The following is a 56,833-nucleotide window of genomic DNA, read 5'->3' as shown; positions in this document are numbered from 1 at the left end:
GGGATACCGGGTGACCCATCCCTCGGCCGCCAAGCACTGGATCACCTGGATCGCCCTCCGGGTGGACGGGGCCGAGGTGGGACGGGTGACCTACCCGGTGGGCGGCGTGGCCGCCCCCGAGGCCCGCTTCCGGATCCGGATCGATCGCCCTGCCCGGCTCGAAGCGGTGGAGCACTGCAACCTCCACGGTACCTGGATCGGCGAGCCGGTGGAGGTGGCGGCGGCCTGAGGCCGGCTCAGTAGGGCGGCAGCCAGCTCTGCCCGAAGAAGCCCTTGCTGAAGTACCGGAGTCCCACGTAGAGGGCGAGCACCACGAAGATCCGCTTCAGCCAGAGGTCGGGGATGTATTTCTGCGTCCGCGGCCCGATCATGGCCCCGGCGATGACGCCTGCGGTCTCCGCCCCGACGAGGCTCCAGCTCAGGAAGGTCCCCTTCACCACCACGTAGGTGAAGAGGCTGACCACCATGCTGAGCAGCACCGCCAGGGCCGAGGTCCCCGCCACGATGAACATGGGGAGCCCCACCACCCCGGTCATGAAGGGGACGTAGAGAAAACCGCCCCCGATCCCGAGAAAGGCCGACAGGCCGGCGATGACCAGCCCGCCCGCCGCGGCGAGGAGAGGGTTGAAGCCGAAGGGGACCCCCGAGAACCGGAACTCCACCCGGGTGGGAGAGAACCGTTCCAGGCGCACCCCGGAGGCGGCCTCGGCCTCCGTCCCCGCCCGGGCGGACCGGCGGAAGGCCTCGGCGGCCTCCCGTGCCTTGGCCGACCGGCGCCGTCCACGGGCCGTGGTCCCGTAGAAGAGGAACCCGCCGATCACCAGGACGGCCAGGCCGAAGTAGCCGACGTACTCCCGGAGGTGCACGCGCCCCGCGGTGAGCCACGGGATGAGGACCGCCCCCGTCACGCTGCCGAGGCCCAGGGCGAGGCCCAGGGGGACCACGATGCGCCGCATCCGGAGGAAGTTCCAGGTGGAGATCAGGGCCGCGGCGGCCACGAGGACCTGGTTCGAGGCCCGGATGCTGTCGGTGAGGAGGGCGTTCAGCGTGGGGTTGGTGCCCTTGAAGGCGGCTGCGTAGGCTCCCAGGCCGAATATGGTGAGGTGGCCGACCCCGGCCATGATCCCGCCGAAGGCTCCCACGGTGGAGAAGATCCAGCCCACCCAGACCGCCCAGAGGAAGGCGGCGGCGTAGTCGATGCGGGGGGCCCCGGGGATGCCCGCGAAGCCCCGGGGCGCCCGGGGGTCGATGCGGCCGGGGCCCGTCCCGGTGGGGGTCTGTGCCAGGGCCGCGCCGATCTTTCCGGAAAGGCCGTAGGCGCCGGCGGCGGTCGCGGGCCGGTCCGGCCCCGCGGCGCCGGCCGGGAAGGGGGCCATGTCCGCGGCCGTGAGGATGAGCAGCACGGCGAAGACGGCGGTCCAGAACCTCGCCTCGTCGGGATGGATCATGGGCGGCCTCCAGGCGGGTTGGAAGGATGCGGCAGGCGTTTTCGGACGGCGGCCTCCAGGGCCGCCTCGGTCACGGCCTGGCGTTCGAAGACCACCTCGCCGTCGATCTCCACGGCGGGGAAGGCGGGAAGCTCCGGCAGCCGGTCCGGGTCCACGTCGGGCCGGCGGACGATCTCGATCTCCAGGGGGTAGCGTGCCTCGAGGGCCGCGGCCGCGGCCCGGATGTCCCGTCAGCGGCGGCCCGGGGGGTGGTTGAGGTAGAGGCGGAGCTTCATGGTATGATGGCGCCGCGGCAATCACCAAGCGGGACGCTTGGCGGCGGTGCTTCCCATCGCAGCCGCTGCGGCGTACCCCGTCGACGCCTCGTCCTTGGCGATGCTCGCTGAGCCATCCGATCGGCGGCCTTTCTGATGGCCTCGTAAAAAGTCTTCTGGGTGGAGGCTCGGCAAAAATCGCCACATACAGGGCGCGAGAATGTCGAGGAATGAGGTGTGGCCGGGTACGCCGCAATGACGCGCATCCGAAACAATGCAGCAGCCTGCGACTTTTTGCTGCGATGCCATCATTTTTTTGTGGGCCGGCGCTCCTCTCCCGGCAAGATGTTCAACGTTTTTGTTGAATAATCAGATTCTATGGCATCCAGAGATTCCATGTCAAGCGCCGATGTCCGCCGTCTCCTCTTCGAGCAGTTCGCCCGGGTGGGGAAGGCCCTCGGCCACGCCAGCCGCCTCGAGCTGCTCGACTTTCTCGCCCAGGGGGAGCGCCCCGTGGAGGCCCTGGCGCGGCTGGCCGGCCTCTCCGTGGCCAACACCTCGCGCCACCTCCAGGTGCTCCGCCGCGCCGGCCTGGCGGCGTGCCGGCGGGAGGGCTCCCAGGTCTTCTACCGGGTGGCCGACGAGGCCGTCATCGAGCTGGTGGACGTCGTGCGCCGGCTGGCGCGGCGCCGACTCGACGAGGTCCAGGAACTGGTGGACCGGTACTTGTCGGCCCTGGACGGCCTCGAGCCGGTGTCCGCGGCCGAGCTTCTCCACCGGCTGCGGGAGGGCGAGGTGACCCTGATCGACGTCCGGCCCCGGGAGGAGTTCGAGGCCGGCCACATCCCCGGGGCCCTCAACGTGCCCCTTCGGGAGATCGACGGCCTTCTCCACCGGCTTCCGCCCGGGCGCGAGGTGGTGGCCTACTGCCGCGGTCCCTACTGCGTCCTCTCCTACGAGGCGGTGGACCGGCTCCGGCGGGGCGGCGTGGCGGCGCGCCGCTTCGCCGAGGGATTCCCGGAGTGGCGCCTGGCCGGGCTTCCCGTGGCCCGGGGCGGTGACCGCGGGGAGTCCGGCCGGGCGGCGGATGCCGGAAGTGGAGAAACGGCGGCGGCCGGCCGAAAAGAAGGAGAGTGAGCGCCGCGGGTCTTCCCGGGCCGCGGCGCTCGGAAGGAGCGCCCCCATGACGCCGCCCGCCGCGCCTTCACCCGTCTGGCACAACCTCTTCCGCCGCCGACCCCCGTGGGCCGAGGAGGTGGCGGGCCTGTGGGCGGCCACGCCCCTGTTCGAGGGGATTCCCCGGCGGGAGGTCCTTCGTCTCGCTCGGGACATGCACCCGAGGTCCTTCGAGGAGGACGAGGTGGTCTTTCGGGCCGGGGACGTCGGCGCCGGTGCGGTCCTCGTCCTGGAGGGGCGGGTGGAGATCCGCGTGGGGGCGGCGCGGGTGGCCGAGCTCCGGGGGGGCGACTTCTTCGGCGAGGTCGCCTTGGTCCGGGAGGAGCGCCGCACCGCCGACGCGGTCTCCACGGCGCCGACCCGGGCGGCCTTCTTCCTCCGGGTGGACCTCGAGGAATGGATCGACCGGGCCCCCCGGCTCGGGGCGCGCTTCGTCACCAACCTCGCCGCCGTGCTGGCGGAACGCCTGCGCGTGGCCAACGCCCGGCTGGGGGCCTGATGTCCGGCGGACGGTTGCCTGCGTGGACCCGGGCGGCGGTCGCCTTCGCGGGGCTGGCGGCGGCCGCCGCGGCCCTGGTGGTGGTGTTCCGGCCCGTCCTGCTCCCGATCTTCATCGCCCTGCTGGGCTTCGCCGTCCTGGATCCCGTGGTGGATTCTTTCACCCGGACGGGGCTGTCCCGCGAGGCCGCCATCGGGCTGGTCCTGGTCCTGGCCCTGGCCGGGGCCGCGGGGGTGCTGGTGCTGGCCCTGCCGCACCTGGCGGGCCAGATGGTCCGGCTCGAGGAACGGCTGCCGGAGGTCTGGCGGTCCGTGGCCGCCGCCGTGGCGGGGCTCCGGGGGTGGCTCCGGGCCGTGGCGGGCGTGGATCTTCCGCCGGGAGTCCTCGGCCACGGCGCCGCCTCCCTCGACGCCTCCTGGGAACGCGTCGCCGGCCTGGCCCGGGCCGCGGCCCTCCAGCTGGTCCGGACCCTCCTCCTCGCCCCCCTTCTCCTGTTCTTTCTGCTCCGCGACCTGCGCCGCCTCCGCAGCCGTCTCCTGGGTCTCTTGCCCAACCGGGCCTTCGAGCTCGGCTGGCACATCTACGCCCGGGTGGCCCGCCGGCTCCAGCGCTACGTCCGCGGGGTCCTCGTCCAGTGCACGGTCATGGCCCTGGTGGCCAGCGCGGGCTTCCTGCTGGTGGGGCTGGACATGGCGGTGTTCTTCGGGACCCTGGCCGGGATCCTGAACGTGGTCCCGTACCTGGGGCCGCTACTGGCGGCCGCGTTCCCCGCGGTGTTCGTGCTGTCGGCGCCCCACCCGGACTACCCCCTCCTGGCGGGCATCGTCGGGGTCGTGCTCGGGGCCCAGGCCCTGGACAGCGCCGTGGTGATCCCGGCCTTCATCGCCGGCGTGGCGGACCTCCACCCGGTGACGGTGGTGGTGGGCATCGTGCTCGTGGGGTCTTTCTTCGGCCTCGCCGGCATGGTGGTGGCCGTGCCCCTGTTGTTCACCGCCAAGATCCTGTTCGAGGGGCTCCTCGAGGGATTCGGCGGTGGTCCCGCCCCCGCCCCGGCGGGGCGGCATGTGGTATAATCCCCCGGTGGAGCGAGGCAGCCCATCCAGAGAGAGGACCCGCTGACATGATGCAGTCTCCGTTACCTCCCGGCCGTCCCATCCGCCCGGGTTCCGGCGGCCGGCGGTGCCCATGGGCGTGGTGCCTTCTCCTGCTGCTCGTCGCCGTCGCCTGCGCCCCCGCCGGCGTCCGGGAGCAGGCCCGCCGGGCGGCGGCCCTCTCGGCCGCGGGACGCGACGCCGAGGCCCTCCAGATCCTGAAGGACCTCTGCCGCCGAAGCCGCGGCCGCGGCCGGAGCTGCACGGATCTCGCCCGGGTGCGCGGGCGGCTCGCCCAGGCCCGGCTCGGTCCCGTCCGGACAAGGCTGGCCGAGTTCCGCGAGGCCGGCCGGCCGGTGCCCCTCTCCGTGTTGGACGAGCTCGCCGCCCGGGTGGCGGGGCTCGAGGCCGTCGATCCCGACGCCCCGGGGCTCGGCGAGGTGAAGGGAGCCATCGAGGCGGCTCGGGGTGCCACCTCGTCCGCCGTGAACGCCACCCTGGCCAAGGCGGAAGACCTGTCCGCCGGCGGTGACTGGGAGGGCGCCCTGAAGGCGTTGGAGGGGGCCAAGGCGCTCGACCCGGGCACCGTGGGGCCCAGGTCGCGGGAATTGGCGGACCGGGCCGTGGCGGCGCTGGCGGCCGAGGCGGATGCGGCCGCCGGCCGGGAAGACTGGAAGACCGCCCGCCGCTGCCTCGACCGCTGGCTGGCGATCCGGCCGGGGGACCCGGGGGCCGAGGGCCTCCGGCGCAAGATCGAGGCCGGGGACAATGCCGAGGCCTACCTCGAGCGGGCCGCCGCCGCCCGGGCCGCCTACGCCTACGACGAGGCCGTGGCCGCCCTGCGCCGCGCGGCCGCCTACCCGGATGCCCCGGCGGACGTCGCCGAACGCCTCTCGGCTCTGCTGGCCGAGGCGGCGGCCTTCCACTTCCGGAACGGGGCCTCGTTCCTGGAGCAGGAGCACCTGGTGGAGGCCGTGGAGGCCTTCGAGCAAGGCTCCGGGTTCCTGGCGGCGCTCCCGGATGCCCGGCGGGGCCAGGTGGCGGTGCCGAAGAAGGCCGTCCGGGCCCTGGCCGACCGGCTCTTCTCGAAGGCGCAGGCCGCGGCTCGAAAGGGCTTCCCGGGGGCGGCCCTCCTGGGCTATGACCTGGTGCTCGAGCTCGAGCCGGGCTACCCCCAGGCGGCGCAGCTTCGGCGCGCGGCCGAGGCCGCGGTGGCGGCCAGGGCGCGCAAGTGCCTCGCGGTCACGGCCTTCAAGGGGCCGGCCGCCGCCCCCGAGGTGGGGGGGATATTCACCGCCGAGCTCCTCCGCCGCCTCCACCGCGACCTGGACGCGGACCTCCGGGTGGTGGAACGGGCCTCCCTGGACCTCCTCCTCAAGGAATACGAGCTGGCCCGGACCGCCGGCCGGGACACCCGGCGGCAGGATCCCTCCGCCGGCTTCCGATTCACCAGCGCGGACTACCTCCTCTTGGGTGAGGTGGTGGACTACCGGGTGGAGACCTCCCGCCAGGAGACCGCCCGGACCATCCGGGTCCAGACCGGGACGGAATCGGTCCCCAACCCCGCCTACGTCCCCGGGAAGACGCGGGATCCGAAGGTGCCGCCGGTGATCCGGCGCCCCACCTACGAAGACGTCCGGTACCGGCAGACCCACTACCGGAAGGTCGGGACCGCCAGCGTGAGTTACCGCGTGGTAGATGCCCGTTCCGGGGACGTCCTGCGGTCCGAGGTGCTGGAGGCGAGCCGGACCGCCGAGGACGACGCCCACGAGGGCGTGGAGATCGGGGCGTTCAAGCTCCCGGTCAAGCTCGCGGACCTGCCCCCGGACATGGAACTGCTGCGGGAGGCCCAGGAGGAGGTGGTGGAGAAGCTGGCCCGGCAGGTGGCGGGCGGCTTCCGCGGCGCCGACGCACGCTACCTCGCCGAGGCGGCGGCTCGGGACGAGGCGGGCGACCGCCGGGCCGCCCTGGAACGCTATGCCGACGCCCGGGCCATCATGGCGCGGAAGGGGCGGGATCCGGCCGCCGTGACGGCGAAGATCCGGGAGCACCTGGATGTCCTGGCTGGTTTCTAGAAAGGCGCTCCTCCGCTGGGCCCTGGTCTTCGTGCTGTGCGCGGCGGCGGCCTGGGCCGGGCCCGGGCCGTCCGGGCCGTGCCCGCCTGGGCCGGGCGGTGACCCCGACCCGGGCTACCGGGCGGCGGCCTTGGCGGCCAAGGGCGACCTGGAAGGGGCCCTTGCCGCCCTGGACGAGCTGGCGGACCCGGTCCGCCTCCGGGAGACCGCCGACTTCCGGGTCCTGCTCCGCGCGGCGGCCGGGGCGGCACATCCGGCCGGCGACGACGCGGGTCGGATCTCCGAAGGGCTCCGGCGGCTCCTGCCCGTCCTCTCCGGGCGGCTCATCCGGTTCGTGGCGGTGCGCGTCCCGGCGGCGCCGGACCGCCCCGTGGCCGAGGCGGACCTCAAGGTCCGCGCCGAGATTCTCGCCCTCAACCGCTACGTGGATTCCATCCTCTCCGGTTCGGAGGCGGGGGGAGAGGCGGCCTCGCTCTTCCGCGAGTACCTCCGGGACCGCCGGGACGTCCTGATCTCCTTCTCGACGGTGGCGGCCGCCCGCGACGTGGGCCGGTGGCGCGAGGCCGTGGTGGCCGTGGTGCTCGATACCCCGGAGATCGTCTCGCGGGCCCGGGTCTTCGGCGTCACCGGGAACGCCGCCACCCGTTTCGCCGTGGGGGTGGTGGGCTGCAGCCGGGATGCCCTGACCGTGGGTCCCGTGGTGAAGCGGCTCGAGGCGGCCGGGCACAAGGTGGAACTCCTCGGGGAGGGTTCCTGCGAGGACGGCCGCTACGGCCGGGAGGCCGCCCAGAAGGGGCTCGACATGCTCCTCTTCGTCACCGAGCGGGTGGACGCCGAGCCCAGCCGGCTGAGCGACGACCTCAAGGTGGTGGAGGGCGTGCTGGAGATCCGGGGGGCGGACGTCTACACCGGGCAGGACGTCTTCGAACTCCGCCGGGCCAAAACAGTCTACGATTCCGGCGAGCGGTCCGGCGCGGAGCTGGCGCTGGGGGCCGCCCTGGAGAACCTGGGGGCCGACCTCGAGGCCGCCGTCACCCGGGCGGGCGTCCGCCTTGCCGCCGATCCCGTCCGCCGGCGCCTCAAGGCCGAGGCCCACGCCCGCGCCACCCGGGGGCCCGTGGAGGTCCGGGTGGAACGGGTGCTCCCGGTCTTCGCCAACAACGCCAAGCACTACGCCGAGGCCCCCTTCGTCTTTCTCCGCCTGGTGAACCACACCGGGGGCGATATCGAGGACCTCGACGTCTCCCTCCGGGTCAAGGCGTTCATGGACTTCCCGTCCGAGACCCGGGTCGACCGCCTTCCGGCCTCCGCCAACGCCTCGGTGGCCCTGCGGGCGGTCTTCAACGGACGGCTGCTGGAACTCACCGAGAACACCCCGCTCCAGGCCCGGGTGGAGGCCCGCTACCGCCTGGGGGGCGCACCACGGAGCGCCGAGGTCACGGTGCCGCTCCGGGTCTACGAGCGCCATGCCCTCACCTGGGACGACCGCCGGAAGATCGCCATCTTCGTCACCCCCAAGGATCCGCCCGTCATGGACTTTTCCCGGGCCGTGCTCCACGCGGTGAAGGCCCCCGTGGTGAGCCGCCGGGTCACCCTCGCCGCCGCCGCCTTCGAGGCCCTTCGCGCCCTCGGTGTCACCTACCAGGCGGATCCCAACAACCCCTACGCGAAGGCCGGGGCCCGGGGCGGCGTGGATTACGTCCAGTACGCCCGGGACACCCTGGCCCGGAAGGCGGGGGACTGCGACGACCTCGTGGTCCTCTACGCCTCGCTGCTCGAGAGCCTCGGCATCCGGACCGCGGTGCTGGATCTCGGTGACCACGTGATGGCCGCCTTCGACACCGGCATCGCCATGGCGGAGTTGGCCCGGTACGGTATCGATCCCGGCGCCGTCCTGGCCCGGGGGGGGACGGCCTGGGTGCCGGTGGAGCTGACCCGCCTCGGGGAGGACTTCACAGGGTCCTGGGCGGCCGCCGCCGGACGCCGCCGGCGGGCGGGCCGCCGCCTCCGGGTGGTGGACGTGGCCCGGGCCTGGCGTGCCTACAAGCCGCCGACGCTGCCGCCGTGCCGCGTCGCGACGGCGCTTCCGGCCGGCTTTCCGGCGAAACTGGCCGCCGTCTTCGACCGCCTGGGGAAGGATCGGAATGCGCGCTTGCTCCAGGGGATGCGGGGCGGCATGGTCGCCCCCGAGGAGGCCCTCTACGTCCTGGCCCGAGACGGCCTCCTGGACGACGCCCTGGCCCTGGCGGACGCCTTCCGGGCCGCGGGCGTCCGGACCCCGGAATTCCTGAACGACCTCGGCAACGTCTACTTCCTCAAGGGGCGCTACGGGGAGGCCCTCCGGTGTTACCAGGCGGCGGTGACCGCCCGGCCCGGGGTCCCCTTCTACCGGAAGAACGCCGAGAAGGCCCGGCGGCGGCTGGAACGGCAGCGGCCCGGGGCCGCCGCGGAGAAGGAGGGATAGGATGATGAAGATGCGTGGACTGGCCTGGTTCCTGGCGGTGGGGTTGTTCCTCGGGTGGGCCTTTCCGGCCCCGGCGGCGGATCTCGCCGAGGTCCTGGCCCGCATCAAGAAGAAGGTGACGGAGCTCAAGGTCCAGGACCCCGTTCACAAGACCACTGCGGTGGGAGGGGTCCGGGGCGACGAGGACAGGGAGACGGCCGACCTCTACTGGGCCGGCAAGCGCGAAGTGACGAAGGCGGAGCTGGCGGCCTTCGAAAAGGCCGTGTCTTTGGCCGAGAAGGGGCAGACCGCCGAGGCCCGAAAGGCCCTCCAGGCCTTTCTCGAGGCCTATCCCTCCTCGGCCCTCTCCGGGGAGGCGGAGGAGCTCTTGGCCGCGTTGCCGGCCCCGGAGGGCGGGGCCGGTTCCTGATCCCGGATCGGACGGAAGACCTCCACGGGGCGGCGGCGCCCCTTCACGGTGGCCTCGCCCAGTGACTCGAACCGCACCCCTTCCAAGGGGGGGCGGCCCAGGCGGGGCGCCACGGCCTCGGCGGTGGACCGTGTCACCAGGACGGGCACGTCGAACCACCGCGTCAGTCCCTCCACCCGGGCCCCGAGGTTCACCGTGTCCCCGATGGCCGTGTACTCCATCTTCTTTCCCTCGGCGCCGATGTTGCCCACCAGGGCCTCCCCGGTGTTGAGGCCGATGCCCATGCGGAGGGGCTCTTTTCCAGCCGCCCGCCACCCGGCCTGGAGGTCTTCCAGGCGCCGTTCCATCTCGAGGGCGCAGGCCACGGCCCGGACGGCATGGTCCGGCTGGGGCAGCGGCGCGTTCCAGAAGGCCACGATCTGGTCCCCCACGAACTTGTCCAGGGTGCCGTCCCAGGCCAGGACGATCTCCGACATGGCGGTGAGGAACTCGTTGAGCCGCCGCACCACCTCCTCTGGCGAGTGGGCCTCGGAAAAGGGCGTGAAGTCGCGGAGATCGCAGAAGAGGATGGTGATCTCGCGCCGGAGGCCGCCCAGCTTCACCATCTCCGGCGACCGGATGAGCTCGTTGACCACCCGTTCCGTGACGTAGGCGGAGAAGATCCGGCGGATCCGGCGCGCGAATCGGTCCTCCACCGCGAACTTGTAGGCGAGCACGGCGATGAGGACGGCCACCACGTTGGAGCCGGGGTAGATCACGTTGACCCAGAGCCCGAGCCGGGAATAGAGGACCGCCGCCGAGACGAGGAGGGCCGCCAGCCCCCCGAGGGCCACGGCCGTGGCGCCCGCCGCCCGGGAACGCGCCGCCGCCCACGAAAAGAAGAGGCCCGTGGCCAGGAGGATCCACAGGTTGACCGCGAAGGAGGCCCGGCGCAGGACCCGTCCCTCCAGGAGGGACGAGATGACGTGGGCGTGTTTCTCCACCCCCGGCATGTTGGGGGAAAAGGGCGTGACCCGGAGGTCGTAGACCCCGACGGCGGTGGCCCCCACCAGGACGATGCGGCCGCGGACGAGGCCGGGGTCGAAGCGCCCATCGAGCACGTCGGCGAAACTCAGGGTGGGGAAGCACCCGGCGCCCCCGTAGTAGTGGAGGAGGGTGCGGCCGAAGGGATCCAGCGGGATCCGGCGGTCCGGGCCGAGGTGGAGGCGGCCGCCCGACGCGGTGACGTCGGTGCCGCGGAGTTCGAGCGCCCGGGCCGCCGCCGCAAGACTCAGGCTCGCGTAGGCCCGGCCCCGGTAGCCCACCAGGAGCGGCTCCCACCGGACCACGCCGTCCGGGTCCGGGAAGAGGTTGATGTGCCCGACGGCCAGGGCGTTGCGTCCCAGGAGGGGGACCGGGAGGGTGACGGAATCGGCCTCCGGCGGCGCCACTCCGCCTGCCACCGGGACGGCGGCGGTCCGGAGGGAGGAGCGGGGAGGCGGATCGGGGCCCTTCGGGCCCCCGAAGGTGAAGTAGGCGGCGAGCAGGACGTTGCCCGACCGGGCCATGGCCTCGGCCAGGAGGGGGTCGTCGGCCTCCGGCTCCGAGAAGATGAGGTCGAGGACCACGAGGCGCGGCTTGAGAGGGGCGAGGACGTCCAGGAGCCGGGCGAACCGGCGCCGCGGCCACGGAAAGCGGCCGAGCCGGCGGAGGCTCGCGTCGTCGATGGCGATGATGGTGACGTTGCCGGGCGGCGCCGCCTCGCCCCGGAACTGGGCCCGGAGATCCAGGGACTTGCGCTCGAAGAGCTCGAAGACGGCCGGCCGGGCGCACATCAGGAGCGCGGTGGCCAGGGTGATGGCCGCCCCCAGGAGGAGGGACGTCCGCCGCCCCTTCCGGTGCCGGGGTTCCGGCGCGTCGAAGGGCGGCTCCCGTCTGGGCATCGGGTGCTCTCCCGGTGGGCGGCCCGGCCCGGCCGGGGGCTAGTCTTCGTCCCCGGTGGCGTCGGCCAGGCGGCGGAGGGCGTCGGCCCGGCGCCGCAGCACGCTCCCGGCGTCGGAGAGGCGGCCGGCCAGGCGGTCGAGGATGTCCTGCTGGGCCTCGAGCTCGCCGGCCAGCTCCGCCAGTTCCTCCTCCGGGAGGAACCGGCCGGGGAGGAGGGGACGCCCGAACCGTTCCGCGTGGATCTCCTGGAGGAGGGCCAGGGCCTCCTGGAAGTCTTCCGCTTCCACGCCGGGCGCCCGAAGACCTGTATCCAGGGCCCCGCGAAGGTCCAGCGGAGAGTGGCCGAACCGCCGCTGGTAGCTCTGCTGGAGGGTCCGAAAGAGAAAGAGCATCTCGGACTCCGAGATTTCTTCCTCGTTGAGGAGCCGGAAGAGGGCCTCTCGGGGTTCCTGGATGGGCCGCTCGAAGCGTTTCCGGTGGGCCGTTTCCACGGCCCGGTGGAGGTCCTTCAGGGTATCGGCCGCCAGCTCCGCGTCCTCGAGCAGTTCGAGGAGGATGGCCCGAGGGTCGTGGAGGCGGCGCTGGAAGCGGGCCTCGTAGGTGGATTGGAGATCCAGGAGGAGGTCCCGGGCGGCGTCCGGGTGGGCCCGGCCCGATGCGAGGCAGCGCCGGAGCCCCCGGCCCAGTTCCGCCAGGTCCGGCCCGGCGGCCTCCCTCTCCCGGATCTCGGCGGGCGTCTTCAGCACCACGGCCGGCCCTTTCGGGGGGCGTGCCTCCGTGGCGGGCGGCGACGGCGAGGGCGCCGCGGCCGGCCGGGTCTCCGGCCGGCTCCGCCGCTTCCAGAACTCGGCGAATCCCTTGACCTCCCGGGGCGGGTGATTCCGGAGCTTCTCGGCCAGGGCCTCGATGCACCGGCTGGCGGCGGCCTTCGGGTCGTGGAGCAGGAGCGGGCGCTGGCCGAGGACCGCCGAGGCGAGGGCGCTGTCCTTCAGGACGTGGCCGAGGTAGTGCATCTCGAGGTGGAGGTAGCTCTTGGTGGCGTCGTTGAACCGGGAGAAGATCTTGAGCCCGTCCTCCCGGGTGAGGACCTGGTTCACCAGGACGTAGAGGCGGCCCGCGTAGCCGTGTCTCTTGAGGACCTTCACCAGGGAGTAGGCATCGGTGAGGGACGTGGGCTCCGGGGTGACCACCAGTAGGGTCTCCGGCGCGGAGAGGATGAAGGAGAGGACGGATTCGGCGATCCCGGCGGCGGTGTCCACCAGGAGGTAGTCGAAGCGTTCCTCGAGCTCCTGGAGGCCCTGGAGGAGGCGGGCGGTCATCTCGGGGGAGAGATCCGCCAGTGCCTCGATGCCGGAGGCCGCGGGCAGGATGCGGACCCCTTCCGGTCCCTCCAGGAGGAGGGCCTCCAGCTGCTCTTCCCCCTTGAAGAAGTCTTCGAGGGTGCGGGCGGGTTCCAGCCCGAAGAGGATGTTGACGTTGGCCAGGCCGGTATCGGCGTCCAAAAGGCAGACCTTCGCCCCGGACCGGGCCAGGGAGATGGCCAGGTTGGCGCAGACGTTGGTCTTGCCGACCCCGCCCTTGCCACTGGTGACGGCGAGGACCCGTGCCCGGACAGGGTCGGCCCGGGGGCGCTCCCCCTCGGGGCGAAGGGGACGGACCGCCTGGAGGTGGGGGGTCTTTCGGGGGCGTTCGTTTTCGATGCTCATCGGCTGGCCACCTCTTTCATCCTCTATACCTCATGCGGCCTCCGCGGCAAAGGGCCGACGGAGCGCCTAGAGCCCCTCCAGGGGACATCCGCCGCACCGGGGCTGCCGCGGGCGGCAGCGATGCTTGCCCAGGGCCACCAGCAGGGCGTGGTACTCGTTGTAGAGGGCGGCGTCCCGCGGCAGGTGCGACATGAAGAGTTCCCGGACCGTCTCGTAGCCCGCCCCGGGGGCGATGCCGTGGCGCCCGAGGATGCGCCGGGTGTAGGCGTCCACCACGAAGGTGGCATGGCTCCCGGCGTAGAGCAGGATGCTGTCCGCGGTCTCCGGTCCGATGCCCCGGACCGCCAAGAGCCTCGGGCGAATCGTTTCCAGGGCCTCGGCCAGCATGGCCCCGAGGTCGCCGCCGAAGCCCTCCCGCACGAAGCGCAGGAAGTCCTTGAGACGGCGGGCCTTCACGTTGAAGTACCCGGCGGGACGGATGAGCTCGGCCAGTTCCGGCTCCGGCACCCGTTCCAGGGCCTCGACGGAGGTGATGAGCCCCCGGGCCGCGAGGGCGGCGATGGCCCGTTCCACGTTCCGCCAGTTGGTGTTCTGGGTGAGGATGGCGCCCACGCAGATCTCCAGGGGGGTCTGGCCGGGCCACCAGCCCTGGGGGCCGAAGTGCCGGTAGAGCTGGTGGTAGAATCGATCGAGCCGGGCGGCGAGGCCGGGGCCCGGTGGGGCATCCTCTGATTGTGCGGACACGGGTCTCATTTCTGCACTCGTATGATGGCGTCGCGAGAGTCGCCAAGCGGAATTCAAGCCCCTCGGCTCCTCGCAGCCTCCGGCGACGCCTCGTTCCTTCGGATGTTCTCATCATTGCGGCGTACCCAAGTACGCCTCATTCCTCGACATCCTCGCGCCTTGCATTTGGCGATTTTTGTTGGCCATCCATTCAGAGGACTTTTTACGAGGCCGTCATCCGTGCCGATGCCGGAACTTTAATTGACGCCGGGCCATCCGTGCAGAGGGCCTTTTACGGGGACATCCCCACCGGGGGACCAGACTCACCGCTCCATGCCCCCGGAAAAATGGATTGACTCCCGGCCCAGCTCTGCCTCCCGCCCTCTGTGGTGCCGAGGGAACCCCGCCCCGTCCCGCCAACAACGTTGGCGGGACGGGGCGGGGCGCCACAGTGGACTGCCCTTTCTTTTGGTTACTTTTCTTCGGGCACGCAAAGGAAAGTAACGCCCGCCGCAGGCGACGGCGGCCCCAGGCCCCCACTGAGGCATCAAATTCTCACCCTACTCCGTACGAATTCGGATTATGGGGAGCCAAAACCGTTTTTGCGACGCCGATCATCCTTCCCGGATGAAGAAGACGTAGACCCAGACGGCCATCACGGCGGCGCAGATACCTATGAAGGAGGCGAGGTTCCCCAGCTGGCCCTCCAGCTCTCCGTGGGGCAGGGTGTAGACCACGGCGTACCAGAGGACGTAGCCCCCGACGATGACCGCCAGGGTCCGGAACATCTGGAGGAAGGCCAGCGCCCCCAGGAGCACCAGGGCCCCCACCACCATGTAGGGATTGTTGAGGAGAGAGAGCGGGTCCACCTCGCCCACGCGCTGGAGGATGGCGTCGGTGGTGAGATTTTCGAGGATCTGGTCCCATGCGATGTTCATACCGGGCCTCCTTGGGGCGCGGCGCCGGCGGCCCCGGGGTCCGGCGGGGGCGCGGCGCCGGCATCTCGCCTCCTTCCGCCTTTATCGGCGCATGGCGGTCGGTTCATGAGGTCCGCCGGCCGGCGCTTTCCGCGGGGTCGAGGTCGAGCAGGGCCTCTGCGGTGCGTTCCGCGGCGAAGACCGTGGATTCCAGGTCCAGGACCCGGTCCACGGCGCCGTCGAAGAGGACCTTGACCCGGGCCGGAAAGCCGTCCTCCGGGTCCGCGTCCCAGAACTGGAGCCGGAGGGGGACCCGCGGCAGGACCGGGATCTCGATGCAGAGGTCCGCCTCGCAGGCCGGGGGGACCGTTCCGCCCAGCCGTGACGCCGCCTCGGCGAGGTCGCCCGGGCGCCCGGCGAAGGCGCCGGCCAGCCGCTCCTCCGCGGCCCGGCGGAGGGTGGTCACCTTGGAGATGGAATTGGGAAGGGATTCCAGGCCGATCCAGCGGCCCTCGACCTCTCCGGTGCGGCAGAAGAAGAGGTAGTTGTGGAGCAGGATCTGGTCCCGCGGGTCGAGCTCGCGGCCGTCGTCGGCGGCGGCCCCGGCGGGGCCCACCCGGATCCGGCGGCCGAGGTAGGGGAGGACCAGCCAGGGGGTCCCGGCCTCCTCGTCGTACCGGGCCCCCACCACCGGGGCCAGGGCCGCGAGGTCCAGGCCGGCGGTCCGGCGGCGCAGATCCCGGGCCAGGGCGGTGTCGGGGTCGTCGGCGCCGGCCGCTTCCGGGGCGGAGGGGTCTTCCGGGAGGTGCGGGCAGGCGCCGCGCCCGGCCCGGCCCGTCACCACGGCCGCCGCGAAGGCCATGCAGGTGGGATACCCGCATTGGCCGCAGTTGGTCTTCGGTGTGAGGCGGACGATGTCGAGGACGGTGGTGGCCACCGCGGTGTTCCTCCCGGGGCGATCAGGACGTCCCGGTATGCCCGAAGCCCCCGTCGCCGCGTTCGGTGGGGGGCAGCTCCGCCACCTCCCGCCAGGCCGCTCTGGGGGCGGGCGCCAGCACCATCTGGGCGATCCGGTCCCCCCGGCGGATCTCCACGGGCGCCGGACCCAGGTTGACGAGGCCCACCTTGATCTCGCCCCGGTAGTCGGCGTCGATGGTGCCGGGGGCGTTCACCACGGTGACGCCTCGGCGGATGGCGAGGCCGCTCCGGGGGCGGATCTGGAACTCGTAGCCCGGCGGCAGCGCCACGGCGATCCCGGTGGGGACGAGGGCGAGCCCGCCGGGCTCGATCCGGACGGGGGCCTCCACGGCGGCGGCGAGGTCCATGCCGGCCGCCTGGGCCGTCATGTACCTCGGCAGCGGGAGATCCCGGGCATGGGGCAGCCGGGTGACCCGAACGGAGACGGGAGCCGCCGGCATGGTCCTCAGGCGCCCACCGCCAGGGCCTCCAGGGCCCGGGCGTCCGGTTCCCCGATGGGCCCCAGCGCCGCCACGGCCAGGCCCCCTTCCCGGCACCAGGCCGCCAGCTCCTGGACCTCGGCGGGTTCCACCGCCTCCAGGGTGCCAAGGGCCTCTTCCGGGGGGATGAACCTTCCGAAGTGGATCTCGTTTCGTGCCAGGCGGGTCATCCGGGTATCGGTGTTTTCCATGGCGAGAAAGAGGTTGCCGCGCAGGTGGCTCTTGGCCTCGTCCAGCTCGCGGTCCGTCACCCCCCCGGAGGCGAGCCGTTCCAGTTCCCCGGCCGCCAGGGCGGCGACCTCGGCGGCCTTCCCCGGGGCCACCCCGGCGTACATGCCCAGCAGCCCGGCGTCTTCGTAGGGAGAGAGGAAGGAGTAGACGGAGTAGGCCAGGCCCCGCTTCTCCCGGATCTCCTGGAAGAGCCGCGAGCTCATGGACCCCCCCAGCATGACGTTGAGGAGGAGCGCCGCGTGGCGGCGGGGGTCGGCGGCGGCCGGTCCCCGGCACCCCAGGACCAGGTGGACCTGCTCGAGGTCCTTCTCGTGGAGGGCCGCCCCGGTTCCCGGGAGGGCCGGTTGCCGGGCCGAGGGCCGGCCCTGGACCGGGACGGCGGTGAAGGCGGGGGCGATGGCCTCGACCAGCGCCTCGTGCCGGACGCTGCCGGCGGCGGTCACCAGCACCCTGGGGGCCGTGTAGGCCTCCCGGGTGTAGGCGCGGAGCCGCTCGGAGTCGAAGCGGGTCACCGATTCCGGGCTCCCCAGGATGGAACGGCCAAGGCCGTTGTCGCCCCAGAAGTGCCGGCCGAAGAGATCGAAGACCAGGTCGTCCGGGGTGTCCTCCACCATGTGGATCTCCTGGAGGATGACCCCCCGCTCCCGCTCCACCTCCAGGGGGTCGAAACGGGAATTGAGGAAGATGTCGGTCAGGAGCTCCAGGACGAAGGCGAGGTGCTCGTCGAGGACCCGGACGTGGAAACAGGTGGTCTCCCGGGAGGTGAAGGCGTTGGTGTGGCCGCCCACGCTGTCGAATGCCTTGGCGATTTCCAGGGCGCTCCGGGACTGGGTCCCCTTGAAGATCATGTGCTCGATGAAGTGGGAGATCCCGTGGTGGGCGGGGTCTTCGTCCCGTGCGCCCATGGTGACCCAGACGCCCACCGAGACCGACCGGAGGCCGGGCACGTGCTCGGTGAGCACCCGGATGCCGTTGGGAAGGATGGCCTTTCGGAATTCGCTCACCGCCGGCCCTTGCCCTTCTCCTCCAGCACCGCCTTCCGGCTGAGCCGGATGCGGCCCTGTTTGTCGATCTCCAGCACCTTGACCTCCACGGTGTCGCCCTCCTTGAGGACGTCGGAGACGGCGTTGACCCGTTCCCGGGCGAGCTGGGAGATGTGGACCAGCCCGTCGGTGCCGGGCAGGATCTCCACGAAGGCGCCGAAGTCCATAATCTTCTTCACCGTTCCGGTGTAGACGCGTCCCACCTCCGCCTCGGCGGTGAGCTCCTTGACGCGTTCCACGGCCCGGCGGGCGACCTCCCCGTTGGGGGCGAAGATGTTGACCTGGCCGGAGTCCTCCACGTCGATCTTGACCCCGCACTCCGCCGTGAGGGCGCGGATGGTCTTCCCGCCCGGGCCGATGAGGTCCCGGATGCGGTCGGGGTTGATCTGGATGGTGGTGATCTTCGGGGCGTACTCGGACAGCTGGGCCCGGGGCTTGTCGATGACGGCGGCCATCTTGTCGAGGATGTGGAGGCGGGCCTCCCGCGCCTGGGCCAGCGCCTTCTCGAGCACGGCCTCGTCGATCCCCGAGACCTTGATGTCCATCTGGAGGGCCGTGATGCCTTCCCGGGTGCCGGCCACCTTGAAGTCCATGTCGCCGAGGTGGTCCTCGTCGCCCAGGATGTCGGTGAGGATGATGAAATCGTCCCCCTCCTTGATGAGCCCCATGGCCACGCCGGCCACCATGTCGCGGATGGGGATGCCCGCGTCCATCATGGCCAGGGTGCCGCCGCAGACAGTGGCCATGGAGGAGGAGCCGTTGGATTCCAGGACCTCCGAGACGATCCGGATGGTGTACTGGAACTCATCCGCCGGCGGCACCACCGCCGACAGCGCCCGCTCGGCCAGGGCGCCGTGCCCGATGTCCCGCCGGGAGGGCCCCCGCATGGGCCGCACCTCCCCCACGCAGTAGGGGGGAAAGTTGTAGTGGAGCATGAAGTGCTTGAAGGCCTGGCCGCTCAGGGTCTCGATCCGCTGCTCGTCCTCGGCGCTTCCCAGGGTGGCCACCACCATGGCCTGCGTCTCCCCGCGGGTGAAGAGGGCGGAACCGTGGGTGCGGGGCAGTTCTCCGACGGAGCAGGTGATGGGCCGGACCTCGGTGAAGGAGCGGCCGTCGATGCGCCGCTTCTCCCGGACGATGAGATCCCGCATGATCTCCTTTTCGAGGTCCTTGAAGAGACCGGAGATCTCCCGTTCCCGGTCGGGGTAGGCCTCCTGGAGCCGTTCCAGGACGTCGGCCTTGAGGCGTTGCTTGGCCTCGCCCCGGGCCATCTTGTCGGCGACCTGGACGAGGGAACGGAGCTCGGCCTCGGCCAGTTCCCGGACCTTCGCCGCCAGTTCCTCGTCCACCACGGGTTCCGGGACGGAGAGCTTGGGCCGGCCGGCTTGCTCCCGGAGGGCGTCCTGCATGTCCAGCAGGGGCTGGAGGGCCTGGTGGCCGAAGGTGATGGCCGCCTGGACGTCCCGCTCGGGCAGCACCGCGGCCCCGCCTTCCACCATGACGATGGCGTCCCGGCTGCCCGCCACGATGATGTTCATGTCGGAGCGGGCCAGCTGGCTCGCGGAGGGGTTGGCCACGAAACGGCCGTCGACGCGTCCCACCCGGATGCCGGCGATGGGGCCGTCGAAGGGGATGTCCGAGACCGTGAGGGCCGCGGAGGCGGCGGTGATGGCCACCACGTCCGGGTCGAGCTCGGGGTCCACGGAGAGGACCGTGGCGATGATCTGGGTGTCGAAGCGGTAGCCGGCCGGGAAGCGCGGCCGGAGGGGACGGTCGATGAACCGGGAGGTGGTGGTCTCCTTCTCGGTGGGCCGGCCGATCTCGCGGCGGAAGTAGCTGCCGGGGATCCGGCCCGCCGCGTAGTACATCTCTTTGTATTCCACCAGCAGGGGGAGGAAGTCGATGCCCTCCCGAACCTGCCCGGACGTGACGGCGGTCACCAGGACCACGGTGTCGCCGTAGCTGGCCAGGACGGATCCGTTGGCCTGCTTGGCCACCCGGCCCGTCTCCAGCCGGAAGGGGATGTCGTTGATGCGGGTCTCTTGCTTGATCATGGTCGCTGTCCTGTCGTTCGAGGCCGGAGTACCCCCCGCGGTCGGCGCGGCGCCAGGCCGTGCCTTCCGGCCGTTCTCGGCGGTCGGGGTTACTTGCGGATGCCCAGTTCGCTGATGATCTTCCGGTAGCGCTCGACGTCCCGTGCCTTGAGGTAGTCGAGGAGCCGCCGGCGCTGCCCGACGAGTTTCAGGAGGCCCCGCCGGGAGCCGTGGTCCTTCTTGTGCAGCTTGAAGTGCTCCGTGAGGTACTGGATCCGGGCGCTCAGGAGGGCGATCTGGACCTCCGGCGACCCGGTATCCTTCCCGTGAACCTTATATTTCTCGATGATTTCCTTCTTCCGTTCGGGGTCGAGAACCACAGCCTGTTCCTCCTTGTCTCTCAGTGATGTCTGGTGTGCCTGGCGTCCCGGGGCCGGCCCGCCGGGGCAGCGGGTCCGTGCCGGTCGGGATCGGTTTCATGGTTTTTTCCGCAGGGCCCTTGGAGGTCGGTCCAGGGCCTCCGGTGCGCCGTCGTCGGACCGGGGCCACACCTTCAGGGTCCGGACCCGGGCCCCGGGGGACTCGCCGGGCTCGGGCCAGGCCGCCACGGCCACGAGTTCCGGTGGGGCGCCGGCCGGCGGCTCGGCCAGGAGCCGCACGTAGGGGACGCCCGGGGCCGGCTGGATGTCTTGGGCCTCCAAGGCCCTCCGGAGCCGGCCCAGTGGGACCGGCCGTCCTTCTCTCAGTTCCAGGGCCATGCCGCCGTCGATCTCCACCGCCGGGATGTGGTCCAGGGCCGCGGTGGTGGGCACCAGGAGTTCTTCGAGCCGGCCGGCCTCGGCGGCCCGTCGGGCCTCCTCCAGGGGGAGCGCCGCGTCCTCGGCGAAGGGGCCGCTTCGCGTCCGGCGCAGGGCCGCCAGGTGGGCGCCGCAGCCCAGGGCCGTTCCGAACTCGTGGGCCAGGGAGCGGACGTAGGTTCCCTTGGTGCAGTGGACCCGGAAGTGGACCCGGGGGAGGTCCGCCCCGAGGATGTCGAAGGCGAAGACCTCGATGCGCCGGGGGGGTTTCTCCACGTGGATGCCCTTGCGGGCCAGCTTGTAAAGGGGACGTCCCTGGTGTTTCACCGCCGAGAACGGCGGGGGTGCCTGAAGGAGGCGCCCCGTGAGGGCGGCGGCGGCCCGCCGGAGGTCGTCCATGGAGAGCGCGGGCACCGGGCGGCGCCCGGTCTCCCGCCCGGCCGCATCGTAGGTGTCGGTGCTGACCCCCAGGTGCAGGGTGCCCTCGTAGACCTTGTGCCCGGCCATGATGAAGCGGGAGATCTTGGTGGCCCGGCCGAGGCAGAGGGGGAGGACCCCGGAGGCGATGGGGTCGAGGGTCCCGGTGTGGCCCACCTGCCGGATGCCGGCGATCCGGCGCACCTCCCGGACCATCCGGAAGGAGGTGACGCCCACGGGCTTGTCGAGGACCAGGACGCCGTTCATGGCCGGAGGTCGTCGAAGTCCCGGGCGAGGCGTTCCAGGAGGAGCGCCCGGATCTCGCCCGCGCTGCCGGAACGGCGGAAGCCCGCCGCGTGGAAGTGGCCGCCGCCGCCGAATTCCTGGGCCAGTGCGGCGACGTCGTAGGTGGTCTTGGAGCGGAGGCTGACGGCCACGTTGCCGGCGTGGACCTCCCGGATGAAGACGGCCACCTCCACCGAGTCGATGCTGCGGCAGTAGTTGACGAAGTCTTCCGTGTCGGCCTCCCGGGCGCCCGTGGTCCGGAACATCTCCGGCGTGGCCTGGAGGAGGCCGATGCGCCCCCCGGCCCGGACCTCGAGGGTGTGGAGGACGAGGCCCAGGAGGCGGAGCCGCCTTTCCGGCCAGCTCTGGTAGAGGGCGCGGGCGACCCCGGAGGGATCGGCCCCCCGGCTGACCAGGTACTCCGCCATGGCAAAGGCCAGGGCCGTGGTGTTGTTGTGTTGGAAGGCCCCGGTGTCGCTCACGATGGCCGCGTAGAGGTTGGTGGCGATCTCCGCGGAGACGGGCCAGCCGAGCTCGTTCAGGACCCAGAGCACGATGGCCCCGGTGGCGAAGACCTCAGGGTCCACGTACCGGACCACGTCCCGGCCGAATTCCCCCTGGGTGAGGTGGTGGTCCAGGACCACCACCGAGGTGGCCTCTCGGGCGAGGCGCTCGCCCCCCCGGCCGACCCGGCCGGCTTCCCCGCAGTCCAAGACCACCAGCACGGTCCCGGGCGCGAGCGGCACCGGCGGTTCCGTCACCACCCGCCCGCTCCCGGGCAGGAACGCCAGGTGCGGCGGAACCGGTGCCTCCATGTAGAGCGTGGCGTCCCGCCCCGCCGCCTCCAGGGCGAGCCCGAGGCCGAGGAGGGACCCCACGGCGTCCCCGTCGGGCCGGGCGTGGCAGGTGAGGACGAATCGCTCCCCGCCGTCCAGGAGCGCGGCCACGCGCCGCAGGGCCTCGGGCCGGGGCGACTGCGGCGGGGTCCGGCGGCATCGGCCGGGCGCGGCGGTCTGGGAGGTCGGTTCGGTCACGGCGGTGTTTCCTCGCTCGTCTGGGGTCACTCGGCCTCGCCGGCCAGCAGGCGCTGGATCCGTTCCTGGGCGTCCAGGGAACGGTCCAGGCTGAAGGTGATCTCGGGCGTCCGCCGGAGATCCAGCCGGCGGCCGAGGGCCCGGCGGACGAAGCCCTTGGCGCTCTCCAGGCCGGCCATGGCCGCGTCGCGGCGGTCCTGCCCGCCCAGGACCGAGACCTGGACCCGGGCGTGGCGGAGGTCGGCGGTGACCTCCACGGCCATGACCGTGATGAGGCCCTGGACCCTGGGGTCCTTGATCCGGCGCTGGAGGAGATCGGCCATCTCGTCGCGGATCAGGTCGCCCACCCGGCGCGCCCGCTGTGACTTGTGCGGCATCATTTCTCGGTTCGCTCGCCTTCGCGGTCCTTCAGGAGAAGTTGAGGATCTCGATGTCCGTCTCCACGACCTCCACCAGGCAGGTCCCCTCGATGAAGTCGAGGACCTTGTCCAGGGCGCCGTTGATGACGGGCCGGCTGTTGCCCACCGCGGAGATGCCGATGGTCCCCCGCTGCCAGTCGTCGTGGTCGGCCACCTCCGAGACGGCCACCCCGAAGCGGTTTCGGACCTGTCCCATGAGACTCTGCATGACCCGCCGCTTTCCCTTGAGGGAATGGTTTTCCGGGAGGCGGACCCGGATGTGCGCGATGCCCACGACCATGTGCCCGGCAGGGGGTGCGACCACGGACCGGCCGCGGCCTCAGCCTCCCTGTCCCTCGCCGCCGGGCTGGGCCGTCTCCAGCTCCGGCGCCACCTCTTCCATGCGGTAGACCTCGATGATGTCCCCGACCTTGATGTCGTTGAATCGCTCGAGGCCGATACCGCACTCGTAGCCCGCCTGCACCTCCTTCACGTCGTCCTTGAAGCGGCGCAGGGAGGCGATCTTGCCGTTGTAGACCACCACGTTGTCCCGGAAGAGCCGGGCCTGGGCGTTGCGGCGGACCACGCCCTCCTGGACGAAGCAGCCGGCCACGGTGCCCACCTTGGGGACGTGGAAGGTCTCGCGGACCTCTGCCTGCCCGAGGACCTTCTCCTCGAAGACCGGCTCGAGGAGTCCCACCATGCTGTTCCGGACCTCGTCCAGGGCCTGGTAGATGACGTCGTAGAACCGGACGTCCACTTCTTCCTTCTCGGCCAGGGCCTTGGCCTGGGGGTTGGGCCGGACGTTGAAGCCGATGACGATGGCCCCGGAGGCGGAGGCGAGCAGGATGTCCGACTCGGAGATGGCCCCGATGCCGCTGTGGACGATGTTGACCCGGATCTCCGGGGTGCTCATCTTCCGGAGGGCCTCTCCCAGGGCCTCCACGGATCCCTGGACGTCGGCCTTGAGGACGATGTTGAGCTCCTTGAGTTCCTGCTCCTGCATCCGCTCGAAGAGGCCCTCGAGGGTGACCTTGCCCGCCTTGGCGAGCTCCGCCTCCCGGGCCTTCATCTGCCGGTACTCGGCGACCTCCCGGGCCTTCTTCTCGTCGGAGAGCACGGCCAGCTCGTCGCCGGCCTCGGGGACGCCGGACAGGCCCTGGATCTCCACGGGGATGGAGGGGCCGGCCTCCTCCACGCGGACGCCCTTGTCGTTCAGCATGGCCCGGACCCGGCCGTGGTGGAGGCCGCAGACCACGGCGTCGCCCGTCCGGAGCGTTCCCTCCGTGACGAGCACCGTGGCCACCGGGCCCCGGCCCTTGTCGAGCCGGGCCTCGATGACGTGGCCGCGGGCCGGCCGGACCGGGTCGGCCTTGAGCTCCATGACCTCCGCCTGCAGGGCCAGCATCTCGAGCAGGGCCTCGATGCCGATCTTCTTCTTGGCGGAGATCTCCACGAAGATGGTCTGGCCGCCCCACTCCTCGGGGATGAGGCCGAGCTCGGCCAGCTCCTTCTTCACCCGGTCGGGGTTGGCGTCCGGCTTGTCGATCTTGTTGATGGCCACGATGATGGGCACGTCCGCCGCGCGGGCGTGGTCGATGGCCTCCCGGGTCTGGGCCATGACACCGTCGTCGGCGGCCACGATGAGGATGACGATGTCGGTCACCTTGGCCCCGCGGGCGCGCATGGCGGTGAAGGCGGCGTGCCCCGGGGTGTCGAGGAAGACCACCTCCTGCCCCGCGGGCAGGCGCACGTGGTAGGCCCCGATGTGCTGGGTGATGCCGCCGGCCTCCTGGGAGACCACGTCGGCCTTGCGGATGGCGTCGAGGAGGCTGGTCTTGCCGTGGTCCACGTGGCCCATGACCGTGACCACCGGGGGACGCGGCACCGGCTCGCCCCCCTGGACCTCTTCTTCCTGGAGGAGGTCCTCCGCCACGGCCCGCTTCTCCACCTCGTAGCCGAACTCGGAGGCCACGAGCACCGCGGCGTCGTAGTCGATGGCCTGGTTGGCCGTGGCCATGACGCCAAGCCCCATGAGCTTCATGATGACGTCGGCCGCCTTGACGGACATCCGCTTGGCGAGCTCTCCCACGGGGATGGTCTCGTGGATGAGAATCTTGCGCTTGCCTTCCTTCGGGGCACCGGCGGCTCCAGCCTCACCGCCGCCGCGGTGCCTCTTGGCGGATTTGCGGGCGGAGAGGGAGAGGGAGAGGCCGGCGTCCACGGGGGCGCCCTTGGCGTCGAGGTCGATCTCCTCCACGAGGAGCTTCTTGATGGGCTTCTTCCGCTCCTTCATGCGGCGGCCCGGGGCCCGTTTCCGGCCGCGGTCCTCGGTGATGGTGGAGATCTGGACCACGCGCTTGCCCTTCTTCTTCCCCTTCTTGTCGGTGGGGGGGATGTCGGAGGCCAGGGGCTGGCCGGTGGCCTCGAATTCCCCGCCCGGGGGCTGGGTGCGCCGGCTCTGGGGGGGCGGCGCGGCGGGCTCGGGCAGGACGATCCGCGGATGGTCGAGGATCTTGACGAAGGTCTTGGCGGCCTCGGGTTCGGGGGCGGCGCTTTTCCCCGGGGGCGGCGCTTCGGGCTCCTCCGGGGCCGGAGGCCCTTCGGCCTCCGCCGCGGCGGCGGGGGGTTCCGCCGCGGCGGCTGGTGCCGATTCGGCGGCCGGCGCCGGCTCGGGGGAGGGGGGCGGGGTCTCCGGCGTCTCGCCCCCGGGGGCGGCCGCCTCGGAGGGCGCGACCTCGGTCTCGGTCCCGCCCTTGATGATCTTCTTGATCCGGAAGACCTGGTGGCGGCGCCGGATGACCTTCTTGGCCCGGGGCTTGTCCCCGCCGGTTGCCTCGGCCGCCTCGCCCCCGCCGCGCATCTTCCGGCGGATGGCGTCCACCTCGTAGTCCTCGAGGGTGCTCATGTAGCTCTTTATCTCGAAGCCGAGCTCGCGGACCCGGGCCTCCATCTCCTTGCTGGTCAAGCCGAATTCCTTGGCCAGCTCGTGGACTCTTACCTTTCCCATGCTGTCTACTTTCCCCCGAAAATGGTTTCAGTGCCGCGGTGCGGGTTGCGCCTCCGCCGCCGCAACCAGGTCTCCCGGCTCCACGGGGCCCCGGAAGGCCCGGTGGAGCCGGCCCCGCCGGTCTCGTGCCAGCCGCTCGAGGCAGCCGCCGCCGGCGCAGACGTAGGCGCCCCGTCCCGGCAGGGTGCCGCGGGTGTCGAGGCAGACGCGCCCGTCCCGGGCGACCAGGCGAATCAGCCGGTTCTTTTCGGCCTTCCGGCCGCAGGCGATGCACGTCCGCGTCGGTGCTGTCATGGCCTCGGTGACGGCCGGCCGGTTCAGGCCGTCTCCTCCTCCGGGGCCTCGGCGGGCGCCGCCTCCTCCGCCGCCTGGGCGGCGGCTCCGGCCCCCGCGGCCTCGTCTTCTTCGCCTTCTTCGCCGCCCGTCTCCTCGTCCGTCTCGCTCTCCGGCGGGAGGTTCCGGGCGCCTTCCACCAGCTCGGCTGCCAGCTCCGGCTCCAGCTCCAGGGCGGCAGCCAGTTCCTCGGGGTCGGCCTCGGCCAGGCGGGCCGGCGAGGTGAAGTCGTTGTCGTAGAGCTTGTCGGCCAGGTTCTCCGTCATCCCCGGGATCCGCAGCAGGGCCCGGTAGTCCGGGTCCTGGAGGTGGATGTAGCGGGTCTCGCTCTTGACGTCGATCCGCCAGCCCAAGAGCCGCGCCGCCAGGCGCACGTTCTGCCCCTGGCGCCCGATGGCCAGCGAGAGCTGGTCGTCCGGGACGATGACCTCCAGGGCCTGGTTGGCGTCGTCCACGATGACCCGCGAGCACTCGGCCGGGGACAGGGCATTGTAGACGTACTTGGCCGGGTCGAGGTTCCACGGCACGATGTCGATCTTTTCCCCCCGAAGCTCCTGCACCACCGCCTGGACCCGGGAGCCCCGCATCCCCACGCAGGCCCCCACCGGGTCCACGTCGGAATCGCTGGAGGCCACGGCGATCTTGGCCCGGCTGCCCGGGTCGCGGGCGACGCCCATGATCCGGACGATGCCGTCGGCCATCTCCGGGACCTCCAGTTCGAAGAGCTTGACCAGGAAGTTCGGGTGGGTGCGGGAGAGGACGATCTGGGGCTCGGTGGTGGATTTTCGGACCTCGAGGATGTAGGCCTTGAGGCGGTCGCCCCGGCGGTAGCTCTCGGAGGAGATCTGCTCGCTGTGGGGCAGAATGGCCTCGGTGCGGCCGAGGTTCACGATGACGTTGCCCCGCTCGTAGCGCTGGATGATGCCGTTGACGATCTCGCCCTCCCGGCCCTTGTACTCCTCGTAGATGAGGTCGCGCTCGGCGCTCTTCATCCGCTGGATGATGACCTGCCGGGCGGACTGGGCGGCGATCCGGCCGAGGGACGAGATGTCCATGGCGGTCCCGATGCTGTCGCCCAGCTCGCTGTCGGGGTCCAGCTCGCGGGCCTCCTCCATGGAGATCTCGGTCTGGTCGTCCTCGACCTCCTCCACCACCGTGCGGAACTGGAAGACCTCCAGATCCCCCGTGGCCTCGTCGTAGTGGACCTCCAGCTCGAGGCGGGCGCCGTAGCGCTTCTTGACCGCCGACTTGATGGCCTCCTCGAGGGCCGAGACGAGGATTTCCCGGTCGAGTCCCTTCTCCTTGCTCACCTGGTCGATGATTCGCTTGAGTTCCAGTCCCATTCGCGTCGTTCCCCGCTCTGTAGTGTTGGGGCCGTTCGAGAACGGCCGCCCGGCCCTGCTCCTAGAGGATGTCCAGCCGCGCCTTGCGCACCATGCCCAGCGGCAGCCGGACCTCGCCGCCCTCCACGGCGCGGAGGCGGATGGCGCCGTCCGAGAGGCCCTCGAGGACGCCCCGGAAGGTCTTTCGGCCCTCCAGCGGAGCCTTGAGCTGGACGAGGACCTTTTCTCCGGCGAAACGCTCGAAGTCGGCCTCCCGGGTCAGTGGGCGGTTGATCCCCGGGGAAGAGACCTCGAGCCGGTAGGGACCGGGGACGGGGTCGTGGACGTCCAGGGCGTCTCCCACCCAGCGGCTCACCTCGGCGCAGTCGTCCACGGTGACCCCCCCGGGCTTGTCGATGACGAGGCGGAGGAGCCGCCCCCCCCGGCCGCCGTGGTATTGCACGTCCACCAGCTCCATGCCCTCCTGCCGCACCAGGGGCTCGGCCAGGTGGCGCACCGCCTGGCTGATCTCCCGGGCCTCCCGTTCCAGCTCGTCCGGTGCCATAAACAAATAAAGTGGGCCCCGGGCCCACTTCCTTAGCAGAAAGTCCTTGATATTTGAATGCGTGAAGCTACAGACGAAATATCAATGCGATTTCCACTAATCGAAGTAAGCCGTTTCCCGGATATATCGGACCCCCGGGAGCGGGGCAAACCTCAATAAGGGATGGAGCGGGCGACGGGCTTCGAACCCGCGACCCCAAGCTTGGGAAGCTTGTACTCTACCAGCTGAGCTACACCCGCTCGGTTTTCGAGGCGAATATTAAGGGGAGGCGGCCGGCTTGTCAAGGCGTCCGGGGGCCGTGGCGGCGGTCGCGGCGCCTCAGGACTTCTTGTCGAAGCGGATGCCGTGGTGGGAGAGCATGCGGCTGATCCGGGCGGCCTTGGCCGGGTCGAGGTAGGTCATGATGCGGGCCACCTTCTTGCTCTTCATGGTCTCGAAGATCCTGGCCACGGTGGCCTCGTCCAGCTTTCCCAGGAGGAGGGCGGCCCGCTGGGGGTCCATGGCGCTGTAGACGCCCACCAGGTGCTCGAACCGGGCCTCGGCCTGCTTCTTGGCCTTCTTCACCGGGCGCTCGAGCCCGGACTGGAGCCGCTGCAGCTCCCGGAGCCGGCCGGTGAGGTCGTTTTGGAGGAGGTCGAGTTCCTCCGCCCGCCGCCGGATCTCGGCCTCCCGTTCGCGGAGGGAACGGAGCTGGGCGGCGAGGATGGCCGCGGTCTCGGGCTGGCAGGGGATCTCGCCCCGGGCCTGGGCTTGGCCCCGGTGCTCCGGGGCCGTGGCCCGGGCTGGGGCGGGCGGCGCCGGGGGATCCTGGGCCGTGGCCACGGCCCTGGGCGAAGTGAGCAGGGTGCACAGGAGGGCGGCTCCGGCCAGGGCCTTGAGGAGGCCCGCACCGAAGAGGGTTCGGAGGAGCGCGGGGTTCAGGCTGTCCATGTCGGTGGGGCGTCTCCGGTGCATGTCCGATTCCGGGGCCGCGGCGCGGGCGGTCCGTGTCTCACCCCGGTCATGCTTGCAAGTTTCGGGCACAACCGGCGCGGAGGCGTCACTGCCGGCCGCCGTTCTTGTTCCGGGCGTAGCGGCCCGAGGCGAGGTCGTCGGCGGCCTTCTGCTCCGCCCGGGCCTCCTCTTCGATGTAGCGGCGGTACTCCCGCTGCCGGAGCCGTTCCACCACTTCGCTGTCCTGGTGGCGCTGTTCGAGGGTACGGCGGGCCGCCAGCACCTCCGCCTCCACCGCCGCCAGCCGGGTCTCGAGGTGCTCGGCCTCGTCGCGGAGCCGGGCGATGTGTTCGGCCAGGGCCTGGTACTCGGAGGCGAGGAGGCCCTCCCGGGCCCGGGCGTCGAGGTCGTCGCCGGCGCGCCGGATGTCCCGGCGCAGGTCGTCGAGGGCCCCGCGGACCTCGTCCCGGCGGCGCAGGGCCTCGGCCAGGGCCGCCTCGGCCAGCTCGCGGCGGCGGCGGCGGAGCATGCGCAGGGGGGCGAGCCGGAATCGGAAGGGCATGGGCCTTGGGGCCTCGCGCTACTGGAAGAGGGAGATGAGGGCCGCCACGCTCTCCTCGTAGGAGACCCGCCGGTCCACCTCCTGGCGGAGGAAGGCCTGGACCGCGTCAATTTTCTGAAGGGCGAAGTCCACCTCCCGGTTGGATCCCTTGACGTAGGCGCCGATGTTGATGAGGTCCTCGGCGCGGCGGTAGTTGGAGAGCACCCGGATGAGCTGGTGGTAGGCGGGGATCTGGCCCGGGGCGGCGATGTCGCGCATGATCCGGCTGATGCTGGCCAAGACGTCGATGGCCGGGTAATGGCCCCGGTGGGCCAGCTCCCGGCTGAGCACGATGTGCCCGTCCACGATGGCCCGTATGGCGTCGGCGATGGGCTCGTTCATGTCGTCGCCCTCCACGAGCACCGTGTAGATGCCGGTGATGCTGCCGGCGCCGCGGCGCCGGCCCGCCCGTTCCAGGAGCCGCGGCAGCTGGCCGAAGACCGAGGGGGTGTAGCCCCGGGAGGTGGGGGGCTCGCCGATGGCCAGCCCCACCTCCCGGTAGGCCATGGCGAAGCGGGTGACGGAATCCATCATCAGGATGACGTCCTTGCCCTGGTCGCGGAAGTACTCGGCCACGGCGGTGGCGAGGTAGGCCCCGCGGAGCCGGACGAGGGGAGGCTGGTCCGAGGTGGCCACCACCACCACCGATCGTGCCAGGCCCTCGGGCCCGAGGTCGCGCTCGATGAAGTCCCGGAGTTCCCGGCCCCGTTCCCCGATGAGGCCGATGACGCTCACGTCGGCCGAGGTGTGCCGGGCGATCATGCCGAGCAGCGTGCTCTTTCCCACGCCGGAGCCCGCCATGATGGCCACCCGCTGGCCCTTGCCCAGGGTGAGGCAGGCGTTGATGGCGGCCACCCCGACGTCCACCGGCTCGTCGATTCGGGGGCGGTCCATGGGGTTGAGGGGGGCGGCGTAGAGGGGATAGCGCCGGTCGGCCGCCACGGGGCCCTTGTCGTCGAGGGGCGCGCCGAGCCCACCGATGATGCGGCCGAGGAGGGCCTCGCCCACCTCGGCCTCCGCCCGGGTGTCGCTGACCCAGATCTTGGCCCCGGGCTCCACCCCCCGCATCTCGCCCAGGGGCATGAGGAGGACCCGGTTCTCTCGGAAGCCCACCACCTCGGCCGGCAGGCGCTCGCCGCTCCGGAGCTCGATCCGGCAGAGGCCGCCCACCGGGACCCCCGGGCCCCGGCCCTCCACCACCATGCCGATCACCTGGTTGACCACGCCGCACGACTGGATGGTCTTGGCCCGCCGGACCGCCTCCACGTAGGGGGCGAGGTCCAGGCCGGCGGGGGCGGCGATATGCGGGCGTCGGTCGGGCATACGCGGTCCTTTCGGCCCCGGCGGCCCCGGGGCTCAGGCGGGGTCGCCGCCGTTGTCCGGGCCCGGGGGGGCGGTGCCGGCCGGTCCGGGTTCCGGCGCCGGGTCCTCCGGGGGGCCCAGGGGGAGGTCGGCGGCGGGCAGGCGGGTCCGTTCCCGGAGCAGCTCTTCCACGGCCTCGCTGAGGGCCTGCCACCGCGTCTCCACCGTGGCGTCCACGAGGCCGAAGTCCGTCTCGATGAGGCAGCCCGAGCGCCGGACCTGGGGGTCGGGGATGATCTCCACGGACGACCGGCCGGGCGCGGCGGCGCCGCTGGCATAGTGCTCGGCCACGATCTCGGCGTCCCTCGGGTGAAGGTGGAGCCGGACGCGGCTGCCTTCCACCACCCGCTCCATGGCGGCCTGGACGGCCACCCGGAGGACGTCGGGGTTGGTGCGGATCTCGGTGCGTACCAGGGCGCGGGCCACGGCGGTGGCGAGGCGGATCACCTGGGCCTCGTGCTTGGCGAGCATCCGCCGGACCTGGTCCTCCAGGGACCGGATGATCTCCTGGAGGCGCTGGGCCCTGGCCTCGTACTGGCGCCGGCCCAGCTCTTCCCCGTCCTTCCGGCCCTGGGCGAACCCCTGGTTGTAGGCCTGGCTCTCGATCTCCTCCGCGCGGCGCCGGGTCTCTTGGAGAAAACGCTCGGCCTCGAGGCGGGGGTCGGGGGGGGCGGAAGGCGCTTCTTCGACGCCCGTCTCCTCCGGCGGGGAAGGGGGCGAGGCCGCCTCGTCCTCGGGGACCAGCCGGGCGAGGGCGTTGAAGGAGGCGTCGTCCTCGAGGTCCTCGGGGAGCCGGAGGCGGCGCACGGGGATTTCCCCGGACCGGGGCGATTTGAAGATCCTAGACAAGGATCTCGTCGCCTCCTTTTCCGCCGAGGACGATCTTGCCCTCGCTCTCCAGGCGCTTGGCCACCTTGATGATCATCTGCTGGGCCATCTCCACGTCCTTCAGGCGGACCGGTCCCATGATCTCGAGGTCTTCCTTGAGCATCTGGGAGGCCCGCTCGGACATGTTGCTGTAGAACTTTTCCCGGAGTTCCTCGCTGGCCGCCTTGATGGCCATCTTGAGCTCTTCCGTGCTGATCTCCTTGAGGATGGCGATGATGGCGGTGTCGTCCACCTCGAGGAGGTCCTCGAACTTGAACATGAGCTTTCGGATCTCCTCGGCCATCTCCACCGATTCCGACTCGATCTTCTCGAGGATACCCTCCTCCAGGGTCCGGTCCACGTTGTTCAGGATCTCGGCCACCTTCTCCGTGCCACCCACCTTGGTGGCGTCGCTCATCTCCACGGTGAAGAGTTCCTCCTCCAGAACACGGTCGATCTCGGCGATGATGTCCGGGTTGATCTTGTCGAGGGTGGCGATGCGCTTGATCACCTCGTGCTGCATCTTCTCCGGCAGCTCCCCGAGCACGGCGGCGGAAAGCTCCGGGGACAGGTGCGCCAGGATCACCGCGATGGTCTGGGGGTGCTCGTTGCGCAGGAAGTTCACGATCACCTTGGGTTCGAGGCTGGTGAGCTTCTGGAAGGTGGAGGGGTGGAGCTGGTGCAGGATGTCCGTGAGGATCCGCTCGGCCTGGTCCTCGGGCATGGAGTTGTAGAGGACCTTCTTCAGGAAGTCCTCCACCGAGACGGCCATGTCGCCCTGGACCAGGGCCATCTTGGTGCGGACCTCGTCGGTGATCTTCTCCACGGCCTCGCCGGGGATGTTGGTCACATGGGCCATCACCCGGGAGACCCGGCGCACCTCGTCCTCGCTGAGGTGCTTGAAGACCTCGGCGGTGTACTGCTCCCCCATGGTGAGGAGGAAGACGGCCGCCTTCTCTACGCCCTTGGGGTCGGTGAGATCCATGGCCTACGATCCCCCCGATTCTTCCGGGGAGGGCTCCCGCAGCCAGACCTTGATGAGGGCCGCGGCCCGCTCGGGGTAGTCCTGCGCCAGCTCGCGGAGTTCCTCGTGCACGCTGGGGAGGGGGCCGAGGGCCGCGCGCCGCCGCCGGGCGGCCAGCCGTGCCTTTTGGTCTTCTTCCAGGGCCTCGAGGGGCTCGCCGCCGGGGAGTCCCCGCGGCCCGGCGCCCGGCGCCTGGAGGACGTAGCGCTTGAGGAGCGGCCTCAGGACGAAGACGATGAAGGCCAGCGCCAGGGCCAGGTGGACCAGGGGGCGGAGGAGCCGGGAGCCGAGTTCCGGCCACTCCATGCCGCCGCCCGTGGCCCCGCCCTCGGTGGTGAAGGGGACGTTTACGACGCTCAGCTCGTCGCCGCGGTCGTCGCTGAAGCCCATGGCGGCCCGCACGATCCGTTCGAGGTTGGCCATCTCTTCCGGGGTCCGAGGGACGTAGACCCGCTGGCCCGTCTTCTCGTCGGTCTTGTAGGTGCCGTCCACGAGGACACCCACGGACAGGCGCTTGATCTTGCCCACGGCGCCCCGGACCTGGCGTTGGAGGCGGGTGATCTCGTAGTTGGTGACGCTCTGCTCGCGCCGGGTGCCGGCGGCCCCGGCCGCGGCGGCGCCCCCGCCGAGGTTCCCCTGCAGCTTGTCGGCCAGCGCGCCCTTGACCCCCGGGACGCCGCCGGGCGCCCCCGGGGCGGCCGCCCCCTCGACCACCTTCTGTTCGCTTCGCACGGCCACGGTGTCGGGGTCGTAGCGGTCTTCGTTGAGGCTGACCTCGTCGAAGTCGATCTCGGCGGAGACCCGGGCCACCGCCTTGCTGGGGCCCAGGGCGTCCTCGAGCATACTCTGGATCTTCTGCTTGTAGTAGTTTTCGAGGTTGCGGCGGTACTGGAGCTGGGCCGTGGTGGGGTGGTCCCCCGTGCCGCCCGCCGGCCGCTCCGGGAAGAGGATGTTGCCCGAGGTGTCCACCACCGACACCTTGTCCATCTGGAGCCGCGGCACGGCGCTGGCCACCAGGAAGGCCACGCCCCGAACCTGGGCGTCGGAAAGGGCCATGCCGGACTTGAGCCGCAGCACCACCGAGGCGGTGGGCTCCCGGCGCTCCGCCACGAAGACCGCCTCCTCCGGCTGGGCCAGGTGCACCCGGACCGACTCCACCTGGGGGAACCGGGCGATGGTCCGTTCCAGCTCGCCCTGGAGGGCCCGCTGGTAGTTCACCTTCTGGACGAATTCCGTGGCCCCGAGCCGGTTCTGGTCGAAGATCTCGAACCCCACGGATTGTCCCTTCGGGAGCCCCTTGCTGGCCAGGGAGAGCCGGGCCTCATAGACCTTGTCCTGGGGGACCTCCACGGCGGTGCCCCCGCCGGAGAGTCGGTAGGGGATCCCCTCCGTCTTCAGCCATTCCACGATGTCCGCGGCGTCTTCCGGGGCGAGGTCCTTGTAGAGAACGCCGTAGGTGGCCTGGCTCGTGAAGACGTAGAGCCCGGCGAAGGCGGCGAAGGTGAAGAGGATCACCAGCCCGCTCACGATGCGCTGCCGGAGGTCGAGTTGCCGCCAGATGCCTTGAAGTTGTGCCAGGGGGTCGCCGGTTGCCATGGTTTGGGGTCGCTTTCTCCAGAAGTCGGTGGTCTCGAAACGATCACCGGCTCTCGTGTGTTCCAGACCGTCCGCCGGTGCGGCGTTTCAAACTCTGCCTGAAGGCGTCGCCAAGATGCGCCGACTGCCGCGGTGCTTCGGATGCCGTCGTCATCGCGGCGTACCCGTCGCCCGCCGGCTAGGGCTGGATCCGCATGATCTCTTCATAGGCGCTCACGACCTTGTTCCGGACCTGGAGCAGGAGCCGGAGCGAGAGGCCCGCCTTGGTGGTGGCGATCATGGTGCGGGCCACGTCCACGGGCTCGCCCGCGGCCAGGCGCCGCCGGAGGTCGTCCGCCTCGAGGAGGGAGCGGTTCACCTTCTCGACGGCGTGCTCGAGCATGTCGGCGAAGCCGCCGCCGGCCTTTCGGGCCCCCGCTTCGGCGCCGGCGGGCCCCGCCGCGGCCGGCAGGGTGGGGTCGATCTTCATGGGCATGCCTCCTTGACTGCCTTCGCGGGGCCGCGGGATCAGGCCGCGATCTCCAGCGCCTTGAGCGTCATGGCCTTGGCGGTCTCCACGGCGGTGGCATTGGCCTCGTAGGCGCGGCTGGCGGCCATGATGTCCACCATCTGCTCGAGGACGTCCACGTTGGGCATGCGGACGATGCCGTCGGCGTCGGCGTCGGGGTGATCCGGGTCGTAGACCTCCACGAAGGGGTTCGGATCTTCCACGATGCCGGCCACCTCCACGCTCTGAAGCCGGTCCGTCGCGTCGGCCAGGGCCCGGCCGAAGGCGCCCGCGGCCGCGTCCGGGGCGTAGGGGACGGCCCGGAAGACCACGGACCGGGGCCGGTAGGGTCCCCCGTCCACCGTTCGCGTCACCTGCGCGTTGGCGAGGTTCATGGTGGCCACGTTCAGCCGGGTCCGCTGGGCGGAGAGCCCCGCGCCCGCAAGGTCGATGGCGGCGAAGAGGTTCACGACTTGCCTCCTTCCGTGATGGCGAGGTTGAGTTCCTCGAAGGATTTCGCCATGGACCGGACGATGACCTGGTAGCGGAGGTTGTTCTCCGCCAGGCGGGCCATCTCCCGGTCGAGATCCACGTCGTTGGGGACGCCCCGCTCCCGGCCCGTCCGGGCCGGGTCCGGGCGATCCGCCTCCGGCGCGAGGCCCGGCAGGTGCCCGGGCCGGGTCCGGGCCAGCTCCGGGGGGGCGCCGGCCCGCCCCGGTGCGTCCCCGGCGGTGGGGTCCGTCTTCGCAAGGTACCGGGCCATGACCTCCCGGAAGGGGATGTCGCGGGCCCGGTAGCCGGGGGTGTCCACGTTGGCCACGTTGGCGGTGATCACGGCGTTTCGCCGGGCGCAGACGTCCAGGGCCTTCTCCATGACCTGGAAGGTTCTGCCGAAGAGGGTCTTCATGCCTCGTCCTCCGGTGACCGCCGCGCTACAGGACCAGGCCGGCGCGCCGGTAGTCGGCCAGCTTGTTCCGCAGGGTCCGGACGCTGATGCCCAGCAGCTTGGCGGCGTGGGTCCGGTTGCCCTGGGTCCGTGCCAAGGCCTTCTGGATCATGGCCTTCTCCATCTCGTCGAGCTTGAGGACGGTGTCGCCGGCGGGCTCGGGCCCGGGAAGGCCGGCCTCCGCCTCGTCCGCCAGGAGATCCGCCAGGGTGATGTGCGAATCCTGTGCCAAGAGGACCCCGCGTTCCACCACGTTGCGGAGTTCCCGGACGTTGCCGGCCCAGGGGCGGCGGGCCAGCTCTTCCAGGACGCCCTCGGCGAAGGCCAGCTCCCCCCGGCGGTACTCCGCGCAGAACCGGGCCCGGTAGTGCTCGGCCAGGAAGGGGATGTCCTCGGGCCGCTCCCGGAGGGCCGGGACGCGGAAGGGGATCACGTTGAGCCGGAAGTAGAGGTCTTCCCGGAAGTCCCCCTTGCGGACGGCGGCAAGGATTTCCCGGTTGGTGGTCGAAATGACCCGCACGTCCACCGGGACCGGCGCCGTGCCGCCGAGGCGGTCCACCTCCCCTTCCTGCAGGACGCGCAGGAGCTTCGCCTGGAGGGTGGGGGCCATCTCGGTGATCTCGTCCAGCAGGATGGTGCCGCCGTCGGCCTGTTCGAAGCGCCCGGCCTTGCGCCGGACGGCCCCGGAAAAGGCCCCCTTCTCGTGGCCGAAGAGTTCGCTCTCGAGGAGGGTCTCCGGCAGCGCCGCGCAGTTGACGGCCACGAAGGGGCCGCCGGCCCGGTCGCTGTGGCGGTGGATGTAACGGGCGAGGAGTTCCTTGCCGGTGCCGCTCTCCCCCTGGATGAGCACCGCCGCCCGGCTCGGGGCCACGCTGCGGGCCCGGGCCAGGATGGCCTCCATGGCGGGGCTCGCCGTGAGGAGCCGGTGGCGGTCCTCCGCGCGGCGTGGGGCGCCGGCGGGGGCGGGCGCTTCGGGGGGCGCTCCCGCCGCGCCGGGGGTCCGCCCGGTGGTCTCCACGGCCCGGGCCAGGGCCAGGGCCAGGGTGTCGGGGGCGAAGGGGGGTGTCATGACGTCGGCGGCGCCGAGCCGCATGGCGGCCACCGCGTCCTCGATGGCCGCGCGGGCCGCGGCGAGGAGGATGGGCGCCCGGCCGCCCCCACGCCCCGCCAGGGCCTCGAGGGCGGCCAGGCCGTCCTGGACGCCCGCCTCGTGCCACACCAGGGCCGCGTCGTGCTCCCCGCGCTCCAGGAGGGCCGAGGCGGCGGCGAGGTCGGGGGCCGCGGAGACCTCGTGGCCCGTCGCCTCGAGGTGCTCCTGGAGGAGGAGGCGTTCCCGGGGCCCCGGCGCGAGCACCAGGACGCGGAGTCCGTGGCGGCCGGCGGCGGCGGTCACTTGGCGGCCCTCCCGGCGGCCCCGGGGGCCCGGTGGAGGTCGGCACGAAAGAGGCCGGCCGGGCCGTCCCAGAAGGCCAGGTTCTGGGCCAGCACCGCCCGGGCCTGGGTCCAGATGGAGTCGGGCGCGCCGCCGCCGGCCTCCAGCCGTTCCCGGGCGGGGGCGAGCCGGCCTTCCTGCTCGAGCGCCAGGGCCAGCCGGACCGCCAGGGCGGCGTCGGGGGCTTCTCCCAGGGCCGCCGCGCCTTCGTAGGCCGAGCGGGCCTCGCCTGGGCGCCCGGCCCGAAGGGCGGCGTCGCCCCAGAGCACGTAGAGCGGGCGCCGGCGCTCGGGCGGCAGCTCCCGGTCCATAACGGGCCGGAGGGCCCGGAGCCGCCGCCACCGGCCGGCGCGGGCGGCGGCCTCCACGGCGCCTGCCAGGGCGTCGGCTCGGATGCCCGGGGTCTTCGCCTCGGCCAGGGCCCGGTCGTAGGCGGCCAGGGCCCCCGGCCAGTCCCCCCCCGCCGCCGCGCACCGGGCCCGCAGGAGGGCGGCCCAGGGGTTTCGGGTCTCCCGGGGCGCCAGGACCTCGAGCAGGCGGAGGACGTCGCCGGCCGCCTTCGGGTCTCCCGCGTCCATGGCGGTCTCGGCCCAGGTGAGAAGGAGTTCCACCCCGTCGTCGCGGTCCTTCGGCTCGAGCCGCCAGGCATGGAAGAAGGCGCGGAGGGCCGCATCCGGGCAGCCCAGCTCCCGCCAGGCCCGCCCCAGGTAGAAGGAGTGCATGGGGGAGGCCACGGCATCCATGACCGTCTCGTGGGCGAAATGGTAGTTGGCCAGGTCCAGGGGGCGTTTGCGGGCCAGGAGCTGCCGGTCGAAGGCCAGGAGCGATCGTTCGCCGAGGGCCTTGATCTCCGGCAGGCGCCGGCTCCTCGGCAGGGCCAGCCGGCAGGCCCAGGCCGACTCGAAGGCGGCCCGGAACTCCTGCCGGGCGAAGAGGGCCCGGATGAGCCTCGGCCAGAGCGTCTCCAGGTCGGCGCGGACCCGGTCCGTGATGGGGGTGGGGCCGAAGCGCTCCAGGAAGGCGGCCCCGAAGCCCACGGCCTCCTTCAGGGATTCCAGGGGCTGGGGGGTCCGCTCCAGGGCGCCGCAGGCCGCGTCCACGAGGCGCACGGCCTCGGGCATGAGGCGGCTGGCGGGGGTGAAGCGGACGAAGTCGCGGCCGAGGGAGAGGACGTCCACGTACCGGCCGCCGGCCAGGTGGAGCCGCATGAGTTCGAGGCGCACCTCCTGGGTGAGGGGATGGCGGGGGTAGCGGGTGAGGATGTCCGAGAGGAGCCGGGTGGTGCGTCTCCTGCGGTCGCGGGCGGCGGCGCCGGGCTGGAGCAGCGACAGGCCCCGCCCCTCCATCTGGGCCAGGCGGAAACGGCCGAAGAGGGCCTCCGGCTGCTCCGGGTAGTCGTGCTTGAGGACGAGGTAGTACTTGCGGGCGTCCAGGGGGCGTCCCTCCCGGCGGAAGCTCTCGGCGATCCGGAAGAGGATCTCCGCCCGGGGCCGGACGCCGCCCACGAGGTTCAGGTAGTGGATCCAGAGTCGGCGGGCGGTGGCCCCGTCCCCCCGGATCTCCGCGAGGCGGCCCTCCAGGTAGAGAGCCTCGGGCTCCACGCGGGCGCTCTTGGGGTGCCGGCGGCGAAACTCGCGGAGCCGGGCCTCGGCCGCCTCGGTGTCCCCGGCCTCCAGGGCGAGGATCCCCAGGGCCAGGCGGGCCCGGTTGGCCTCGTAGGTGTCGGGATATTGACTGACGGTTCGTTCGAGCAGGTGGCGGGCCTCGTCTTCGCGGCCCAGCCGCTGGAGGAGCTCCGCCGCGTCCAGGAGGGCCTTGGCGGCCACGGGGTCCTCGGGGGCGTCGTGGGCCACCATCTTCCAGTAGGCCAAGGCCTCCGGGTGGAACCCCACGGCCGCGTAGGCTCGGCCGAGGTCGTAGTAGGCCTCCATGCGGCGGGGGGAATCCGGGAAGCGGTGGACGAATTCGGTGAGGGCGTCGATGGCGTCCCAGTACTCGGCGGCGCCCACCTCCGCCAGGGAGAGGAGGCAGCGGATGCGGGCGAAGTAGAGGCGCTCTCCCCGCCACGGGTCGAAGTCCGGCCGACCCATGAATTCCTCGATGTCCTGGAGGGCCTTGTGCCAGGCCTCGTGTTCCATGGCGGCCTGGACTTCGTAGGGGATGGGATAGGGGGCGGACTTGCCGCCGTCCGCCGCCCGGCCCGGGAGCGGGGCGAGGAGGACGAGCAGGGCGGCCAGGGCCGCCGCCCGAGCGGCGAAGGGGCGGCCAGGGCCGGGCTGTGGGATCGGCGCCTTGGGTGGGTGCATGGTCCTCGGTCCGCCGCCCCGGGTGAGGGGGGTGTCCCGGTCCGGGCGGCGTGTCCGCCCGAAGGAGAGCAAGCGATGTGCCAGGACGGCGCCCGGCGGGGAGGGTGGGGACGGCCCGGCTCGGCGGGCGCGGGCGGCACGGCCGTGGCGCCGCGGCGGGGTCCTTTGTCAGGAAATTGACGAGCCGCCGGCGGGACGGAAGGGCCCGCAGGGATCCGCGGCCCCTTCGCCGGGGACCTCGTCGGTCCGGACGTCGCGCCACCGCCAGAACCGATTCAGCCGTTCCCGGAAGTCCGCCTCCATGCGGTCCGAGAAGTGGCCGGCGGCCATGAGGAAGGCGGCGTCGCTCCCCATGGCGGCCAGGAGCGCTCCGGCGGCCGCCAGCGGGGGCGGGTCGGCCGCGGCCCGCCAGTCGGCGAGGGCCTCGTGGAGGCACCGGGTCATCCAGGCGCCGGCCTCCGGGTGGAGCCACCTTGCCAGCCCGCCGCCGGCCCCCCAGGTGGAGGCGCAGGGTGTCATGGCCTGGAGGGGCGGGCGCCCGGCGAGGACCTCCGAGGCGGTGACGGGCCGGGGGGCGCCGGGCATGCCGGCCAGGGCCTCGAAGAAGGCCTGGAGGAAGACCGGCCCCTCGTACCAGTGGTGGCCGAAGAGCTCGGCGTCGTAGACCGCCGTGGCCACCGGGGGGAGGTCGAGCCCGGCCCCGGCCCGCTGCAGCCGCCGCTGGAGAAGCACGGCGAAGTGGGCGGCGTGGGCCCGGGCGGTCCGGCGGGCGGCCTCCGGGTCGTAGGGGGCCTTCCGGTCCGAGTCCCGCCGGGTCACCCGGAGGTAGCGGAGGGGACCGCCGCGGTGGTGGAAGTCCAGGTAGGCCGGGTGCCCGGGGTAGCCGGCGTCGGCGGACCAGACCCGGAGGCCGGTCTCGGGGTCGCGGGGAAAGGCCGCCACCGTGCTTTCACCCAGGAGGACCGGGGCGAAGACCCCGCGGGCCGCCGGGGCGCTGCCCAGGAGGACGGCGAGGGACTCGACGAAGCAGTAGCGGAGGCCGTGGGCCTCCAGCACGGCCTCGAGGCCCGGCGCGTAGGCGCACTCCGGGAGCCAGGCCCCGGCGGGGGGGCGGCCGAAGGCCGCCTCGTGGGCCCGGACCGCCAGGGCCACCTGGGCCTCCACCGCCTCGGGTGCGTCCGTGAAGAGGGGGAGGACGGGGTGGGCCGCCGGGCAGGTGGCCAGCTCCACGACACCCGCCTCGGCGAAGGCCCGGAGGGCCCCGGCGACGTCGCCCCCGTGGCGCTCGTAGCAGTCCATGGCCTCCCGGCAGCGGGCCAGGTGCATCCGGGCCGCGGCGTGGAAGGCGGGGGCCTCCCGCCGGGTGCGGCGGACCTCCGATTCCGCCAGGGCGGTCATCCGGTCCATGTACCGCCGGAACGCCGCCCGGTGCCCGGGTGCCCGGAGCATGCAGAGCAGCGGGGGCGAAAGGTCCATGGAGAGCCGGAACGGGACCCCCGCTGCCCGGAGCGCCTCGAGGCAGCGGATCAGGGGGAGGTAGACCCCGCAGAGGGCCTCCGGGAGCCATTCCTCGGGGTAGCCCCTCGGCCGCCAGCCGGTTCCCTGCGCCTCCGGAAAGGGGGGCATCCAGGGAAGATGGGCGTGGAGGTGGAGGAGGACCTGGCCCGGGGCCCCGGTCTCCGCCGGCGGGGGCCCGCCCGGGAGGGCCGGCGGGCGGCGGAAGATCACCGGGCTTGTTCCCGTGGCCGCGGGACCGGCCTGGACCGGCCGGGAGCACGGGGTGAGGGGGCGCCGGCGGCCCCCGCGGGTCACCCGCGCCAGCCGCACCCGGTAGGCGGCGCCCGGGAGCGCGGGGAGCACGACGTGGCCGGCGCCGGCCGGGACGGGAGTCTCACCGGCCGGTTCCAGGCGGCCGTCCATGTCCCGGAAGAGCTGGACCACCAGGGGGCCGACGGCCGGCAGCGGGCCCCAGGCGGCCACCAGGGTCCGGGCGTCCGCGGGCAAGAGCCGGCACCACCGGGGCCCAGCCGGAACGCGGACCCGGTTTGACACGGCCAGGGGCGGCCCGTCCCCGTACCCGTCCGGGTGGAGCCGGGCCTCGTAGCGGCCGGGGCCGGGGCAGAGGAGGTCGGTCCGGCCGGAGGGCGTCCTCGCCTCCAGGACCCGGACCGGGCGGGCGGGGGCGCGGCCGCGGAGGCGGTACAGGTGGACGTGCGGGGCCGCCCCGGGCGGCGTGGCCAGGTGCCACCGGCACCGGAGGCCCGGGCGGCCGCCCGGCAGGATCACCCGGTGGAGTTCGAGGGCGGGGGGCGGCGCGGACATGGGGCGCGGGGCGGCGGGGTCAGGCGGCGCCCTCCCGGCGGGTCGGGGCCCGGTCCAGGGCCTCGCGGATGGCCTTCAGGAGCTCGTTGGGCGAGACGGGCTTCGAGACGAAGACCGCGCCTTTCTCGAGGAGGCCCTTCTTGTAGGCGTAGTCCGTGGCGTAACCGCTGATGAAGACCACGCGGATCCCGGGTTTTCGGGCCTGGATGGCCTGGAAGGCCTCGCGGCCGCCGAGCCGCGGCATCATGAGGTCGAAGAGGAGGAGATCCACCTCGCCGCGGTGCCGGTCGAAGACCTCCAGGGCCTCCTCTCCGTCCTCGGCCAGGAGCACCTCGTAGCCGTAGTCCTGGAGGATCTCGGTGAGGAGGGTCCGGACTTCGGGGTTGTCCTCGGCCAGGAGCACCGTCTCGCCCCCGGGTTCCGGGACCTCGTCGGTCTCGGCCTCGGGTTCCCGGGCCGGGACGGGGCTGAGCGGTAAGTAGATGGAGAACTCCGTCCCCTGCCCGGGGGTGCTCCGGACGTCGATGTGGCCCTTGTGCTGTTCCACGATCCCGTGGACCATGGCGAGGCCGAGCCCGGTCCCCTGGCCGATGTCCTTGGTGGTGAAGAAGGGCTCGAAGATCCGGTCCTTGACCTCCTCGGTCATCCCCGTACCGGTATCGGTGACCCGGAGCAGGGCGTGGGGCCCCGGCTGGCCGCGGCCCCGCGCGCGGACGAACTCCGCGTCGAGGGTGACGACATCGGTGGCAACGTGGAGGACACCGCCGCCGGGCATGGCGTCCCGGGCGTTGGCGGCGAGGTTCATGAGCACCTGGTCGATCTGGCCGCTGTCGGCCAGGATGGTGGGGTCGGCGGGGGAGAGGTCCGTCTCGACCCGGATGTCCTCCCCCACCAGGCGGGCGAGGAGCCCCTCCATGTTGCGGATGATGGTGTTCAGGCGGACGGGTTCCGGCTGGATGACCTGTTTCCGGCTGAAGGCGAGGAGACTCTGGGTGAGGCTCGCCGCCTTCTCGGCCGAGGCGAGGATCTGGCGGACGTAGGAGAGCAGGGGGTCGTCCGGGCGCATCCGGGCCTGGAGGAGACTGCCGAAGCCGATGATGGCCGTGAGGATGTTGTTGAAGTCGTGGGCGATGCCGCCGGCGAGCTTTCCCACCGCCTGGATCTTCTGCGAGTGGCGGAGCTGTTCCTCGAGTTCCCGCTTCTCGGTGATGTCGTTCATGATCTCGATCACCGAGACGATCCGGCCGGTGTCGTCGCGGAGGGGGTAGGAGTGGACCTCCACGTAGCCGGTCCGGCCGTCCTCGTCGAAGTGGCGGTGGACCACGGCGTGCGGTTCCCCCGTCTCGAAGGTGACCTTCACCGGGCATGCCTCGCCCCGTTCCCAGCACGGCCGGTCGCTGTGGTGCGAGGCCTCGTAGCAGTGGCGGCCCTTGAGGGACTCGGCGTCGGCGACCCCCGCCAGGTGGCAGTAGGCCAGGTTGGGGCAGACGATGCGGTAGTCGGGGTCGATGAGGACGAAGCCCTCCCCCACGCTCTCGAGGATCTTCTTGATGAGGCGCTCGGTCCGCCGCCGGTCGGAGACGTCCCGGATGACGCCGATCTTGCCCAGGGGGCGGCCGTCTTCGTCCCGCATCTCCTGGAGGTGGAGCTCGCCGGTGAACCGGCCGCCGTCCTTGCGCCGGAAGTCCACCTGGGCGGCCCCTTCCCGGGGTTCGCCGAAGACGGCGGGGGCCGACTCTCCGCCCCGCGGGGCCGGTTCCTCGTAGAGGAGGCCCACGTCCCGGCCGAGGATCTCCTCCCGCTCGTAGCCGAAGGTCTCCCGGAGGGCGGGCTGGTTGGCGTCAAGGATGCGGCGGTCCGGGTCGGTGATGATCACCACGTCGCGGAGGCTGCCGAAGAGGTTGCGGTAGAAGCGCTCGCTCTCCTCCAGCCGGGCCTTGGCCTCCTCGAGCTCCCGGACCTTCTCCTCGAGGCGCGCGGCCACGATGCCGCTGTACTTCTTGAAGAAGCGGGTCTCGTCGGGGGCGGCCCCGGGCGGCGGGGCCGCGGGTTTCACCCGGCACTCCTGGAGGATGGCGTTGATCCGCGCCCAGAGGGCCTCGGGGTCCGCGGGTTTGCGGATGAAGGCGGCGGCCCCCAGCTCCCGGGCGAAGTCCTCCTCCTTGTCGCCGGTGTAGACCGAGGAATAGAAGATGAAGGGGATGTCGCGGAGTTCCGGGCGGCGCCGGGCCGCCTTGAGGAACTCGAAGCCGTCCATCTCCGGCATGAGCACGTCCGAGACGATGACGTCGGGCCGGTGCAGGGTGGCCATCTCGAGGCCTTCCAGGCCGTTTCCGGCCTCGACGGCCTCGCATCCGCGCTTCTCTACGTTGGCCCTCAGGAAGGCGCGGTCCACGGGATTGTCGTCGACGATGAGGATCTTCATGCCCTGCCCCGGCTCGGAGTGGAACGCTTCTCGGCCGGTACTCCTAATTAATTTATCGGAATTTCAATATATTGTCGTGATTTCGGTATCCCGGGAAATACAAAGAAAAAGAGACCTTTTCGAACGACGAAGGCCCCGGTGCCCGCACCCGACTGGAGATATCAATCTAACCCGATTAATCCCCCTTGGCCAGCCCCGGTCCGGGGGGGCGAGCTGGTGGACGGTCGGGCCTTGTGCGCGGGGCAAAAGCGGCTATGCTGGAAAGAGGACTGAACGCCGCCCGGCCGATCCGGGAGGCCGGCGGACGGGGCGGCCGGGGCATCCACAGCGCTGACAGGAGCACGAGGCCATGGTTCGAGCCAAGATCACCAAGGAAGACGTCTTCCGGGCGGCCGACGCCCTGGCCCGACGGGGGGCGCGGCCGTCCGTCCGGGCGGTGCGGAACGAACTCGGGCGGGGCGGAACGGACACCATCTCGCGGTATCTGAGGGAGTGGAAGGTCGCGGGGGGCGGTGCCCCGGCTGAAAAGGAACGCTCCGCCCCCGCGGGGGCGGAGGCTGCGCGGCCGCGGGCCAGGGGCCGTGCCGCCGCCCGGGCTCCCAGGCCCGCTCCGCCCCCCCGGGGGCTTCCCGGGGCCTTTTTCGGCTTTGCACGATCGGCCGCCGAATTCGTGGTGACCGCCGCCGCCAACGTGGCCGTGGAGGGCGCGGCCAAGGTGGGGGAGGCCGCCCGGCGGGCCGCCGGGCGCGGGGGGGGCGCATCCGCCGTCCGCCGCTCCACCGGGTGCCGGTTCTGCGAGGCGGAACGCCGCCGTGCCGAGGCCTTCGCCAGGGAGCGGGACGTCCTCAGGGAGGAGATCGCGGCGGTCCGGACCCGGCTCGCCAACGCCATGGCGAGCTCCGATTCCCGCCAGATGATCGTTCAGCGCCTTTCCGCGGAGCTCGAGAAGGCCAAGGAAGAGTTCGCCGCCTACAAGGAAGAGGCGGAGCGGAAGATCCGGGAGCTCACCGAGGCGCTGGCCGGCCGAGGATCGGCCCCGAAGAAGCAGCCCCCCCGGGGGGGGCGCAAGAAGACCTCGGCCTGACCCGGGGCGGCCCCCTACGGGGCCCCGTGGAGGCGCTCGAGGACCCAGGCCATGTTCTCGCCGAGGGTCCGCATGGTGCGGAGCCCCTCCGCGTCGTCGGCGACTTCGCCGGGGTCCTTCCCGATGCCGATGTTCCAGTAGCTGGATCCCGGGACCACCATCTGTCCGATGAGGAAGAAGTAGTTCAGGGAGCTGAAGACGTGGGCCGCGCCGGCCCGCCGGACGGCCACCACCCCCGCCCCCACCTTCCGCTGCAGCATGTCGCCGTTGGCCCGGGCCACCATGCCGCTTCGCTCGATGAGGGCCTTCATCCCGGCCGAGACGTCGGCGAAGTAGGTCGGGGAGCCCAGGAGGATGCCGTCGGCCTCGAGCATCTTGGCGATGCAGGCGTTGAGGTCGTCGTTCTCCACGGCGCATCTTCGGTCCTTGCGCTCGAAACACTGGTAGCAGGCGATGCAGCCCTGGAGCTTGAGGCCGGCCAGGGAGACGAGCTCGGTGCGGATGCCCTTCGCCTCGAGGACCTCGAGGACCGCCCGGAGCAGGCGGTCCGTGTTGCCCTTCTTGCGGGCGCTGCCGTTGAACGCCACCACCTTCATGGAATGCCTCCTTTCTCCCGCTCCGGTCGCGGGGCGGAACCCTTTCCAGGATAGAGGGCGCGCGGGCGCCTGTCCAGCGGGTCAAGGCCCCGTCCGAAGGGACCGATGAGTCTGGAAGCCGGCGGCGGGATCCGCCCCGTTCCCGGCCGGGTCTCCAAACGAGGGGGGATGCCGCGCATGCCTGCCCCGATCTCCATGGACGCCGTGGACCAGGCCCTGGGACACCTGGGGTACCGGGCCGGGACGCTGAAGGCCCGGTTCCTGGAGGCGGTGCGCCGCCGTTTCGCCGAGGGCGCCCGCCGGGTGGACGCCGCCGAGCTCGTCCGGGAGCTCTGGGGTCCGTGGGCGGACGTGGCGGAGCTTCGCCGGCGACGAAAGAACCTCAGCGGCCTCAAGTCCGCCGTCAACGCCGATCTCAAGCGGCTCTTCCGGGAGGGGCACAATCCCGAGGGCCTGGTCGTCGGCCCCCGCAACGTCTTCTCCATGTGCGACGAGGCCAAGGACCGGGTGATCGAGGCCGTGGCCGGCCAGGTCCGGGACGCCGGCCTGGCCATGGAGGAATTCCTCGACCTCCTCGGCCGGCTGCGGTCCATGCTGCGCGACCCGTCCCTTTCCAGGCTCGTGGCGGAGGGAGCCGCCGGAGGGCTGTCCGCCGACCTGGCCGGGCTGCTCGGGGAGATCCGCGGGCTCGCCGGAGAGGAGGGCGCGGGCGGGGCGGCGCGGGGGAACGCCGGAGACGCGGCGGATGCCTCCGGGGAGGCCGACGCGGTGGAGGAGCTCGAGGACTTCGAGGAGGTCGAGGAGATCGAGGACCTCGAGCCGGAGGAGGAAGACGCCGAGGCCGCCGAGGACCTCGATGCGGCGATCGAGGCCTTCGAAGAGGTGCTCGAAGGGGACGAGACGCCCGGCGGGATCGAAGAGATGGAGGACTTCGCGGAGGAGATCGAGGCGGTGGACGACGGGGCCGAGGAGATCGCGGCAATCGGAGAGGACGGGGCGGCCGCGCCTGCGGGGGCCGGGGAGGGCGCCGCCCCGGCGGCGGCGGGAGGAGAGGCGGGCGGTCCTGCCGGGACGGCCCCGGAGACAGCCGGAAGCGCGGGAGGATGGGCCGCCTTCCGGGAGGCCCTGGCGGCCTTCGGGGTCGCCGGGCCGGGTGCCGGCGCCGCGGACGGCGGGACGGAGCCCGGCGAGGCCCGGCGCCTGGCCGCCTTCTTCGACCAGGCCCTCGGCCGGCGGGAGATGCGCTTCAACCGCTACCTCGCCGTCCCGGGCGGCGAGACGGAGGTGGGACGGGCCGGCGGCCTGGACGGGGCCCTGCCCCCCCGGCGGGTCCGGGTGGCGCCCTTCGAGATGGCGATGTATCCCGTCACCAACGCCCTCTTCGAGGCCTTCGTGGAGCAGACCGGGTACCGGACGGTGGCGGAGCGGGTGGGCTACAGCACCGTCTACGAGGGACGCTTCCGCAAGGCCCGGGACGCCGACGGCCGCCTCGCCCGGTTCGTGGTCAACCCCTTCCCGGCGGCCCGGAGGGTCCCCGGGGCCTGCTGGTACCGGCCCGGCGGGCCGGAGAGTTCCCTGCATCTCCGCCGGGATCACCCGGTGGTCCACGTGGCCCTGGAGGACGCCCTGGCCTTCTGCGCCTGGACGGGCCGGCGCCTGCCGGACGAGCTGGAATGGGAGGCCGCCGCCCGGGCCTTCCGGGCGCTCGACTACCCCTGGGGGGAGGCGTGGCGGCCCGAGGCCTGCAACACCGAGGCCGCCGCCGTGGGCGACACCACCCCCGTGGACCGGTACGAGGCGCATGCCAACCCCCTGGGCCTGGTGGACCTTCTCGGCAACGTCCTCGAGTGGACCCTCTCCCCCTTCCGCCCCGGGGGGAGCCACGGGCCCGGCACGGCCTACGCCGCCCGCGGGGGGTGCTGGATCTCCCCGGCCGGGGTGCGGCTGACGGCCCGCTGGCGGGTGGAGGCCCGGACCACCTCGAATATCCTCGGGTTCCGGTGCGTGCTCCTCTAGGACCGTTCCGGTTCGTGGCGCCCGCCCGGGAAGGAGGGCGCGGGCCTAGCGCCGCTTCCGGCGGACCCGCCGGACCCGGCGGACCACCCGGCGCCGTTTCGGCGCCGGCGGCCCTTCTCCATCCCCCGGGCCGCCGGCGTCCGCCGGCACCGACCGGGCGCAGGCGGCCCGGGGGCAGCGGAGCACCCCGCCCGCGGCCTCTACCATGAAGGGGTGGCCGCAGGCCGGGCAGGGGCGGGGGACGGGCCGGCCCCAGCTGGCGAAGTGGCAGCCCGGCCTCGGGCACGTGTAGAGCACCTTCCCGGCCGGGGAGGGCCGGGCCTCGAGGCCCTCGAACCCGCAGGCCGGGCAGGCCGGGGCGGGCGATCCGTCCGCGCTCGACGGCACCGCTTGCGCCGCCGATTCGGGTGCCCCGGCGGCGGGGGCGTGCGCTCCTGGACGCGGGGCCGCCGGCTCCGGTTCCGTCGCGGCGGTCTCCGGCCCGGGCGCCGCCTCCAGCGGCGGTTCCGCTTCCGGTGCCTCCTCCGGCGTTTCCTTCCCCGCGGGGGACGGCGTCTTCCCGGCGAGCCCGGCCGCCGCGGCCGCCCCTTCCGCCTCCGCTGGTTCGAGTCCCGGGGGACGGGCCGCTTCGGCCGTTTCCTCCCGGGAGCCGGATCGGAACGCGGCCGTTGTCTCCCCCGTGGCTTCGGGCGGGCCCGCCTCGGTGGGTCGGTCCGCCGCCGCCGCATCCCGGGGGGCGGTCGGCGGCGCTGCCGGTTTCGGCTTCGGCGCCGGAGGGGCTTCCGCGGCGGCGCCGCCGGGCGGGGGGGCGCTCTCCGTGGGCGCCTGGACGGCGCCGGTGGCGGTGGGCGCGGCGCCGGGCTCCGGGGGTCGCCCGGGTGCCCCGGTGCCGCCGGCTTGGCCCGCGCCGGGCGCCGCCCTTCGTTTGGCCGGGGCCGGTTTCGGCGGCGCCGCTCCGGCCCCGGCCCCGAAGATCCGCGGCCCGCCGGCCTTTTTCTGCCGCCGGGCGGCCAGCTCCCGGAGGCGGGCGGAGAGCCTGTCCTCCAGCCCGGCGCCGCGCGGGGGTGCCGGCCCGTACCGGGCCAGGGTCTGGTCGAGCTGGGCCAGGGCCTCGGCCCGGGGCTTTCGGCCCGTGAGGACCTCGTCCACGGTCTGCACGAGGTAGGCCACCAGGGCGAGCCCGGGAAGGCCCTGGAACACGGCGTCGAGGCGGCGGGCGGTCTCGGCCGCCGCTGGGAGGAGGCGGAGGGCGCCGTCCGGTTCCTCGGCGAGGAGCCCGCCCCGGAGCATCCTCCGGAGGGCCGAGGCGATGTGGGGCCCCGGCGGCAGGCCGCACGCCAGGAGTTCCGCCTCGAGTTCCGCCGCCGTGTACCGACGCGTTTGCCCGGCCGCGAGGATCAGGCCGGCCAGCGCCGCCAGGTCCAGGACGCATCCGCCCGGCGCGGTCCGGCCGCCCAGGGCGCGATCGAGGTGGCGGCCGAGCACCTCGTCCACCTCCCGGAGGACGGGGGCGGCGCCGGTGTCGGGGGGGCGTGGCGGTTTCTCGGGCATGGCGGACGTGGGCCGCCCCGGGGGGCGGCACCTGGGCTCCTGTTTCTCTTAACCTGATCGGATCGGGGCGGAGATCCGTGATTTTCGCCCCCGGTGTTAAACACCGGCGCCCCCGGTGACGAAAAGCAGGTTAGGCCCCGGCCGGGCCGATCCCTGAGGGAGGGAGGTCCCCATGACGGAACCCGCCATCCTGATCGTGGACGACGAACCGGGCGTTTTGGAGGCCCTCGAGCGGCTCTTCGGGCGCGGTGGGTTCGAGACCGAGACCGCCACCGACGGCGAGACGGCCCTCCGGCGCCTCCGGGAGAGGGAATGCTTCCTCGTGATCTCGGACCAGCGGATGCCCGGGATGACGGGGATCGATTTCCTCCAGGAGTGCCGGCGCGCGAGCCCCGACACCCTCCGCGTCCTCGTCACCGGGTATTCCGACGAGGCGGTCTGCCGGGAGGCCATCAACAAGGGCGAAGTGTACCGGTACGTCGTGAAGCCCTGGGACAACGACGAGATGCTCGCCATCGCCCGGGAGGCCAGGGCGAAGTACGATCTCCTCCTCCGGCACAAGGTCCTGTTCCGCCGCCTCCTCGAGCAGCGGGAGGCCCTGTCCCGGACCCAGTACGCCCTCATCGCCGAGCTCCGGAAGGTGCAGGGCATCCTCGACCACGTGGGGGAGGGGATCCTGGTGGCCGACCGGGACGGGGTCATCTACTTCGCCAACAAGGCCTTCGAGGCCTTGACGGGGCTGAACCGCTCCGAGATCCTCGGCCGGTCCCTGGAAGACTTCCTGGTGGCCGGGGGCGAGGAGGACGGGGCGGGCTGCTCCTGGCACCTCAAGGGGGCGCGGGGGCCTGTAGCGGTCCACCGGAACGTGGTGCCGCTCCCCTGTGAGGCCTCGGCCCCGGTGGGCTTCCTCGAGACCTACACCCCGGCGGACTGAACCGGCGGCGGCCTTTCTCCGCTCCCGTCCTCCCCGCCTCCGGCAAGGCCCCGGGGGCGGGGCTTGCCTTTTTCGTCTCCGCGTTTTAAAAACTATGATTTACGGGAAGGCTCAGGGACCGGCCCCGACCCTCGGCGGGGTCGCGCTCCCCCCCACCGCGACCCCCGTTCTTTCCCACGGCATCGCCCACGGATTCCGCCGGGCGGGGTCCCGGGCGCCGCGCCCGGCGGACCGGCCGGGAGAACCTGCGCCCTCGCGGCGCCGGGAGAGAGAGATGACGCAGAAAGAGATCCGAAAGATCCTCATCGCCAACCGGAGCGTCCCCGCGGTGCGTATCATGCACACCTGCCGGGACCGGAAGATCCCCGTCACCGCGGTCTACAGCACCCCGGACCGGCTCTCCGCCCACGTCTTCATGGCCGATTCGGCGGTGCACATCGGGGAGGCCCCTCCCGCCGAATCCTACCTCAACATGGAGCGGATGATCCGGGCGGCCAAGGAGAGCGGGGCCGACGCCATCCACCCGGGCTGGGGTTTTCTGGCGGAGAACGCCGACTTCGCCCGGATGGTCATGGACGCCGGGCTCACCTGGATCGGGCCGTCCCCCGAGGTCATCCGGGCCATGGGGGACAAGATCGAGGCCAAGCGCCTGGCGATCCGGGCCAACGTGCCCACCATCCCCGGCATCGACCGGGTGGAGGGCGTGGAGGACGTCCGGCGCTGGATGCGGGAGGAGGACGTCGCCTTCCCCGTGATGATCAAGGCCGCCTCGGGCGGCGGCGGAAAGGGCATGCTGAAGGTCTCCTCCGACGAGGAGCTCCCGGGCGCCCTGGAACAGGCACGCTCCGAGGCCAAGAAGTCCTTCGGCGACGACACGCTGCTGGCCGAGAAGTACATCGAGCGGGGCCGGCATATCGAGGTCCAGGTGGTGGCGGACACCCACGGCAACGTGGTGCACCTCTACGAGCGCGAGTGCACCCTCCAGCGCCGCAACCAGAAGATCATCGAGGAGGCGCCCTCGCCGAGCCTCGACGAGGACATCCGGAACGAGATCTGCTTCACCGCCACGCGCCTCATGCGCGAGATCGGCTACACCTCCGCGGGCACCGTGGAGTTCATCTTCGACTCCGCCACGCGCAAGTTCTACTTCCTCGAGGTCAACACCCGGCTCCAGGTGGAGCACGGCGTGACGGAGCTCATCACCGGGCTCGACATCGTGGGCATCATGATCGACGTGGCCCAGGGCGCGCCGCTCCCCTTCCGGCAGGCGGACATCCATCCCAACCGCTGGGCCCTCGAGGTGCGGGTCAACGCCGAGGACCCGAAGACCTTCAGCCCCTCCTTCGGCACCATCACCCGGCTCCAGGTACCCCAGGGGCCGGGGGTCCGGATCGCCCAGGGGGTCTACGAGGGGGCCGACATCCCGCCCTACTACGACTCCCTCCTCATGCTCCTCATGACCGCCGGGCCCGACCGCGAAAACGCCATCCGGGCCATGGACCGGACGCTGAGCCGGAACCTCCGGGTGGAAGGGGTGAAGACCCTGGCGCCGCTCTTGCTGAGCATCATCCGCCACCGGGCCTTCCGGGAGGGGAACTTCTCCACCCGGTTCATCGAGGAGCACATGGACGAGCTGATCTCCATGTTCAAGGAGCGCGACAGCGAGGACGAGGTCCTCAAGATCGCCAAGTACGTGGCGGAGATCTCGGCCCTGGGGCCGCAGGACTGGATGTGACCGCGAGGAGGACGGCGCCGCGGGGGAGACACCCCGCGGGCCCGGCCGTCCCGCCTCGGAACCCTTCGCGAGGCCATCAGATGCAAGCATTCAACTTCGTCAGGCCCGGCATGTCCCCGGCGGAGATCGTCCGGCGGGTCCGCGAGCTCGAGGGGGTGGCGCTGACCTCCACGGGCATGCGGGACGCGGGCCAGTCCGACTTCAAGAACCGGCACCGGATCTACGACCTCGCCACCCTGGCGCCCTACTACCAGGAGATGGGGCTCTTCAGCGCCGAGTGTCACGGCGGGGCCCGGTGGCACGTGGGCATCATGAACCGCCGGGAGAGCCCCTTCGAGGAGATCCGGATCCTGCGCGAGCGGATGCCGGGCGTCCTGCTCCAGACCCTCATCCGCGAGACCAACCTCTGGGGCTACCGTCCCTACCCGAGAAACGTCATCGAGTACGTGGTGGCCCGGGTGGACATCGACGTCTGGCGGTGCTTCTCGTTCCTGAACGACATCCGCAACATGCGCGCGGTGGCCGAGGTGGTCATGAAGCGCGGCCGCCTCTTCCAGCCCGCCATCTCCTTCACCCAGGCCGACTGGACCACCAACGACTACTACCTCGGCGTGGTGCGGGAGATCGTGGATCTGTGCGGCGGCACCGACGAGATCATCCTCTGCATCAAGGACATGGCGGGGGTGGGGAGCCCCGGGCGCATCCACAGCCTCGTCGACGCCATCAAGCAGGCCTACCCGGACCTCGTGGTCCAGTACCACCGGCACGCCACCGACGGCCTGGCGCTCCCGGCGCTGCTCGCCGCCGCCCGGGCCGGGGCCAAGATCGTGGACGTGGAGGAGGATTCCCTCACCCGCTTCTACGGCCAGGCCCCAATCCTCGGCGTGCAGGCCTACTTCGAGGAGTCCGGGGTGCCCGTACACCTCAACCGGGCGGCCGCCGAGGCCGCGGTCCAGAAGGTGCGCGACTGGATCGGCCACTACGAGTGGGCCGAGTCCCCCTTCAAGGGCTTCGATCACATGGTCACGGTCCACCGGATGCCGGGCGGGGCCTTCCCGAGCTCCTTCGAGCAGGCGGAGAAGGGCGGCTTCCTCCACCTCATGCCCGCCATCCTCCGGGTGATGTCCCTCTACAACCGGATCGTCCGGTACTTCGACGTGACCCCGGGCTCCCAGATCACCTGGGTCACCTGCAGCGGCATCGTGAACAAGTACGCCAAGGAACGGGGCACCGCCGGGGTGGACCACGTGATCCGGCTGCTCGAGAAGTTCGTGGAGGAGAAGGGCCAGAACCTCAAGGCCATGACCAAGGCCGAGCGCGAGGAGCTGCTCGCCCTCTTCGCCTCCGCCCCCGGCGACTTCAAGAACCTGCTCCTCGGCGGCTACGGCCGGCTGCCCATGGGGTGGCCCGCCGACTGGGTCTACCAGAGCGCCTTCGGCGACGAGTGGAAGGAGCGGGTCAAGGAGCGCAAGGAACTCTCCCCCCTGGAGACCCTGGAAGAGGACGACCTCGACCGGATCCGGGCCGACCTCGCCGAGACCCTGGGCCGGGCCCCCACCGAGGAGGAGTTCATCCTCTACCTCATGCATCCCAAGGACGCCCTCTCCATGATCGACTTCCGGGAGATCTACGGCGAGACACCCCTGGTGCTGCCCACCGACGTCTGGCGGGAGGGGCTCAAGCGCTCCGGCGACAAGGTGGAGTTCGAACTCTGGGGCAAGCCCTATTGCATCGAGCTGGTCTCGGTGGGCGAGGAACACGAGGGGGTCATCCACGTGGTCATGCGCGTCAACAACAAGACCCGGGTCTACACGGTGGAGACCCCGAGGGCCAAGAAGGTGGAGATCCGGATGGCCAAGGGGCCGGGCCAGGTGGGGGCCCCCATCAACGGCAACGTCTGGCGCATCGGCAACCCCGAGCGCGGCGCCCTCAAGGTGGGTGACATCGTCCACAAGGGCGAGGAGATCGCCAACCTCGAGGCCATGAAGATGGAGAACGCCATCCTCGCTCCCTTCGACGGCCAGATCGTGGAGATCGCCGTCCAGCTCAACGACACGGTCCAGGAAGGCCAGCTCCTCTTCGTCCTCGACAAGGACGTGGTCAAGGAAGAGGCCGGGCCCGTGGACGAGACCTGACGTCCCGGCGGCGTTTTCGGGATCCGGCCCGCGTGCCGATAACCTGACCGGAGGCCAGGTGACGAGGGGCGGCCCCCGCGTGCGGCCCCGCGTCTTTCCGGGAGGGTTCGCCATGGCGTCTCGAAGGGCCGCCCGCGGGGGCCCCGCGCATCGATTTCTCCATTGGGCGTGCCCGCCCCCGCCGCATCCCCCGCCGTCCGTCTCCGCCGCCCTCCGCGGCGGCGTCCCGGGCCGTCCGTGGCCGGGTCCCGCACGGGTGTCCTCATGAAGGAAGAGTTCCTGCACAAGCTGATGTCGGCCTCCACGGAGATCATCTCCACCACCGACGTCAAGGGGCTCTACCGGAAGATCACGTCCATCATGCAGGACTTCCTGCGGCTGGATTTCTCCACGGTCATGACCCTCTCGGACGACAAGCGGCACCTCGTCATCCGGGACACCCTGGGGTTTCCCGCCTCGATGATCGATTCCTTCAGCCTCGTGGAGGGGCAGGGGCTCTCCACCTGGGTGGTCCGGAACCGCCGGGCCGCCATCACCCCGGATTTCCGCCGCGAGACCCGGTTCGAGGTCCCGCCGGTGGTGTTCGAGGAGGGCATCTCGTCGGCCATCTGCGTGCCGATGATGCTCGGGGACGAGGTCTTCGGGGTCTTCATCGGCCACACGCGCGAGCGGCGGGATTTCACCAGGGAAGAGGTCTACTTCTGCCAGACCATCGGGAACCAGGCCGCCGTCGCCATCCAGAACGCCCTGAACATGCTCGCCGTCACGGAGGCGGAGGAACGCTACCGGGAGATCTTCCACAACGCCAACGACGCCCTGTTCCTCGTCGAGATGGTGGGGGAGCGCGTGCCCGGCAGGTTCATCGACGCCAACGACGTCGCCTGCCGGATGTACGGCTACGACCGCGGGGAGCTTCTGTCCCTGACGCTCCGGGACGTCACGGCCCCCGGCGGCCGGCAGGAGCTGGAAGAAAGGTTGCGGGACCTTGCGCGGGCGGGAAGGAGCGTCTTCGAGGTCGATCACGTCACCCGGGACGGGCGCGTCTTCCCCGTGGAGATCAGCGCCCACGTCTTCTCGCTCGAGGGGCGGGAGACCCTGCTCCTGGTGGGGCGCGACGTCTCGGAGCGCCGGCGGAGCGAGGAGGAGAAACGCCAACTCGAGGCCCAGCTCCACCAGGCCCAGAAGATGGAGTCCATCGGGCGCCTGGCCGGCGGCATCGCCCACGACTTCAACAACCTCCTCTCGGCCGTCCTGGGCTACTGCGAGCTCCTGCTCCTGAAGGTGCCCGAGGAGGCCCCCTTCCGGGAGGAGGTCGAGGCGATCCGAGCGGCCGGGGAGAAGGCCGCCACCCTCACGCGCCAGCTGCTCGCCTTCAGCCGCAAGCAGGTCCTGGAGGTCAAGCCGCTCCACATGAACCGGGTCATCGACGGCATCGTCCAGCTGCTCGGCAAGATCCTCGGCGAGGACATCGAGATCGAGGTGCGGCTCGCTGCGGAGGGCGACGTCGTCGAGGCCGACCAGGGGCAGCTTGAGCAGGTCTTCATGAACCTCGCCGTCAACGCCAGGGACGCCATGCCGGGCGGCGGCCGGCTCATCATCGAGACCCTGGAGGTCCGCCTCGACGAGGCGTACGCCCTGGCCCACCCGGGGGTGCGGCCCGGGGCGTACGTCATGGTCGCCGTCACGGATTTCGGGGTGGGGATGCCGAAGGACGTACTCGAGCACATCTTCGACCCGTTTTTCACCACCAAGGAGCGGGGCAAGGGCACGGGGCTCGGCCTCTCCATGGTGCACGGGGTGGTGCGGCAGCACAACGGCTACATCAACGTCTACAGCGAGGTGGGGAGGGGGACCACGTTCAAGATATTCTTCCCCAGGTGCACCGAGGCCCCGGCGGCGGAGGAACGCGCCGAGGGGGAGGGCGCCGTCTGTCTCCAGGGCACCGAGACCATCCTCGTGGTCGACGACGAACCGTCGATCCGGGAACTCGTGGTGGCCACCCTCGAGCCCTTCGGTTACAAGTGTCTTGCGGCGTCCTGCGGGGCGGAGGCGCTCGGGATGCTGGAGGCCATGGAGCCGAAGCCGCAGCTCGTCCTCACGGACGTCATCATGCCGGGGATGAACGGGCGGGAGCTGGCCGAGCGCCTCCGGGCCGAGATGCCGTCGCTCAAGGTGGTCTTCATGTCCGGGTACACGGACAACGCCATCGTCCACCACGGGGTCCTCGAGGACAACGTCCGCTTCATCCAGAAGCCGGTGACCCCGAGCGTCCTGTTGCGGAAGATCCGCGAGGCGCTGGACGGGTAGGGACGGCGCGGCGGGCCGAGGGCCCTGTCGCCGTCCATACCCGCCCGGGCCGGGTCGAGACGACGAGGAGAACCTGAAGCCATGGACCTTTCCCAGCTGCTCGATCGCGTGAACCATTTCGTCTGGGGCGGATTCATGCTCTATGCCCTGGTGTTCACCGGTGTCTTGCTCACCCTTCGGTGCCGGTTCCTCCAGGTCTTCCACCTGCCCCGGGCCCTGCGCCTCGTGCTCTGCCGGCCCCAGGACGGGGAGGCGCCCGGCGACATCTCGCCGTTTCAGGCCCTCACCACGGCGCTCTCGGCCACCATCGGCACGGGCAACATCGCCGGCGTCGCCACCGCCATCGCCATGGGCGGCCCCGGGGCCGTCTTCTGGATGTGGGTGTGCGCCTTCTTCGGCATGGCCACCAAGTTCGCCGAGGCGGTCCTGGCCGTCCGCTTCCGCCGGACACTCCCGGACGGCACCATGCAGGGCGGCCCCATGCGCTACATCGCCGACGGCCTCGGCCTGCCCTGGCTCGGCTGGATCTTCGCCCTGATGGGGGCCGTGGCGGCCTTCGGCATC

General features: G+C 71.9%; 48 protein-coding genes and 1 tRNA gene (2 of these 49 only partly in view). 14 read left to right on the top strand and 35 right to left on the bottom strand.

Annotation, left to right across the window (positions count from 1 at the left end):
• On the top strand, window positions 1–229 hold the 3' portion of the coding sequence (locus HCU62_RS08285; protein WP_163299326.1) for a desulfoferrodoxin family protein. It extends 218 nt beyond the left edge of the window; the window shows 229 of its 447 coding nt (coding positions 219–447); the start codon falls outside the window, past its left edge; it ends in the stop codon at window positions 227–229.
• A 7-nt stretch (window positions 230–236) separates the two neighbouring features.
• Here the strand turns inward: HCU62_RS08285 and HCU62_RS08280 are convergent, their stop codons facing one another.
• Window positions 237–1,448: a sulfite exporter TauE/SafE family protein gene (locus HCU62_RS08280; RefSeq protein WP_163299325.1), complete on the bottom strand. Its 1,212-nt coding sequence runs from the start codon at window positions 1,446–1,448 to the stop codon at window positions 237–239.
• The gene (locus HCU62_RS08275) at window positions 1,445–1,603 is read right to left on the bottom strand and encodes a hypothetical protein (protein WP_163299324.1); all 159 of its coding nucleotides are present in this window, start codon (window positions 1,601–1,603) and stop codon (window positions 1,445–1,447) included. Before HCU62_RS08275 ends, HCU62_RS08280 begins: the two co-directional genes overlap by 4 nt.
• A 495-nt stretch (window positions 1,604–2,098) precedes the next feature.
• Here HCU62_RS08275 and HCU62_RS08270 point away from each other — a divergent pair, with 495 nt between their 5' ends.
• From HCU62_RS08270 to HCU62_RS08245, 6 genes are read left to right on the top strand one after another with little or no spacing between them, the layout of a single operon-like run.
• Complete coding sequence (locus tag HCU62_RS08270; protein WP_163299323.1) at window positions 2,099–2,839, top strand: ArsR/SmtB family transcription factor; 741 nt, start codon at window positions 2,099–2,101, stop codon at window positions 2,837–2,839.
• Window positions 2,840–2,885: 46 nt separating this feature from the next.
• Window positions 2,886–3,377: a cyclic nucleotide-binding domain-containing protein gene (locus HCU62_RS08265; RefSeq protein WP_169755556.1), complete on the top strand. Its 492-nt coding sequence runs from the start codon at window positions 2,886–2,888 to the stop codon at window positions 3,375–3,377.
• Window positions 3,378–3,391: 14 nt separating this feature from the next.
• A complete protein-coding gene (locus HCU62_RS08260) occupies window positions 3,392–4,450 on the top strand; it encodes an AI-2E family transporter (protein WP_163298072.1) in 1,059 nt (352 codons plus the stop codon).
• A gap of 47 nt (window positions 4,451–4,497) precedes the next feature.
• Window positions 4,498–6,543: a CsgG/HfaB family protein gene (locus tag HCU62_RS08255; protein ID WP_163298071.1), complete on the top strand. Its 2,046-nt coding sequence runs from the start codon at window positions 4,498–4,500 to the stop codon at window positions 6,541–6,543.
• Window positions 6,524–9,007, top strand: coding sequence for a tetratricopeptide repeat protein (locus HCU62_RS08250; RefSeq protein ID WP_163298070.1), 2,484 nt, complete (start codon window positions 6,524–6,526; stop codon window positions 9,005–9,007). Before HCU62_RS08255 ends, HCU62_RS08250 begins: the two co-directional genes overlap by 20 nt.
• Before the next feature lies 1 nt (window position 9,008).
• Window positions 9,009–9,416 (top strand): tetratricopeptide repeat protein, encoded by a 408-nt coding sequence (locus tag HCU62_RS08245; protein WP_163298069.1) that lies wholly within the window; start codon window positions 9,009–9,011, stop codon window positions 9,414–9,416.
• Here the strand turns inward: HCU62_RS08245 and HCU62_RS08240 are convergent.
• The 31 genes from HCU62_RS08240 to HCU62_RS08090 form a co-directional block, all read right to left on the bottom strand.
• Window positions 9,335–11,338: a CHASE2 domain-containing protein gene (locus HCU62_RS08240; RefSeq protein ID WP_163298068.1), complete on the bottom strand. Its 2,004-nt coding sequence runs from the start codon at window positions 11,336–11,338 to the stop codon at window positions 9,335–9,337. The two genes, HCU62_RS08245 and HCU62_RS08240, sit on opposite strands and share 82 nt — an antisense overlap.
• Before the next feature lie 39 nt (window positions 11,339–11,377).
• Window positions 11,378–13,045, bottom strand: a complete 1,668-nt coding sequence (locus HCU62_RS12680; RefSeq protein WP_163298067.1) for a MinD/ParA family protein — start codon at window positions 13,043–13,045, stop codon at window positions 11,378–11,380.
• A 66-nt stretch (window positions 13,046–13,111) separates the two neighbouring features.
• Entirely contained in the window at window positions 13,112–13,789 is a 678-nt protein-coding gene (locus HCU62_RS08230) for an endonuclease III domain-containing protein (RefSeq protein ID WP_309474768.1), read from the bottom strand.
• A 593-nt stretch (window positions 13,790–14,382) separates the two neighbouring features.
• On the bottom strand, window positions 14,383–14,706 hold the full coding sequence (locus HCU62_RS08225) for a DUF1129 domain-containing protein (RefSeq protein ID WP_163298065.1): 324 nt from the start codon (window positions 14,704–14,706) through the stop codon (window positions 14,383–14,385).
• A gap of 103 nt (window positions 14,707–14,809) precedes the next feature.
• The gene (locus tag HCU62_RS08220; protein ID WP_163298064.1) at window positions 14,810–15,622 is read right to left on the bottom strand and encodes a DUF3786 domain-containing protein; all 813 of its coding nucleotides are present in this window, start codon (window positions 15,620–15,622) and stop codon (window positions 14,810–14,812) included.
• A gap of 22 nt (window positions 15,623–15,644) precedes the next feature.
• The gene (gene dut, locus HCU62_RS08215) at window positions 15,645–16,103 is read right to left on the bottom strand and encodes a dUTP diphosphatase (RefSeq protein ID WP_163298063.1); all 459 of its coding nucleotides are present in this window, start codon (window positions 16,101–16,103) and stop codon (window positions 15,645–15,647) included.
• A gap of 5 nt (window positions 16,104–16,108) precedes the next feature.
• Entirely contained in the window at window positions 16,109–17,377 is a 1,269-nt protein-coding gene (locus HCU62_RS12865) for a M16 family metallopeptidase (protein ID WP_163298062.1), read from the bottom strand.
• Window positions 17,374–19,470 (bottom strand): polyribonucleotide nucleotidyltransferase, encoded by a 2,097-nt coding sequence (gene pnp, locus HCU62_RS08205; RefSeq protein ID WP_163298061.1) that lies wholly within the window; start codon window positions 19,468–19,470, stop codon window positions 17,374–17,376. The genes HCU62_RS12865 and pnp overlap by 4 nt, the downstream gene beginning before the upstream one ends.
• A gap of 89 nt (window positions 19,471–19,559) precedes the next feature.
• The gene (gene rpsO / locus HCU62_RS08200; protein ID WP_163298060.1) at window positions 19,560–19,829 is read right to left on the bottom strand and encodes a 30S ribosomal protein S15; all 270 of its coding nucleotides are present in this window, start codon (window positions 19,827–19,829) and stop codon (window positions 19,560–19,562) included.
• A 96-nt stretch (window positions 19,830–19,925) separates the two neighbouring features.
• On the bottom strand, window positions 19,926–20,930 hold the full coding sequence (truB, locus tag HCU62_RS08195) for a tRNA pseudouridine(55) synthase TruB (RefSeq protein WP_163298059.1): 1,005 nt from the start codon (window positions 20,928–20,930) through the stop codon (window positions 19,926–19,928).
• Window positions 20,927–21,982, bottom strand: a complete 1,056-nt coding sequence (locus tag HCU62_RS12665; RefSeq protein ID WP_163298058.1) for a DHH family phosphoesterase — start codon at window positions 21,980–21,982, stop codon at window positions 20,927–20,929. Before HCU62_RS12665 ends, truB begins: the two co-directional genes overlap by 4 nt.
• A gap of 26 nt (window positions 21,983–22,008) precedes the next feature.
• Complete coding sequence (gene rbfA, locus HCU62_RS08185) at window positions 22,009–22,359, bottom strand: 30S ribosome-binding factor RbfA (RefSeq protein ID WP_163298057.1); 351 nt, start codon at window positions 22,357–22,359, stop codon at window positions 22,009–22,011.
• Window positions 22,360–22,390: 31 nt separating this feature from the next.
• A complete protein-coding gene (locus tag HCU62_RS08180; protein ID WP_163298056.1) occupies window positions 22,391–22,705 on the bottom strand; it encodes a DUF503 domain-containing protein in 315 nt (104 codons plus the stop codon).
• Window positions 22,706–22,720: 15 nt separating this feature from the next.
• Window positions 22,721–25,390, bottom strand: a complete 2,670-nt coding sequence (gene infB / locus HCU62_RS08175; protein WP_169755555.1) for a translation initiation factor IF-2 — start codon at window positions 25,388–25,390, stop codon at window positions 22,721–22,723.
• Between the two features lie 27 nt (window positions 25,391–25,417).
• On the bottom strand, window positions 25,418–25,684 hold the full coding sequence (locus tag HCU62_RS08170; RefSeq protein ID WP_163299456.1) for a YlxR family protein: 267 nt from the start codon (window positions 25,682–25,684) through the stop codon (window positions 25,418–25,420).
• 23 nt (window positions 25,685–25,707) lie between these two features.
• Window positions 25,708–27,066 carry a transcription termination factor NusA gene (nusA, locus tag HCU62_RS08165; protein ID WP_163299458.1) on the bottom strand — a complete coding sequence of 453 codons (1,359 nt, stop codon included), beginning with the start codon at window positions 27,064–27,066 and terminating at the stop codon, window positions 25,708–25,710.
• 61 nt (window positions 27,067–27,127) lie between these two features.
• Window positions 27,128–27,610, bottom strand: coding sequence for a ribosome maturation factor RimP (locus tag HCU62_RS08160; protein WP_163299460.1), 483 nt, complete (start codon window positions 27,608–27,610; stop codon window positions 27,128–27,130).
• 163 nt (window positions 27,611–27,773) lie between these two features.
• Window positions 27,774–27,849 (bottom strand) — tRNA-Gly (locus HCU62_RS08155).
• Window positions 27,850–27,928: 79 nt separating this feature from the next.
• Window positions 27,929–28,564, bottom strand: a complete 636-nt coding sequence (locus tag HCU62_RS08150) for a MotE family protein (RefSeq protein WP_163299462.1) — start codon at window positions 28,562–28,564, stop codon at window positions 27,929–27,931.
• Between the two features lie 85 nt (window positions 28,565–28,649).
• Window positions 28,650–29,105 (bottom strand): flagellar export protein FliJ, encoded by a 456-nt coding sequence (gene fliJ, locus HCU62_RS08145; RefSeq protein WP_163299464.1) that lies wholly within the window; start codon window positions 29,103–29,105, stop codon window positions 28,650–28,652.
• Between the two features lie 18 nt (window positions 29,106–29,123).
• Entirely contained in the window at window positions 29,124–30,467 is a 1,344-nt protein-coding gene (locus HCU62_RS08140) for a FliI/YscN family ATPase (RefSeq protein ID WP_163299466.1), read from the bottom strand.
• Between the two features lie 33 nt (window positions 30,468–30,500).
• On the bottom strand, window positions 30,501–31,313 hold the full coding sequence (locus HCU62_RS08135) for a FliH/SctL family protein (RefSeq protein ID WP_169755554.1): 813 nt from the start codon (window positions 31,311–31,313) through the stop codon (window positions 30,501–30,503).
• Between the two features lie 34 nt (window positions 31,314–31,347).
• Window positions 31,348–32,358 carry a flagellar motor switch protein FliG gene (gene fliG, locus HCU62_RS08130; RefSeq protein WP_163299013.1) on the bottom strand — a complete coding sequence of 337 codons (1,011 nt, stop codon included), beginning with the start codon at window positions 32,356–32,358 and terminating at the stop codon, window positions 31,348–31,350.
• A gap of 3 nt (window positions 32,359–32,361) precedes the next feature.
• Window positions 32,362–33,993, bottom strand: a complete 1,632-nt coding sequence (gene fliF, locus HCU62_RS08125) for a flagellar basal-body MS-ring/collar protein FliF (protein WP_163299012.1) — start codon at window positions 33,991–33,993, stop codon at window positions 32,362–32,364.
• Between the two features lie 178 nt (window positions 33,994–34,171).
• Window positions 34,172–34,462, bottom strand: a complete 291-nt coding sequence (fliE, locus tag HCU62_RS08120; protein WP_163299011.1) for a flagellar hook-basal body complex protein FliE — start codon at window positions 34,460–34,462, stop codon at window positions 34,172–34,174.
• Between the two features lie 38 nt (window positions 34,463–34,500).
• A complete protein-coding gene (gene flgC / locus HCU62_RS08115) occupies window positions 34,501–34,950 on the bottom strand; it encodes a flagellar basal body rod protein FlgC (RefSeq protein WP_163299010.1) in 450 nt (149 codons plus the stop codon).
• Window positions 34,947–35,387 (bottom strand): flagellar basal body rod protein FlgB, encoded by a 441-nt coding sequence (flgB, locus tag HCU62_RS08110; RefSeq protein WP_163299009.1) that lies wholly within the window; start codon window positions 35,385–35,387, stop codon window positions 34,947–34,949. Before flgB ends, flgC begins: the two co-directional genes overlap by 4 nt.
• Window positions 35,388–35,412: 25 nt before the next feature.
• Complete coding sequence (locus HCU62_RS12660; protein ID WP_309474819.1) at window positions 35,413–36,819, bottom strand: sigma-54 dependent transcriptional regulator; 1,407 nt, start codon at window positions 36,817–36,819, stop codon at window positions 35,413–35,415.
• Window positions 36,816–39,164 carry a tetratricopeptide repeat protein gene (locus HCU62_RS08100; protein ID WP_163299008.1) on the bottom strand — a complete coding sequence of 783 codons (2,349 nt, stop codon included), beginning with the start codon at window positions 39,162–39,164 and terminating at the stop codon, window positions 36,816–36,818. The genes HCU62_RS12660 and HCU62_RS08100 overlap by 4 nt, the downstream gene beginning before the upstream one ends.
• Window positions 39,165–39,332: 168 nt before the next feature.
• Window positions 39,333–41,486 carry a glycoside hydrolase family 57 protein gene (locus HCU62_RS08095; protein ID WP_169755553.1) on the bottom strand — a complete coding sequence of 718 codons (2,154 nt, stop codon included), beginning with the start codon at window positions 41,484–41,486 and terminating at the stop codon, window positions 39,333–39,335.
• Between the two features lie 19 nt (window positions 41,487–41,505).
• Complete coding sequence (locus tag HCU62_RS08090; protein WP_163297640.1) at window positions 41,506–43,911, bottom strand: response regulator; 2,406 nt, start codon at window positions 43,909–43,911, stop codon at window positions 41,506–41,508.
• A gap of 349 nt (window positions 43,912–44,260) precedes the next feature.
• On the opposite strand from HCU62_RS08090, the gene HCU62_RS08085 reads away from it, so the two are divergent.
• Window positions 44,261–44,995, top strand: coding sequence for a DNA-binding protein (locus HCU62_RS08085; RefSeq protein WP_163297641.1), 735 nt, complete (start codon window positions 44,261–44,263; stop codon window positions 44,993–44,995).
• A 14-nt stretch (window positions 44,996–45,009) separates the two neighbouring features.
• Here HCU62_RS08085 and HCU62_RS08080 read toward each other — a convergent pair whose 3' ends face one another.
• Window positions 45,010–45,591, bottom strand: coding sequence for a flavodoxin family protein (locus HCU62_RS08080; RefSeq protein ID WP_163297642.1), 582 nt, complete (start codon window positions 45,589–45,591; stop codon window positions 45,010–45,012).
• A gap of 177 nt (window positions 45,592–45,768) precedes the next feature.
• On the opposite strand from HCU62_RS08080, the gene HCU62_RS12655 reads away from it, so the two are divergent.
• Entirely contained in the window at window positions 45,769–47,607 is a 1,839-nt protein-coding gene (locus HCU62_RS12655; RefSeq protein ID WP_163297643.1) for an SUMF1/EgtB/PvdO family nonheme iron enzyme, read from the top strand.
• Window positions 47,608–47,652: 45 nt separating this feature from the next.
• Here HCU62_RS12655 and HCU62_RS08070 read toward each other — a convergent pair whose 3' ends face one another.
• Entirely contained in the window at window positions 47,653–49,158 is a 1,506-nt protein-coding gene (locus HCU62_RS08070; protein WP_163297644.1) for a hypothetical protein, read from the bottom strand.
• Window positions 49,159–49,330: 172 nt separating this feature from the next.
• Between HCU62_RS08070 and HCU62_RS12650 the strand changes: the two genes are divergently transcribed.
• From HCU62_RS12650 to HCU62_RS08045, 5 genes are all read left to right on the top strand, one after another.
• Window positions 49,331–50,092, top strand: a complete 762-nt coding sequence (locus HCU62_RS12650; protein WP_163297645.1) for a response regulator — start codon at window positions 49,331–49,333, stop codon at window positions 50,090–50,092.
• 274 nt (window positions 50,093–50,366) lie between these two features.
• Window positions 50,367–51,827 (top strand): acetyl-CoA carboxylase biotin carboxylase subunit, encoded by a 1,461-nt coding sequence (locus HCU62_RS08060; RefSeq protein WP_163297646.1) that lies wholly within the window; start codon window positions 50,367–50,369, stop codon window positions 51,825–51,827.
• 80 nt (window positions 51,828–51,907) lie between these two features.
• On the top strand, window positions 51,908–53,962 hold the full coding sequence (locus HCU62_RS08055) for a biotin/lipoyl-containing protein (protein ID WP_163297647.1): 2,055 nt from the start codon (window positions 51,908–51,910) through the stop codon (window positions 53,960–53,962).
• A gap of 264 nt (window positions 53,963–54,226) precedes the next feature.
• On the top strand, window positions 54,227–56,269 hold the full coding sequence (locus tag HCU62_RS08050) for a hybrid sensor histidine kinase/response regulator (protein WP_163297648.1): 2,043 nt from the start codon (window positions 54,227–54,229) through the stop codon (window positions 56,267–56,269).
• A gap of 81 nt (window positions 56,270–56,350) precedes the next feature.
• Window positions 56,351–56,833 carry the 5' end (the start) of an alanine/glycine:cation symporter family protein gene (locus tag HCU62_RS08045; RefSeq protein ID WP_163297649.1) on the top strand. Its footprint extends 864 nt past the window's final position, so the window shows 483 of its 1,347 coding nt (coding positions 1–483); its start codon is at window positions 56,351–56,353; its stop codon lies off the right edge, out of view.

The organism is Dissulfurirhabdus thermomarina, from assembly GCF_012979235.1.
In the GTDB taxonomy this organism is placed as follows: Bacteria; Desulfobacterota; Dissulfuribacteria; order Dissulfuribacterales; family Dissulfurirhabdaceae; genus Dissulfurirhabdus; species Dissulfurirhabdus thermomarina.
This window is presented reverse-complemented; position numbering and strand designations above follow the sequence as displayed.

Excerpts from the sequence above, each read along its gene's own strand:
- HCU62_RS08280 (WP_163299325.1), bottom strand. The coding sequence starts at position 1,448 with ATGATCCATCCCGACGAGGCGAGGTTCTGGACCGCCGTCTTCGCCGTG.
- HCU62_RS08270 (WP_163299323.1), top strand. The coding sequence starts at position 2,099 with ATGTCAAGCGCCGATGTCCGCCGTCTCCTCTTCGAGCAGTTCGCCCGG.
- HCU62_RS08265 (WP_169755556.1), top strand. The coding sequence starts at position 2,886 with ATGACGCCGCCCGCCGCGCCTTCACCCGTCTGGCACAACCTCTTCCGC.
- HCU62_RS08255 (WP_163298071.1), top strand. The coding sequence starts at position 4,498 with ATGATGCAGTCTCCGTTACCTCCCGGCCGTCCCATCCGCCCGGGTTCC.
- HCU62_RS08250 (WP_163298070.1), top strand. The coding sequence starts at position 6,524 with ATGTCCTGGCTGGTTTCTAGAAAGGCGCTCCTCCGCTGGGCCCTGGTC.
- HCU62_RS08245 (WP_163298069.1), top strand. The coding sequence starts at position 9,009 with ATGATGAAGATGCGTGGACTGGCCTGGTTCCTGGCGGTGGGGTTGTTC.
- HCU62_RS08240 (WP_163298068.1), bottom strand. The coding sequence starts at position 11,338 with ATGCCCAGACGGGAGCCGCCCTTCGACGCGCCGGAACCCCGGCACCGG.
- HCU62_RS12680 (WP_163298067.1), bottom strand. The coding sequence starts at position 13,045 with ATGAGCATCGAAAACGAACGCCCCCGAAAGACCCCCCACCTCCAGGCG.
- HCU62_RS08225 (WP_163298065.1), bottom strand. The coding sequence starts at position 14,706 with ATGAACATCGCATGGGACCAGATCCTCGAAAATCTCACCACCGACGCC.
- dut (WP_163298063.1), bottom strand. The coding sequence starts at position 16,103 with ATGCCGGCGGCTCCCGTCTCCGTTCGGGTCACCCGGCTGCCCCATGCC.
- pnp (WP_163298061.1), bottom strand. The coding sequence starts at position 19,470 with ATGATCAAGCAAGAGACCCGCATCAACGACATCCCCTTCCGGCTGGAG.
- truB (WP_163298059.1), bottom strand. The coding sequence starts at position 20,930 with ATGAACGGCGTCCTGGTCCTCGACAAGCCCGTGGGCGTCACCTCCTTC.
- rbfA (WP_163298057.1), bottom strand. The coding sequence starts at position 22,359 with ATGCCGCACAAGTCACAGCGGGCGCGCCGGGTGGGCGACCTGATCCGC.
- infB (WP_169755555.1), bottom strand. The coding sequence starts at position 25,390 with ATGGGAAAGGTAAGAGTCCACGAGCTGGCCAAGGAATTCGGCTTGACC.
- HCU62_RS08170 (WP_163299456.1), bottom strand. The coding sequence starts at position 25,684 with ATGACAGCACCGACGCGGACGTGCATCGCCTGCGGCCGGAAGGCCGAA.
- nusA (WP_163299458.1), bottom strand. The coding sequence starts at position 27,066 with ATGGGACTGGAACTCAAGCGAATCATCGACCAGGTGAGCAAGGAGAAG.
- HCU62_RS08160 (WP_163299460.1), bottom strand. The coding sequence starts at position 27,610 with ATGGCACCGGACGAGCTGGAACGGGAGGCCCGGGAGATCAGCCAGGCG.
- HCU62_RS08150 (WP_163299462.1), bottom strand. The coding sequence starts at position 28,564 with ATGCACCGGAGACGCCCCACCGACATGGACAGCCTGAACCCCGCGCTC.
- fliJ (WP_163299464.1), bottom strand. The coding sequence starts at position 29,105 with ATGCCCTTCCGATTCCGGCTCGCCCCCCTGCGCATGCTCCGCCGCCGC.
- HCU62_RS08140 (WP_163299466.1), bottom strand. The coding sequence starts at position 30,467 with ATGCCCGACCGACGCCCGCATATCGCCGCCCCCGCCGGCCTGGACCTC.
- fliG (WP_163299013.1), bottom strand. The coding sequence starts at position 32,358 with ATGGATCTCACCGACCCCAAGGGCGTAGAGAAGGCGGCCGTCTTCCTC.
- fliF (WP_163299012.1), bottom strand. The coding sequence starts at position 33,993 with ATGGCAACCGGCGACCCCCTGGCACAACTTCAAGGCATCTGGCGGCAA.
- fliE (WP_163299011.1), bottom strand. The coding sequence starts at position 34,462 with ATGAAGATCGACCCCACCCTGCCGGCCGCGGCGGGGCCCGCCGGCGCC.
- flgB (WP_163299009.1), bottom strand. The coding sequence starts at position 35,387 with ATGAAGACCCTCTTCGGCAGAACCTTCCAGGTCATGGAGAAGGCCCTG.
- HCU62_RS08100 (WP_163299008.1), bottom strand. The coding sequence starts at position 39,164 with ATGCACCCACCCAAGGCGCCGATCCCACAGCCCGGCCCTGGCCGCCCC.
- HCU62_RS08095 (WP_169755553.1), bottom strand. The coding sequence starts at position 41,486 with ATGTCCGCGCCGCCCCCCGCCCTCGAACTCCACCGGGTGATCCTGCCG.
- HCU62_RS08090 (WP_163297640.1), bottom strand. The coding sequence starts at position 43,911 with ATGAAGATCCTCATCGTCGACGACAATCCCGTGGACCGCGCCTTCCTG.
- HCU62_RS08085 (WP_163297641.1), top strand. The coding sequence starts at position 44,261 with ATGGTTCGAGCCAAGATCACCAAGGAAGACGTCTTCCGGGCGGCCGAC.
- HCU62_RS08080 (WP_163297642.1), bottom strand. The coding sequence starts at position 45,591 with ATGAAGGTGGTGGCGTTCAACGGCAGCGCCCGCAAGAAGGGCAACACG.
- HCU62_RS12655 (WP_163297643.1), top strand. The coding sequence starts at position 45,769 with ATGCCTGCCCCGATCTCCATGGACGCCGTGGACCAGGCCCTGGGACAC.
- HCU62_RS08070 (WP_163297644.1), bottom strand. The coding sequence starts at position 49,158 with ATGCCCGAGAAACCGCCACGCCCCCCCGACACCGGCGCCGCCCCCGTC.
- HCU62_RS12650 (WP_163297645.1), top strand. The coding sequence starts at position 49,331 with ATGACGGAACCCGCCATCCTGATCGTGGACGACGAACCGGGCGTTTTG.
- HCU62_RS08060 (WP_163297646.1), top strand. The coding sequence starts at position 50,367 with ATGACGCAGAAAGAGATCCGAAAGATCCTCATCGCCAACCGGAGCGTC.
- HCU62_RS08055 (WP_163297647.1), top strand. The coding sequence starts at position 51,908 with ATGCAAGCATTCAACTTCGTCAGGCCCGGCATGTCCCCGGCGGAGATC.
- HCU62_RS08050 (WP_163297648.1), top strand. The coding sequence starts at position 54,227 with ATGAAGGAAGAGTTCCTGCACAAGCTGATGTCGGCCTCCACGGAGATC.